The organism is Mycobacterium sp. E2989 (genome assembly GCF_001667595.1).
In the GTDB taxonomy this organism is placed as follows: domain Bacteria; phylum Actinomycetota; class Actinomycetes; order Mycobacteriales; family Mycobacteriaceae; genus Mycobacterium.
This window is the reverse complement of record NZ_LZJX01000023.1, coordinates 1-56404: the sequence shown is the minus strand read 5'-3', so window position 1 is coordinate 56404 and position 56404 is coordinate 1. Positions and strand designations below refer to the sequence as shown.

Genomic DNA, 56404 nt, shown 5'->3' with positions numbered 1-56404 from the left:
CCATCAAAACGGCGAAACTGCGCGCCGCGCAGCGTGTTCAGCGCTTCCTCGACGCCGCGCAGGCCATCATCATCGAAAAGGGCTCCACGGACTTTACCGTCCAGGAAGTCGTCGACCGGTCGCGCCAGTCGCTGCGCAGCTTCTACCTGCAGTTCGACGGCAAGCACGAGCTGTTGCTGGCGCTGTTCGAAGACGCGCTGAGCCGGTCCGCCGACCAGATTCGTGCCGCCACGGAGAGCCAGGCCGATCCCCTGGAGCGGCTGAAGGTCGCCGTCCAGCTCCTCTATGAGGCCTCCCGCCCCGATCCGACTGCCAAGCGGCCGCTGTTCACCGACTTCGCGCCGCGGTTGCTGGTCACGCACCCCGCCGAGGTCAAGGTGGCGCATGCCCCGCTGTTGGCTTTGCTCACCGAACTGATGGAAGCCGCCTACGACGCCGGCAAGCTGCGCAAGGGGGTCAACGCGAAACGCGTGGCCGCGATGACCATGCAGACCGTCATGTTCATCGCCCAGTCCAGCGGCGGCTCCGACGACGCGACCATCCATCCCATCACCAGCGACGAGGTGTGGGATTTCTGCTCGCGCGGCTTCGTCGGCTAGCGCGTCCACGCTCCACTGATCACATAGCGCACGCCATTTTGCTGCCGAGAATCAGATTCTCTAATATTTAGAATCACAGATAGCCAAAACGGATTCGCCGTTGACACCCCTGGCGGGGTGGTGACAGAGTGCGAAGGCGGCGAGACACGCGGTTCCGGCTGTTCTGCGCCAAGACGTGCGATAACTAGTCAGGAGTTGAGGTAGCCATGACCGGACGTGTTGAGGGCAAAGTCGCTTTCGTCACCGGAGCCGCGCGCGGACAGGGCCGCAGCCACGCGGTGCGGTTGGCGCAAGAGGGCGCCGACATCATCGCGATCGACATCTGCAAGCCCATCCGCGACGGTGTCACCGACACCGCGATTCCGGCGTCCACGCCCGAAGACCTCGCCGAGACCGCCGACCTGGTCAAGGGGCACAACCGCCGGATCTTCACCGCCGAGGTCGACGTGCGCGACTACACCGCGCTGAAAGCCGCGGTGGACAGCGGTGTCGAACAACTCGGACGGCTCGACATCATCGTGGCCAACGCCGGAATCGGCAATGGCGGCGACACCCTGGACGAGACCAGCGAAGAAGACTGGACCGAGATGATCGACATCAATCTGGCGGGTGTCTGGAAGACCGTGAAAGCCGGTGTGCCGCACCTGAAGTCGGGCGGCCGCGGCGGTTCCATCATCCTGACCAGTTCGGTCGGTGGACTGAAGGCCTACCCCCACACCGGACACTACGTCGCCGCCAAGCACGGTGTCGTCGGGTTGATGCGGGCCTTCGGAGTCGAGTTGGGCCAGTACATGATTCGGGTCAACTCGGTGCATCCGACCCATGTCAAGACGCCGATGCTGCACAACGAGGGCACCTTCAAGATGTTCCGCCCGGATCTTCAGAACCCGGGACCCGACGACATGGCGCCAATCTGTCAGCTTTTCCACACCATGCCGATCCCGTGGGTGGAGCCGATCGACGTCAGCAATGCGGTGCTGTTCTTCGCCTCGGACGAATCCCGCTACATCACCGGAGTGACCCTGCCCATCGATGCCGGTAGCTGCCTGAAATAGAGTGCCGTCCCATGGACGGATTCGAAGGTCGCGGAACGGTCGTCACCGGCGGTGCGAGTGGTATTGGTCTGGCCACGGCCACCGAGTTCGTCAGCCGGGGGGCCCGCGTGGTGCTCGCCGATGTCGATCAACCCGGCCTGGAGCAGGCGGTAAACCACCTGCGGGCCCAGGGATTCGACGCGCACGGCGTGGTGTGCGACGTCCGGCAGTTCGACGAGGTGGTCCACCTGGCGGACGAAGCCTTCCGCCTGCTGGGCAGCGTGGACGTCGTCTTCAGCAACGCCGGCATCGTGGTCGCGGGTCCGATCGCGCAGATGACCCACGACGACTGGCGCTGGGTGATCGACATCGACCTGTGGGGCTCCATCCATGCCGTCGAGGCGTTCGTGCCGCGGCTGCTCGAACAGGGCACCGGCGGACACATCGCCTTCACCGCGTCCTTCGCCGGCCTGGTGCCCAACGCCGGCCTCGGGGCCTATGGCGTCGCCAAATACGGTGTGGTCGGGCTGGCGGAGACGCTCGCCCGTGAGGTCAAGGACGCCGGAATCGGCGTATCGGTGCTGTGCCCGATGGTCGTGGAGACCAAGCTGGTCTCCAACTCGGAGCGGATCATGGGGGCGGACTACGGGCTGAGTTCCTCGCCGGAAGCGGCCGGCGGGACCCTGCCGACGCAGGACGAGGGCGTCGGCGTGGGCGACGTCGCCCGGTTGACGGCCGATGCGATTCTGGCCAATCGCCTATACGTGCTGCCGCACGAAGCCGCCCGCGCCTCGATCCGCCGCAGGTTCGAACGCATCGACCGCACTTTCGAAGAGCAGGTCGCCGAGGGGTGGGCCCACTAGCCCGACGGGCCGAGCCGGTAGCCGCCCGTCGCCGGATCGTGATACCAACCGCTCGCCGCGTGCGTGCCGCCGTCGACGTGCAGGGTCTGTCCGGTCAGGTAGGCCGACATTCGGGACGCCAGAAACACCGCGACACCGGCGATTTCGTCGACATGACCGGGGCGCCCCAGCGGCACGACGTGGCCGACCCCGGCCAGCGCCGCTTCGCCGCCGAGCTGCGCCAGCCCCTCGGTGAGCGTGATATCGGGCGCGATCGCGTTGACCCGGATGCCGTGGGGCGCCAGCTCCAGCGCCGCGGTCTGGGTGTAGTTGATGACCCCGGCCTTGGCCGCCGCATATGCCGCGTAGCCGGGGGCGGCGCGCACGCCCTCGATCGACGTCACTGAGATGACGCTGCCGCCCTGTCCCGCCGACACCATCGCCCGCGCGACGCGCTGCGTGCACAGCAGCACGTGGCGCAGATTGGCCCGATAGAGCGCATCCCAACCGTTCTCGGTGGTTTCCAACAGCGGGGACGAGAACACTCCTCCAGCGTTGTTGACCAGGATCGTCGGCGTGCCAAGTTCGGTGCTCGTGCGCCGCAACGCGTCGTCGACCTGGGCGCTGTCGCGCACGTCGGTCGGGATCCCCAGGGCACCAATGGATTCCGCGGCTTGCGCGCAGGTGTGCGGGTCACGCTCCCAAATGGCGACCGAGGCGCCGAAGGCCGCCAACCCTGCCGCGACGCCGCGGCCGATGCCCGCGCCGCCGCCGGTCACCACCGCCACGCGGCCGGTGAGCAGGATGTCCGAGGGATCGATCGCCATCGTCTCATCACATCGCCGGTGCGCGGCCGATGACGCCGCCGGCTTCCAGGTCGGCGATGTCCGCGTCGCTGCATCCCAGCTCGGCCAGCAGCTCATGGTTGTGTTGCCCGAGCAGCGGCGCGTGCTGGGTGTGGAATTGTGTCGGCCCGGCGGACGACCTCATCGGCACGGTGCTGAGCCTAGCCGGACCGTTCACCGGGTGGTCGACGTCCTCGAAGAAGCCCCGAAACGCGAGCTGAGCGAGTTCCGCCTGGCGGTGCGGTTGCATGACCTTGGCGACTGGAACGCCGGCGTCCCACAGGGTCGCGATGATGTCGTCTGCGCCGCGCCGCTCACACCACGCGGCCATCCGCCCGTCGATGAGGTCGTGATGCTCCCTGCGCCCGCTTGCGGTGGCCAGCTTGGGATCCGTTGCCCACGAGGGGGATCCGATCGCCGCGCACAAGCCAGCCCACTGCTCGTCGGTGCACACCGCCACGGCGACCCAGCTGTCGAGCCGCCCGAATTCGTCGACGTCGGCGCTGCGGTACAGGTTTTGCGGCGCCGCCGTGGGACCTCGGTTGCCCGCGCGTTCTAGCAGCGCCCCGTACGCGGAGTGCTCGATGATCTGTTCGGCGGCGATGCTGAGCGCGGCGTCGACCATCGCCGCTTCGACGAACACGCCCTGCCCGGTGCGGTGGCGGTGTTCGAGCGCCAGCAGCAGCGCGTTCACGGCGTGCACGCCGGCGTTGGGGTCGCCGATCGAGTAGGGGTCATACGGTGCGCGGTCGGGATATCCGGTGAGCCAGGTCAGCCCGGCCGCGGCTTCGATGACGTAGGCGAATGCCGGATTGTCGCGCCACGGGCCCTGCAGGCCGAAGCCGGGCATCCGCGCCATCACGATGTCGGGCTTGATCCCTTGGACCGCCGCGAAATCTAGGCCGAGCTGGTCGAGCACGCGGGGCGTGAAGTTCTCCACGACCACGTCGCAGGTCGCGATGAGCCGGCGCAATAGCTCCACACCGCGCGGGCTTTGCAGGTCCAGCGTGAGGCCCTTCTTGTTGGTGTTGAGCGCCGCGAAGATCGGCGACTTTTCCCACCACCGGTTTTCGGTGACGGGCACGCCGGCGATCAGCCGCGTCCCGTCGGGACGGCGGGTGGACTCCAGATGGATGACTTCCGCGCCCAGCATCGCCAACAGGTGGGTGCAGCAGGGGCCGGCCCAGAAGGTCGTCATGTCGAGCACGCGAATCCCTCTCAGGGGCAGCCGATTTGCGGGTCCGGCCGGTAGGGACCGGGGGGCCAGGTCGGCGGCGCGGTAGTGCGCCGTGTGTTCGCCCAGGCGTGGGGCCGGTTGCGGCGGGCGCAACCGCGCGGGGCTCAGCCGGTAGGGATGGCCCGGTTGCTGAAAACGGCCGCACGGGTTCGGCACGAACGAGCCGCGTTCGCGGAAGTGGTCGAGCGAGGCGATGTTGGCGCCGTTGGCGACCGGCGCGTTCGGAATCCGGAAGGCCGTTGCGAGTTCCCGGATCTCGTCGACCGTGTTGCTTTCGAACCATGCGTAGATCTCGTCGGCGTTCAGCGTGGCGCGCTCGGTGATGGTCAGTTCCGAATCCTCGTCGATCCACTCGGGGTGGCCGACCATCGCGCACAGGTCGAGCCACTGCTGCGCGGTCCCGCAGCCGACGTCCACCAGCCCGTCCTTGGCGCGCGCCACGCCCGGAACGGTGACGCGCCGCGCGTCTCGCCAGGGCCGCCCGAGCATCTCGAAATATGTGACGGGGTAATAGGTCAGGCACAGGATGTGGGTTTCCAGCATCGACAGGTCGAGCAGTTCGCCGGGGGCGCCGCCGGCCCGGCCGTGGCGCGATGCGAGCATGGCCGCGCTCGCATACGCCCCGGCCAGGTACTCCCCGACCTGGCCGCCCACGAACACCGGGGCGCGGTCCGATTCGCCGCGCCCGAGGCCGACGATGCCGCCCGACCATGCCTGCAGGGTGAATTCGGTGGCCGCGCGGCCGCGCCACGGCCCCTCCAGCCCGAAGGGGGTGATGGACAGGACGGTGAGGTGGGTATGACGGCGGCGCAGCGCTGCGGGCGTGAAGTCCGGGTGCTCGGCGACTTTCGAGCCGCCGGACCACACCACCGCGTCCGCGGCGGCCAGCAGCCTGTCGACCAGCTTTGTGTCATCGACGACCGCCGGATCCGCAACGACGCTGCGCTTCGACCCGGCCAGAAAGCTGAACAACGCCCCGTCGCCGCCGGGCGGTATCACGGCGCCCGATGCGGACCAGCGGCGCAGCGGATCACCCTCTGGCGGCTCGACTTTGACGACATCCGCTCCGCCGTCGGCAAGTAACTTGGTGCAATAGGCGCCCGCTATTCCGGTGGACAGTTCGACCACGGTGTAGCCGGCCAGCGGTAATTCGACGGTGGATTCCCCCACTACCGCTTCCGCTTTCGGCCGGGCTTCTTCTTGGCTTCCCCGTCCTTGCGTCCCTTCTTGCTCAAGCGCCATTCCGGTGGGAACTTGTCGTCGTTGTCTTTCACCGCTGCGCCCAGACCCCGGTCGACGGCGGCGGAGAGCATGAAGTCGTCACCGTCCGGGCGGACGACGCCGCCCATCGACTCGAAGAACCCGCTGAGCATGCTGCCCATGTACTCGCCCTGGAACTGCTTCATGATCTCGAAGAAGACCTTCTGCATGAACACCGTGTCGGTGGGGCGGTTGCGCGCGCAGGCCAGCGCATAGCGGTGCACCTCCGCCTCGAGCTCCTCTCGCGGCACCACGCTGTTGAGGAAGTTGCAGTCGTACATCTCCGCGGCGGTGAAAGCCCTTCCGGTGAAGACCATCTCCTGAAACTTCCGGATCCCCATGGTCTGCGCCCACCACCACATTCGTGGCCCCCAGCCGTAATACCGGAACGAGGGATGCCCGAACAGCGCGTCCTCGCTGGAGATCACGAGATCCGCGTCCGCCGCCTGGTAGAAGTGCCAGCCGTAGCAGTAACCCTTGGCCTCGAGGATGCTGATCTTCTTGAAGTCCTGCAGGCCGCGGATGCCCGAGTTCGGGTTGGCGTACCACTGGCCCAGGGTCGCGCCGCGCCGAAACGAGCCCTCGGGAGGAAAGCTGACCGCGTCGCCGCCGACCCGATATTCTGCGAGTCGGTCACTCGGATCCTCCGAGTTCTGCGCCGCCATTTCCTCGGTGAGGTCCGCACCCGAGCCGAGGTCATCGCCGGCCCCGCGGACCACCAGGACCTTGACCTCGTCGTCGATGGACGCGCGGTGCAACAGGTCGGCGTAGCGCAGCCGGGCGGCGATGGTGGGCACGTTGAGCTGGCCCGGCCGATCGAATGTGATTGTGGCGATGCGGGTTTCGACATCCTTGTGATATCTGACGATCTCCTCGGGCGCGGGTGGGGACTTGCCGGCCATGGCTATTCGCGCCAGAACGGGCTGGCGGTCAACACCTCGGGGCCGTCGGCGGTGATCAATACGGCTTCGCGCCCGAAGACCGCGCCGATCCGCTGTTCCCAGACGTAGCCCGTCACGGCCAGCACCATGCCCGGTTCCAGCCGTTCCCCGGCGGCGGTCGCGGGCAGGTGCTCGGAGATGACGGGAGGGTCGAAGCCCATGCCCAGGCCGCGGGCCACCGGCATCGGCGGCGCCGGCTCCCCCGCGGCCCGATACGCGTCCAGCAATTCGCTTGCCCCCGCGCCAGGTTGGCAGGCGGCCAACAGCCCGTCCCACAAGCCTTCCCAGCGCCGATACACCGCCCCGGCGCCGCGCGCGGCACCGGCCGGCCAAGTGCGTCCGACCTCGCCGATGTAGCCACCCGCCAGCACGCCGGCCGAGAAAGCCACCAGGTCACCGTCTTTGACCCGGCCGTCCGCGGCCGGGCGCCGCCACGGATGATCGGGTGACGTCACCCACGCGACGTCCTGGTTCGACGGGGTGCTGACGCCGCCGCCCGCGATGGCCTCCAGCAAGGCGCCGGCCAGCGCCTGTTCGGTTGTCCCGGGGCGCAGTTCGGACACGGCGGCGGCCAAGCCCGACTCGGCGACCGAGACGGCCTCCCGCAGCGCCGCCACCTCTTCGGCCGTCTTGACGCGCCGGGCGGCCCGCATCGCCAGTTCGCCGTCCACGAGTTCCGCATTGGGGAACGCCGTCGGCAGCAGTTGAGCGAAAACCGGTGAAATCGCATCGGTTCCGACCCGCCGGGCGGTGTCCGCCCCGTCGATGCGCCGCAGCGCCGACATGGTGTTCATCGGGTTCCACGAGATGCCGTACAGGTTCTCGTGCGGGATATCCTCGGGAACGCCCTCGTCCCAGGTGCTGAGCAGATGCATCGCCCCGGTCGCGCGCACCAGCACACACGTCGGGCCGAACGGCCGGGTGCCGGCGACCCACAACTGCGGCGCCCCCGTGACGTAGCGGACGTTGGCTTGGCGACCCAGGACCAGGACGTCGAGGTCGTGCGCCGCCATCTGATCCAGCACTCGCTGGCGCCGACCGCAGCGCAGCGCGCGGGCGTCGGGCAGGACCTCAGTTGCCATAGGGGTCATACGGGTAGTCGGTCAATCGGATCCAGCCCTCCTCGGTGATTACCAAGACCTCCTCGCTGCGGTAACCGCCGGTGCCGTCCTCCCACACCACCGGTTCCAGGACCAGCACCATGCCCGCTCGCAGGACGAACTTCTCGTCGAAGTCCGCGCCCAGATCGGTTCCGATCATGGGCATTTCGGCGGCGTTCACGCCGATGCCGTGACCCAGGTAGAAGTGCGGCAGCCACGGCTTGGCACCGCCGTTGGCGTTGATGGCCGCCCGCCCCAGGTCCGCCGCGGTGGCGCCGGCCTTCACGACACCGAGCACGGCGGACATGATCTCGAACCACTTGTCGAATTGCGCCCGCTGGCGTGGCGTCGGGTCCTTGCCGACGATCCAGGTGCGCCCGAAGTCCGAGCAGTAGCCGTGGTAGGTGATGCTGACGTCGGTCCACAGCACGTCGCCCTCGGCCAGTTCGCGTTCGGTGCTCAGCAGTGGCAGCGCAAGGTCGCCGTGCGTGGTCCACACGCCCTCGGCCTTGCTGGGCGGCATCACCTGCCAGATCGGTTCGAGCATGCTGGCCGTGGCGCCCAGCTCGAAGGCCCGCCGCAGAAAGCTCGCGGACAGGTCGACCTGTCGGATTCCCGGGGCCAATCGCTTGTGGACCTCGACCATCGCCTCGTCGGTGATCCGGATGGCGGTGCGCATGCAGGACAACTCGTCCGGCGTCTTGACCGCCTTGGCGGCGCTGACAATTGCCGACGCGTCGACGGGCGGACCGCCGGGGAACAACGTCTTCGCGGCGCGCGACATGGCGCCGGTGCACTCGTCGACCGCGACGACCGCTTGGGCGGAAACCAAGTCGGCCAGCCGGCGCGCGAATTCTTCGACCCCCTCGTCGAATTCGAGATACACCGGGCCGTGGACGTGATCGGCCGGCAAGTCGGACTCCAGCGAGGCGCCCTCGCGGAACGGCAGGAACAAGTGCGGCCACTCATCGGTGGCGAGCACCACCGCGACCGGCCGCTCGACATAGGACAAACCGGCATCGCCCAGCGGCCAACTGGTGCCGGTGGCATAGACCACGGCGCTGTTGCCGAGCAGAATCAGCGCGTCGACGCCGCGTTCGGCCATCGCCGAGCGCAGCCGGGCCCCGGTCTCACGCCGCATACGACCCATATCGGGCGTCTCGGGTATCACCAGGCTGCCGGTGCCCGCGCCCGCTTGCGCGAACGTTGTCATCTCCGCGTCCTACAGACCCAGGAACTTCGTGACGTTGCCGCTCACGATTTTCGCGGCGTCGGCGGGGCCGACGGCGTCCACGACCGCGGCCAGCGACTTTTCGGAATAGCCGTAGGTGCTTTCGTTGTGCGGGTAATCGCTGGACCACATGACCTTGTCCACGCCGATCTTGTCGATCAACTGCAGCCCGAGCGGATCGACCATGAACGACGCGCTCATGTGGTTGTCCCAGTAGTACCGCACATCGTGCTGCAGCGGGCGGTTGAACATGTGCCGGTAGGACGCCACCAGGTGTTCGGCGTCCTGCAGCGCCCACGGCACCCAGGCGATGCCGCCCTCGAACCAACCGATCCGCAGGCCCGGATGGTCGTCCAGGATGCCGCCGAAGATGTACTTGGAGAACGTCTCCCGGAACCCGTCGATGTTGATCATCATGCCGACGACGACACTGTTGAACTCGGTCGGGCTCTTCGGCGGCGTTTCCCCGATGTGGTGCGTGACCGGAAGGCCGGCGGCCTCGATCTCGTCCCACACCGCCCGCATCGCGGTGCTGGAGTAGTCGATCGGATTGCCGTCGTCGTCCTTGCCGGGGTTCAGTGGCATCAGAAAGGTCTTCAGCCCCAAGGACTTCAGCTCTTCCAGGGTCTTTCGCGTGCCCTGCGGGTCCCACCAATTGATCAGCCCGGCGCCGTAGAAGTGGCCGCCCGAGCGCTCCTGCAGTTCGGCGATGTACTCGTTGTAGATGCGGAAGGCGAGTTCGCGCAGCTTCTTGTCGGGGTAGTGGAAGAGCGCCAAAATCGCGTTGGGGAAGGCCAATTCCTTGTCGACCCCGTCGTCGCGCAGTTCCTGGATGCGCGCCTCGATGTTGGTACTCGCGGCCCCGGGCAGGTCGTCGTACTGCATCAGCACCGCGCTGAAGTCGCCGGGCAGGAACGACTGGCCCTTGCGACCGACCTGATAGGCGCCGTCCTCGTACCAGATCCGCGGCGCCTTGTCTTTGAGGTCGTCCGGAAAGCGTTGGTAGAAAATGTCATCCGCCAACGAGATGTGGTTGTCCGCGGAGAACACCACGGTCCCGGCCGGCAGGCCGACATCCGCGCCCGAGGCGTGACCGCGGCGATTCTTGGGGGCCCCGAAGCCTTCGGGTGGGTAAAGCGAAACGGCGCTTGCTTGAGTCGTCATCATTGACCCTCCATTCGGATCTGCAGTGTTGAGAGTAGCGACCTGGGGCTACCAGGTCACCGGAAGTTCGTAGACGCCGTAGGCGAGCCGGTCGTCCTTGAAGGGCACGTCCTCGACTCCGATCGCCAGTTCCAGCGTGGGGACGCGGCGGAACAGGGTGCGGTAAACGATCTGCAGCTCGGCGCGGGCGAGCTGTTGGCCCACGCATTGATGGCGGCCGTACCCGAAGGCGACGTTGCGGTCGGCCCCCGAGCGGTGCAGGTACAGCCGGTCCGGTTCGGGGAAGGCGTCCGGATCCCAGTTGGCCGGGGCCAAGTCGATGATGATGCCTTCGCCGGCGCGGATCGTCTCCCCGGCGATGTGGATGTCTTCGAGGGCGACGCGGCGCTGCCCGTTCTGAATGATGCTGAGATAGCGCAACAATTCCTCGACCGCGCTGGCGATGACCTTGTCGTCGTCGGCGTCGCGCAGGACGGCCAACTGGTCCGGGTTGACCAGGAGGGCCAGCACCCCGAGACCGATCATGTTCGAGGTGGTCTCGTGCCCGGCGATCAGCAGCCCGGTGCCCAGCTGGGCCGCCTCTCTGACGCTCAGTTCGCCGGCCTTGACGCGCTCGGCCAGATCGGAAACCGCGTCCTGCGCCGGATCCTCCATTTTGGCCTCGACCAGTTGCGCGAGGTACTTGTTCAGACTCATCGCGCCTTTGACGGTGTCTTCGCCCGTCGCGTAGCGCGCGAGCCCGACGTTGGCGTGGTGCTGGAACATGTCGGCGTCCTCATAGGGGACACCTAGCAGCTCGCTGATCACCAGCGAGGGAACCGGCAAGGCCAACGCGGTGACGATATCGGCGGGCTGCGGGCCGGCCAGCATCGCGTCGATGCGGTCATCGGTGATCTGCTGGATGGTCGGGCGCAAGCCCTCAACTCGCTTGAACGTGAAGGGTTTCGACAACATGCGCCGAAATCGGGTGTGCTCTTCGCCGTCGGCGGTGAAGACGGACCTCGGCCGCTTGTGCACCGTGGACAGCATGCCCGCGTTCCAGTGCGGAAACCCCGGCCGCCGATCGTCGACGCTGACCCGCGAATCCGAGAACAGTTCCCGCACTTGCTCATAGCCGGTGATGAGCCACGGGGTGCTCCCGTCCCAGATGCGCACCCGGGACAAGGGTCGCTCTTGGGCAAGCGCCATGACATCCGGCGGCGGGGCGAAGGGGCAGCCCGCCCGCCGCGGCATCGGATAATCCGGGATCTCGGTCGCCTCGACGCCGGAAGTGTTAGTCAGCGTTTCTGACATCTCATTCCTCGATCTGGATAGCCAGCGCGGGGCACGCCGCGGCCGCTCGCCGGGCGCCGGGCGCCTCATCGGCGGATGGATTGGGGTTGAGCAGAACAACGACGCCGTCCTCGTCGCGCTGGTCGAACACGTCGGGCGCGTTCAGCACGCAATTGCCCGACGAAGCGCAGACATCTTGGTCGACAGTCACTTTCATCTGCAGACCTCTCATTCGTACGGGGTGACGGGCGCCAGCCACAGGCCCACGATCGCGTCGATGAGACCCGAGGCGGCGCCCCGCCAGGAACGCTGGGGCGGCGAGGCGCCCGCGGCAAGCGATCGTTCCCGGTCGGCACAGGTGTGCATCAACAGGTTGCGGGCCATGATGTTTCGCTCGAAGTGCACTTCGGCCGGCAGGTCGGGCAGGCACCGGTTGATGCCCTCGACCACCTGCACCAGGGATGGCGAGCTGAGGGCGCCCTTGACGATGATGTGGTAGTACGCGGGATCGGTCATCGCCTGCGCCGCGAAACGCGCGTACCAGGTGGGATTGCCGAGTTCCTCCAGATGATCGGTGAGCGGCCGCACCAGGCAGGCCACCCAGTCCCTCAGCTCGGTCGAACCACCCGCTTCGAGCAGTTCGGCCACCATCCGCTCGCGCAGCTGCTCGACCGGCCCCCGGTGCTTGTGTTCGATCGCGCGGACCAGGTCCGCCTTCGTGCCGAAGTGGTAGCCCACCGCGGCGTTGTTGCCCTGGCCGGCAGCCTCGCTCACCTGCCGGTTGGACACCGCGAACATGCCGTGCTCGGCGTACAACCGCTCGGCCGCAACGAGGATCGCCTCCTGCGTCGAACTGGCCCGCTCGGTGCGAACTGCACGGCCGATGGTGGTCACCCGGCTAGTCAACCGCGGCCCAGCGATTAAGTCAAGCGATTGATTTAATTTGTTGGCGCCCGCTCGCGCCGGCTTCGGTGCCACTTAGCCGGTAATGGGTGACAAAGGTCCCTCGCCCAACGCTTCCCCGCTCGGTCACGATGGCCTCTTGCGTGCGGGAACGCGGCGGTGTCGGGACGGTGAATCATTGGTGGGTGCGGGATGTTGTCAGCTAGCCGGGTATCGGCGATCGAGGATTCCGCGTGGTTCCAGTCGAAGTGGTCGCCGTACCTGGTGGCCGACGCCGACTTGCGCATCCGCGCGGTGAACTCCGCCTGCGAACGCGTGTCGGGGCATCCGCGCGAAGAGTTGCTGGGCCACCAGCTGTTCGACGTCTTCCCGGACAACCCGGCCGATCCCGATGCGGACGGCGTGGCCAACGTCTCCGCGTCGGTGGATCTGGTTTTCCGCCGTGGGGTCCGGCACTGGATGGGGGTCCAGCGCTACGACCTTCCCGACCGGCAGAACCCGGGCGCGTTCGTCTACCGGGTCTGGACACCGATGAACGACCCGATCAAAGACGGCAAGAAGACCGTCGCCGTGCTGCAGCACGCCCAGGACGTCACCCGCGTCGTACCGCCGACGCCGGAAGAGCGCGCGTATCCGAAACTCTTCGAGTTGAGGAGGGCGGCGGAAGTGCTCGGGCGTCAGTTTCCCGACCTGCCCAGCGAAGCGGTGCTCGGTGTGCTGGCACATTCCCACAGCGTGGTCATGGAAAGCGTTGGCGCGCAAGATTTCGAACGCGCCGAGGCGCTGGCCAGGCTTCGCCTGGAAACCCACGCCGGGCATCCGGCGGAAGAGTCCTGACGCCGCGGCTACTTGCGGGAACGGATCGCCTTGCCGGCGGACGTCCCACCGTCTACCGGCAGCACGGTTCCGGTGACATAGCGGGACCGATCGGTGGCGAAGTACAACGCCGCCTCGGCGACGTCGTCGGGTGTGCCCTCGCGCTTCAGAGGCCGGTCCTCGCGCATCGTCTCGCGCACCCGGGCTTCGAAGCGCTCCAGCTCGGCCGGATCCATGTCGGCCGCCGACGACGCCAGGATCGGCGTCGGGATGTTTCCCGGCGCGATGGCGTTGACCCGAATCTCGTAGCGCGCCAGTTCGATTGCGGCGGACTTGGTGAACTGGATGACCGCGGCCTTCGACGCGCGGTAGATCATCACCCCGCCGCCCGCCTGGATCCCACCGATCGACGTCAGGTTGATGATCGATCCGCCACCGCTTTCGGCCATGTGCCGAGCGGCATCTCGCGTGCCGGCCATCACCCCGAGAACGTTGACCCCCATCACCCGGTGGAAGTCGGCCAGGTCGTCGTCCAGCAGCCGGCGCAGCGGGCTCGAGATTCCGGCGTTGTTCACCATGATGTGCAGGCCACCGAACGTCTCGACCGTCGCGGCGACCAGCGCCGCGACCTGGGCGGGATCGGAGACGTCGGTTCGCCGAAACAGGGCGGCGGCGCCCGATGCGGCGGCCAGCTGCTCTCCCCTCTCGGCCTCGACATCGGCGATGACGACCCGCGCCCCCTCGGCCACAAACCGTTCCACGATTCCGCGACCGATGCCGGAGGCGCCGCCGGTCACGACGGCGACCTTGCCTTCCAATTCGTTGACCACCCGACGAGTTAATCCGCGCCGACCGCGTTAAGTCAAGCAGTTGATTTAAGCGGGCCCGGGCCGATCGGTAGGCCCCAAGGGGTTTCGCTCGCCCCACACACCCGCCATGCTGGGAGCGCCAGTTCATCGGGAAACTCGGGAGGAAGCTCATGAAGGTTCTGGTCGTCGGGGGTAGCGGACTCATCGGATCACAGGTTGTCGCCCAGCTCACCGAGCTGGGACACGAGGCCATCCCCGCCTCGCCGAGCTCGGGGGTCAACACCATCACCGGGGAAGGCCTCGCCGGTGCCCTCGCCGGCGTCGACACCGTTGTGGACGTCTCCAACTCGCCGTCCTGGGCCGACGACGATGTCCTGAACTTCTTCACCACCTCCACCCGCAACCTCCTCGACGCGGAGCGGACCGCCAACGCGCGGCACCACGTCGCGCTCTCGATCGTGGGGGCCGACCGGGCGGCAGAAAGCGGCTACATGCGGGCGAAAGTGGCCCAGGAAAAAGAGATAGTGGAATCGGGATTCCCGTATTCGATCGTGCGGGCGACTCAGTTCTTCGAATTCGTTGGCGGCATTGCTGATTCGATGGCCGACGGCGACACGGTCCGCGTCCCGCATGGCGCTTTCCAGCCCATCGCTGCCGCGGACGTCGCCACGGCCGTCACCCGCGCCGCGGCCGGGAACCCGGTCAACGGCGTAATCAATATCGCCGGGCCGGAAAAGCAGGGTATGGACGACTTCATCAGGGCCCGGTTCGCGGCCACCGGCGACGATCGCCAGGTGATCACCGACGACGGTGTCCGCTATTACGGCGCGTTGCTCGACGATCGCAGCATCGTTCCGGTCGACGGCGAAGACGCGACGATCTACCCGACCACGTTCAGCGATTGGATGGCCGGGGTGTCGTAGCGGCGCCAAGTAGCCGACCGCCGTTGCGACATCAACCGCGGCGGTAGTTGCGCTGAGCCCTCCGGCCGAGCACGGTATAAGACGCCGAAGATCGATGACGACGAGGAGCGGTGATGCCTGTGACCCCCACGAGCGACGTCACCGCCCCAAGCGCTCAGCTGACCAGGCGCGGATTCATGGCGGCCGGCATCGCCGGCGGGTTGGCGCTGGCGGCGTGCAGTCAGTCCAAGCCCGCGCCGTCGGCCAATGCCCAGTTGGCCGCCGCCATCGACGCGGCGGAGGCCGCCCGGCCGCACAGCGGCCGAACCGTCACCGCCAGCCTGACCGCCCAGCAGGTCCAGGTGGATCTGGGTGGGCCCATTGTCCGTACGTTCGCCTACGGCAACACCATCCCGGGCTCACCGATCCGGGCGCGGATCGGCGACGAGCTGGTGGTCACGGTGTCGAACCGGCTGGACCATCCGACATCGGTGCACTGGCACGGCGTCGCGCTGCGCAACGACATGGACGGCGCCGCGCCGGCCACGCCGAACATCCCCGCCGGCCAGGACTTCACCTACCACTTCTCCGTCCCGAATTCGGGCACCTACTGGGCCCATCCGCACACCGGCCTGGACGCGGACATGGGCCTGTATCTCCCGGTTATCGTCGACGACCCGACCGAGGGCAACTATGACGCCGAATGGATTGTGGTCCTTGACGATTGGACCGACGGAATCGGAAAGTCTCCGCAGCAGCTCTACACCGAACTGACCAGCCCGAACAAGCCCAGCATGCCAAGCGCTCCCCCGACCACGACCACAACGCCGCCCGCCACGTCGACGACCTCTACCACCAGCGAGACCCCGACGACAACGTCGAGCGGTGAGACTTCGACGACACCGACCGGCTCGCCGAGTCCCGCCCCGATGCCGGAGGGGAACGTCGGTAAGAGCGATCTGCTCGGTGGCGACGCGGGCGATATCGCCTACCCCTACTATCTGGTCAACGGGCGAATTCCCGCCGCTCCCATGACCTTCAACGCAAAGCCGGGCCAGCGCATCCGGATCCGATTCATCAACACCGGCTCCGACACCACGTTTCGCGTCGCGTTGGCCGGTCACTCGATGACGGTCACCCACACCGACGGATACCCCGTGGTGCCGGTCCAGGTCGACGCCCTGCTCATCGGCATGGCCGAACGCTACGACGTCGTGGTGACCGCCGCGGACGGCGTCTTCCCGCTGGTCGCCTTGGCGGAGGGCAAGAACGCACTGGCGCGCGCGCTGCTGTCCACCGGGTCCGGCAGCGCGCCGGACCCGGGATTCCAGCCGCCCGAGCTGAACCGGCGAGTGGGCACGATTGAGATGTTCACCGCGACAACACCGGTCAACCTGGGCCGGCCGCAACCCGGCCTCAACCTTCCGGTCGTGCTGGGCGGCAACATGGTCCAATACAACTGGACTATCAACGGAAAGCCTTACAGCAACACCGAACCCCTGCACGTCCGGGAGGGCGAACGGCCCACCATCACGTTCGACAACCCCACCATGATGTATCACCCGATCCACCTGCACGGGCACACCTTCCAACTGATCAAGGCCGACGGCAGCCCCGGTGCGCGCAAGGACACCCTGATGGTGCTGCCTAAGCAGAAGCTGCTCGCCGTTCTGGTGGCCGACAACCCGGGCCTGTGGGTGTTGCACTGCCACAACACCTATCACCAGGAGGCCGGCATGCAGACCCGGCTGGACTACGTGTTCTAGCGGATCAGGCGTCGGCCAGAAAATTCAGCAACAACTCGTTGACCACCGACGACTGCTCGATCTGCGGGCAGTGGCCCGCCCGGTCGACCACCACCGAGCGGGCGCCGTCGATCTGCCCGGCGATCTGCGCGGCCCAGCCAGAGGTAAGAAGCTTGTCGTCGCCCCCCTCGACGACCAGCGTCGGCACCGCGATGCGCTCGTACGCCCGGGCACTCGAGGGCGTACCGGACGGCGTGGCACCCGGGCGACGAAATCGCGCCGCGGCCACCGCCTCCCATGCCCCGGGCGCGGTGCTGGACTCGTACCGGCGCCGCACGTACTCGTCATCCGCTGGGTATCCCGGGTCGTGAAACAGGGCCTCGACGATGCGGCGCATGCCCGACGGCGTGGCGTCATATTGTTGCAGCGCCTCGAAGTGCTCATTCTGTTGAATTTCGCCGCCCCCGCAGATGATTGCCAGGCTGCGGGCCGGCAGCAGCGGCGTGTCCGAGGTGGCATCGGTGAGCAGGTTGATGGCGCCCATCGAGTTGCCCACGAAGTGCGCGGAGTCGATGCCGAGCAGCTGGCAGAACCGCGCCACATGGCGGATTCGCATCGCGCGCCCGTCCACGAAGTCGATCACCTTGGCCGACTGCCCGAAGCCCAACTGGTCCGGCGCCAGCACTCGGTGCCGGGCGGCGAGCGCCGCGATGTTGCGTTCCCAGCCGAGTTCGGCGCAGGCACCGAACTCGCCGCCGTGCAGTAGCACCACCGGCTCGCCGTCGCCCGCTTCCAGATAACTGGTGAGCAGGCCGTCGACCAACATGGTCTTGCGACGAGTCTGGATCACTTGATCGCTATCGGGTTCACCGGTGAGCCCACGGCGCCGACGACCCGCAGGGGCGGCGCGACGAGCTGGAACTCGTACACGCCGTCGGCGGCGCAGTCCTCGGCCAGCGCGGTGAGATCCCAGTATTCGCCGAAGATCATCCCCATATCGCGCAGGCAGAGCAGGTGCAGGGGAAAGGTGACTCCGTCGACGCCCGACACCAGGTCCTCTACCTGAAGGTTGTCGGCGGCCACCGCGGCGATCTCGTGATCGTGCAGCCACTGCGCGCACCGCCAGTCCAGCCCGGAGTAGCCCTCGGTCTTGTTCCCCGTCATGGCAAACCTTGTCCACCAACCGGTCCGGATCAGCACGATGTCGCCTCGCCCGATCGTCACGCCCTGCGCGCGAACCACGTCGTCGAGTTCTTCCGGGGAGATCGGGTTGCCGGCTTCGAGGAAGACCTCGGCGCCCCGGTGGCGAACCAAATCCAGCAACACCCCGCGGGACGTGATGCCCTTCACGTCGACCTTGTCGATGCCACAGTGGTAGGCGCCCATGCTGGTCACCGAATCCGCGGCGAAGCCGTTGTAGAGGCGATCGTCGTAGTAGACGTGGGACAGCGCATCCCACTGGCTCGCCGCCTGCAACGGCATGATGATGATGTCGTCGTTGAAACGAAACGGGTTGTCGGCCGTCATGTAGCCACTCAGCTGCTGCGCCAACGGGTTACGCGGCCAACTCGGTCCATACTTGGCCAGCGTGTTCACGTCGCCCCCGTCCACCGTCATGACGTGGACGGGATTGTGCCGGAACTCGAAGGCGCCCTGCGGACCCGACGCGCCGAAGTCGACGCCGAGCGGAAACACCTTGCCGTGCCTGACCAGACCGGCGGCCTGGGCGATCTTGTCCGCGGTGATGAAGTTCAGCGTGCCCAGCTCGTCGTCGTCGCCCCACCGTCCCCAATTGGAGACGTCACGCGCGACCCGTCGGAAATCGGTCAAGTCGGTCACGGGGCTCCTTCCTGCCCTAAGAGGTCACGCGCGATCGCGGCGCCCACGTTGCCGCCGTCGACCCAGAGGATCTGCCCCGTGATATAGCTGGCGGCAGCACTATTCAAGAAGAGCAACACCGCCGCCTGCTCGGCGGGGTCGGAAACCCTGCCCAGAGGCTTTGGGATGTCGTCGAGGAAGCCCTGCCCGTAGGCCGTGCGCAGCTGATCGAGGATCGGCGTCTCGGTGACCCCGGGCCCCGAGCAGTTGATGCGAATGCCCTTGGCGCCCAGCGGCGTAGCGCTTCGCGCGGTATAGAAGATGATCGCTTCTTTGGATAGCTGGTAGCCGTTGCCCAAGATATCGGGATTGGCGTGGCACCAATCGATGCCCTCCTGCATCGTCGCGGTGTTGAGCAGGGGTGCCACCGCCGAGGCATGTTCGCGATAGGAAGCCGCGGCGAGCGATGAGACACTGACGATCGACGATCCCGCGACCATCATCGGTACCAGCGACTCGGTCAGATGGCGCAGGCCCAGAAAATTCACCGTGGCCACCAGCGGCGGGTTACCGATCCCCGACGAGACACCGGCGACATTGAACAGCGCGTCGGCCCGCCCCCCGATCGACGCCACGGCGTCGTCGATCGAATGCTGGTCAGCCAGATCGATCTCACGGAAGTCGTTCAACCCGAAGTCGGGGCGGCACTTGTCCAGCCCGATGACGTCGGCACCCAGTTCCGTGAGCTGGCGGACCACGTGCCCACCGATGCCCGAGGCGCATCCGGTCACCACCGCCCGGCGGCCGTCGTAGCGCCAGAGCGCGTCGATGGTTCCCAAGGCCGTCTCCTAGTTCAGCGACCTTCCGGAGTCACTTCTGCTGCTGCTGTTCTTTCAACCGCTGGGCCGCCTGTACGCGGCCCTCGTTGATTTCCGCCATGGCTTCGGGGATCTCGCTTGCGGTGAACTTACCGCCCCGACCGGTCGGCAGGCCACCAAACGAGTACTGTTCGTCGAACTGCGGCGCCGTGGATGCCGGCCGCCGCGCCTCCACCTTTTCGATGACCGGCTCGAGCCGCTTGGCCTTCTCGGCCACCGCCTTCGCGTCGCGCTCGATGAACTCGGGCAGCACCTCCTTGCCCATCAGCTCGATGGACTCCATGGTGCCCTCGTGGCTGCGGGGGTTGAGCAGCAGGATGATCTCGTCGACGCCGCTTTCCTCGTAGCCGCGCAGGAATTCTCGGACGGTCGTGGGCGATCCGATCGCCCCCCGCCCCGGGCCGTACGCCAGCGTCGGATCCTTTTCGACCTCTTCGAGATACCGCTTCCACACGCCGGTCCGTCCGGGGGTGTGCACCCCCGTCATGTAGTAGTGCATGATCCCGAACGAGAAGAATCCGCCGCCCTGCCCCAGCCGTTGCAGCGCCTGCTCGTCGGTCTTGGCGACCATCATCGACAGGTCGCCGCCGATGGCCAGGATGTTCGGATTGATGCGCGGCGTGACGGGCACGCCGTTTTCTTCGAATTCCTTGTAGTAGCCGTTCACCCGCTCGGTCAGCGGGCCTGGACCGGTGTAGGCGAAACTCAAGGCGCCGATCGCCTTTTGGGCGGCCATCTGCACGCTGGCCGGCCGCGTGCACGCGACCCAGACCGGCGGATGCGGCTTCTGCAGCGGCTTGGGAACGACGTTGCGCGCCGGCATCTGGACGTGCTCGCCGTTGAAGCCGGTGAACGGCTCCTCGATCATGCAGCGAATCGAGACCTCGAGGGCCTCCTCCCACTGTGCCCGTTTGTCGGCGGGATCGATGTTGAACCCGCCCAGCTCACCGACCGAGGACGATTCCCCGGTGCCGAACTCGACGCGGCCGTTGGAGAGCAAATCGAGGGTGGCGATGCGCTCGGCGACGCGGGCCGGGTGATTGACCACCGGCGGCAGGTGCATGATGCCGAATCCCAGCCGGATGTTCTTGGTCCGCTGGCTGGCCGCGGCCAGGAAGATCTCGGGCGCCGTCGAGTGGCAGTACTCCTCCAGGAAGTGGTGCTCGGTCAGCCAGACGGTGGAGAAGCCGGCTTTGTCCGCGGCCTCCACCTCGTCGAGGCACTCTTGCATCATGACGTGTTCGTCGTCGGGCGCCCACGGCCGCGGCAGGGCGAACTCGTAGAACAGGGATACTTTCATTGCTACCTCCTATGAGAATTAAGGGTCCGGTTGGCTGCATGTGCGGCAATGTGATTCGCCGCAACAAACCCGAAGGTCATCGCTGGGCCGATGGTGGCGCCCGCCCCGGCGTAGCTGCGTCCCATCACCGGCGCGGAGGTATTTCCCACCGCGTACAGTCCGGGCAGCACGCTGTCGTCGTCGGTCAGCACCCGCGCGTATTCGTCGGTGCGCAGGCCGCCCGAGGTGCCGAGGTCGCCGAGGACGATCCGGAACGCGTAGTAGGGCGGGTCGCCCAGCGGGCGCAGGTTCGGGTTGGGCAGGGTCGGATCGCCGTAGTAGTTGTCGTAGACGCTGTCCCCCCGGCGGAAATCGTCGTCGTGACCCCTGCGGGCGAGTTCGTTGAAGCGGCGGGCGGTTTCGGCCAGATTCGCGGCCGGCACGCCGATCGCGGCGGCCATCTCCGCCCACGTCCTCGCCGCCTTGACGACGCCGGATTCGAGCCAAGCCCGGGGGACCTTACGGCCGGTGGGCACCGGCGCACCCGGGATCTTGGGGATGGGAAGGTGCCCGCCGATGACGTAGCGATTCCACGACCTTTGGTCGGTGATCAGCCAGCATGGGATGTGGGTGACCCCGCTCTTGTGGCCATCGATCATGGCGTGCCCGAAGTCCATGTAGGGCGCCGCCTCGTTGATGAAGCGCTTGCCGTCGCCGTTGACGATGAACTGTGCCGGCATCATGCGTTCGTTGAGCATGAATTGCATGCGGCCATCCGGCCATTGGATGGCGGGAAACCACCACGCCTCGTCGAGCAGGTCGGTTGCGGCGCCCAGCTTTTGGGCCGCGCGGATGCCGTCTCCCATGGCGGCGGGGTTACCGAAACTCCAGTCCTGGTCCACCACGGGCAGCAGCTCCTTGCGCCAGGCCAGGTCATGGTCGAAGCCGCCGGAAGCCAAGATGACGCCGCAGCGCGCGCCGATCCGCTGCTGGATTCCATTTCGTTCCACCGCCGCACCCGTCACCGCGCCGTCGGCGTCGCTGAGCAACTCGGTCATCGGCGAGTCCAGCCACAGCGGGATGCCACGTTCGGTCATGGTCAGTCTGAGGCGGGCGGCCAGGGACTGCCCGATGGCGGCCATCCGCTCGCCGAACACCCGCGCCCTGACCATCCGCGCGATCAGCTTGAGTAATACGCCCTTGCCGGCCCAGGATTGCCGGATCCGGTAGAAGGTCCGAAGTTCCTTGGGTCCCAGCCAGATTCCCTTGGGCGCCAACGCGAGGGGTCGCAGGAGCCGCTGCTCATCGGGGCCCAGCTCGCGCAGGTCGATGGGGGGCACGTTGATCGTGCTGCCGAGTTCGGACCCGCCGGGAAGTTCCGGATAGTAGTCCGCGTAACCGGGCTTCCAGACGAATTCACACCAGCCGGAGAGCCGTTCGAGTAAGGCGAGCATCTTGGGCGCGGATTCGACGTACTGCCGTATCCGCGCCTCGCTGACGAGTCCGTCGGTGATCCGCCGCAAGTACTCGACCACACCTTCGGGTGACGGCGCGTAGCCCTCCCTGCGCTGCGCGGGCGCCCCCGGCACCCAGATGCCGCCCCCGGACAGCGCGGTGGAACCACCGAAGAACGAGGACTTCTCCACGACCAGCGCGTCCAGGCCGGCGGCGTTGGCCGTCAGGGCGGCCGTCATCCCCCCGCCGCCCGAGCCGACGACGAGCACGTCGACGACGTGGTCGAAACCGTGCTCCGCGCTGGTCATTTCGGCACGGCCGTTCTGATGGCGAAGCCGGCGATCAGATCGGCGGCCGGTTTGTAGTAGCGCTCGACGGTGTCGTAGGGCCCGGCGCTGGCCAGCGCCGCGAACGCCGCGACCCACGTTCGGATTTCCTGGGCCGAGCTGCCGCCCTCGTGGGCGACGAACGAGTTCGACCACTGGTCGAGTTCGTCCAGCCACCCGCCGTCGATGATCTCGAGAAAGCGCTGATCCCACACCGGGTTCAACACCTGCAGTTCGCTGTCGCCGGCCGCGAAGCGCTTGGCCGCATCGATCACGGCGGCCTGCCGGGCCTGCCGCTGCTCGGCCGTCATCGGCCGGCCGTGCACGATGCGCTCGAGCACCGGCGGCGGCGCGGTGGCCAGGGTGGGCACCGGCGGGCTGTGTGAAAGGCCGCCGGAACCCAGCAGCAACACCCGCTTGTCCAGCGTGGCCAGATACGAGCCGACCGCGGTCCCGAGCGCACGGCAACGACGTAATGGCCCCAGCGGCACACCGATCGCGTTGATGAAGATCGGTATCACCGGGCGGGAAGTGGCCTCGCCGAACAGCTTCTCGAGCGGCTGGACGGTGCCGTGGTCCACCTCCATGCAGGCCGAAACCGCAATGTCGACCCCGGCGTCGAGCACGGCTTCCGCGCAGTCGGTGGCGAGCTGCTCGGGAACGTCCAGCGGGCCGGCATGGGTGCCGTAATCCCCAACCCCGTTGGCGCTCGTGCCGATACAGAAGGGCGGCATCATCTTGTGGAAGAACCCGTTGTAGTGGTCCGGGGAGAAGATGACGACGAGTTCGGGGTCGTAGTCGGCGACGAACTGTCGCGCGTGGGCGATCGCGGCTTCGATGTCGTCAAGCAGGTCCTGCGGCGGCCCCGGAAGATTCAGGAGCGGGCTGTGCGACATACAGCACAGAGCCAGTGCCACTTTGCGTGTCACCCCCTCTCGGGATGAGGGTGAGCGCGGCAAGGAGCGCGGCGCTCAGGTCGGGGGCGAGCTGGGCGATGCAGGCACCGGCGATGCACCGATCGGGACGCAGGAACAACACCGACTCCTGATGGGTGTCGAACCACGATTTGACGGCGCCGCTACGGTCGCCGACGATCACGACGTCGGGATCGTCGTGTCTGGTCCAATGCAGCTGGATCAGGGGTCGCAGCGCGATGAACCTCGCGCCCAACGCTTTCCAGTTCGCGAAGGCGACGTCGCCGAGTATCTTGCGCGGGTTGTTGTTCCAGCACAGCACGGCGAACCAGTCGCCGATTACGTCGTCCAGCAACACGTCCCGCTGCTCGCGGGTGTCGACCCGTGGCTGGATGAACAGGGTACCCACCGGTGAATCCGCCCGGCCGGGCGCGCTGTGCACGACGGCGCCCTGCTCGTAACGGGGCATCGGTTTGAACCGCATCTCCAGCACATAGCGCTTGAGCGACGGCACGATCGACGCGGACCGCACCAGCAGGTCGCGCGCGCCGGCCACCCGGCGGTTGGTCGGCGAGATCACTCGCCCCACCATGGTGGAGAGGTCGATCATCGCCCGCGCGTGCTTGCGCCGCTCGATGTCGTAGGTGTCCAGCAGCTTCTCGTCGGCCCGGCCGCTCACGACCGCGGCGAGCTTCCAACCGAGATTGGCCGCGTCGCGGATTCCGCTGTTGTAGCCCTGGCCCTGCCAGACCGGCATCAGGTGCGCGGCGTCCCCGGCCAGCAGCAGCCGGCCCTTGCGGAACGCGCCGGCGATCCGCGAGTGGTGGGTGTACACGCGCCGCCGGATCACGTCGACACGCTCCGGGTGCGGCACCATCCGGGCCAGCATCTGGCTCAGGAACGCCGGGTCTTCGGCCTGCTCGTCGGTTTCGTCGGCGTGAATCATGAACTCGAACCGCCGGATTCCGTGCGCGATCGAGATCGAGGCGTACGGACGTTCGGGGTCGGCGCCGACCTCGCTGTTGGGGTGGCCGAGCGGGTCGTTGGCGATGTCGACCACCAGCCAGCGCGTCGAGGATGTCGTCCCGTCGAACGACACGCCCATCATGCGGCGGGTCATGCTGCGACCGCCGTCGCAGCCGACCACGTAACGCGTTCGTAGGCTGGACGATTCGTGGTCGCGTCCGCCGCCGAGTTCGACGGTCACGCCGTCGGCGTCTTCCCGGCATGCCGTCATCGGACGGCCCCACCACACGTCGACGTGCTCGAACCGGTCCAGGCCCGCCAGCAGTTCGGCGTCGACAAGCGGTTGGACGAACCCGTTACGCTTCGGCCAACCGAAACGCGCATCGGGCGGGGCCATTTCGGCGAGCACGCGGCGCTTGGCGTCGACGAAACGCAGGATCTGGTTGGGCACCGTGTGCGGGACGACCCGGTCGGCCAGCCCCACCGACTGGAACGTCCGCAGCGCCTCGTCGTCGAGCCCCACGCCGCGTGGATAGTCGATCAGCGTGTCGCGTTCTTCGACCACGACCGTGCGGATGCCGCGCAGGCCAAGGATATTGGCCAACGTCAGGCCGACCGGTCCCGCCCCGACCACGACAACGTCGGTCTCGATCCCCGCCGGCTCACGCTCCGCGTCGACCATCACCGCCCCAGCAGGAAGTCGAGGTGTAAACGATTGAAGGTCTTGGGATCCTCGTACTGCGGCCAGTGCCCGCAGCCGGGCATCACCTCGAAACGCGCGCCCGGGATCATCGACGCGATGCGGCGACCTTCGGCGACGTCGGCGGTGGGGTCGTCGCTGGTCCACAGCACCAGCGTCGGCGCGATGATCGCGCCGTATTCGTCCGGGCCGATGATGTTGCGCGCCCGAATCTCGGGGTCCTGCAACGCCATGATGTCGCGCATGGCATCGACGAATCCCGGTTGGCGATAGACGCGCTGGCGGCTGGCGACCAAGTCGTCGTAGTCCTTGGACTTGTCCGCCATCAACCACTTGATCCGCGCTTGCACCGTCTCCCACGTCGGGTCCTCGGCGGCCGCCATCGACAAGGTGATGATCCGCTTCATCACCACGAGATCGGCTTGGGAGCCGCCGGCGGTGTTGAGGACGAGCCGGTCCACCACGTCGGGATGGTCGATCGCGGCTCGGGCCGCCACCCAGCCGCCCAGCGATTCGCCGCTGATGCCGGCGCGATCGACGCCGATGGTGCGCAGGACGGCCATCAGGTGCTCGACGTAGTGGCGGACCTCCAGCGGGTGGCCCGGCTTGTCGGTGTAACCGTGGCCCAGCATGTCGATGGACCAGGTCCAGAAGTGCTCGGCGTGCGCCGCGAGGTTGCGGACGTACGCCTCGGCGTGGCCGCCGGACCCGTGCAGCAGCATCAGCACCGGCTTGCCCGGGTCGCCGGCCCGCAGGTAGCGGGTCCGCACCCCGCCGGCGTGGAGGTAGCCCTGCTCAAACGCGACGCCCTGAAGATCGCTCCAGATGCTCTCGAACTCCGCCACGATGCCTCTCTGGCCCAAAGTCGGGAAAATCTCGTTCTCGTTTTCGACGTATCTTGTGTGCTAATATCGCACACTGATGTGCGTTATATATAGAGCTTCGCTCTCGGGCCTGGGTCTGTCAAGGCTGTGACCGGTTCGGGAACGGGTTCGCAGACGCTGGCCCGGGGGCTGACCGCGCTGCAAATGGTCGCGGAGTCCCCCGCCGGGCTGACCGTGCAGCAGCTCGCCGACCAAGTCGGGGTTCATCGCACGATCGCCTACCGGCTGCTGACGACGCTGGCGGAGTTCCGGCTGGTGGCCAAGGGAGAGGACGGCCGCTATCGGCCCGCCGCCGGACTCGCCGTCCTGGGCGCATCATTCGACCGCAACGTGCGCCAGCTCAGCCTGCCGACGCTGCGCGCGCTGGCCGACGAGCTCGGCACCACGGTTTCGTTGCTCATCGCCGAGGGCGACCAGCAGGTGGCCATCGCGGTCATCATGCCCAGCCACGTGGCCTACCAACTGTCGTTTCACGAGGGCAGCCGATACCCCCTGAACCGCGGCGCCGCCGGAATCGCCTTGCTCGCGAGCATGCCCCCGCGTCCGGGAGAACGGGACCTGGTCACCCGGGCACGCGAATGCGGGTGGGTGACCACGTACGGCGAAATCGAGCCGAACACCTACGGCCTCGCCGTCGCGGTGCGCCGCCCGGCCCCGTCCCCGCCAACCTGCATCAACCTCATTTCGCACCGGGAAGACGTGGTGCTGCGCGGAAAAGATGCGGTCGTCAAAGCCGCGAGGCAGTTGTCCGAACTGCTGAGCTGAAGGGATACCGATCCATGTCGTGGGACATGCAAGCCGACGTAGTCGTACTCGGCAGTGGTGGCGCCGGGCTTACCGCCGCCCTCACCGCGGTGGCGTCCGGGGCGTCGGTGGAGGTCTTCGAGAAGGCGCCAAGCGTTGGCGGCACCACCGCGGTGTCGGGCGGCGTGGTGTGGATTCCCGCCCATAATCGTTCGCCCGAAGGGGAATTGACGACCGCCGATGCGCTGCGATACCTGCGCGCGCAGTCCCTCGGCTCGATGGACGACGAGCTGGTCGAGACGTTCGTGCACACCGGTCCGGCCATGCTCGACTTCGTCGAGGCACACAGCGGCCTGCGCTTCGAGATCGCCACCGGCTTCCCCGACTATCAGCCCGAATTGCCGGGCGGGCAACCGACCGGAGGCCGATCGCTCACTGCCGCTCCCTTCGACCTCGCGCAGTTGGGCGAATGGGCCACGCGGATCACGTCGTTTCCCGCCGACTGGTCCAACGTCGGTTTCGACGCCGAGACCAGGGCGCGTCTGCACGCGGCGATCGACGAACGAACCGGCCACCTCTGCGTCGCCGGCACCGCGCTGATCGCGGGGCTCCTCAAAGGCCTGCTGGATGCCGGCGTCACCCCGCACACCGGCGCGCGCGCCGAACAGCTGATCGGCGAGGGCGGGGAAATCACCGGGGTGCGGATCGGCCTTGCGGGACGCACCGTCAACGTTCGCGCCCGGCACGGCGTCATCCTGGGCACCGGCGGCTTCGAATGGGATCCCGCTCTGGCGCAGGCCTTTCTGCGTGGCCCGATGCACGGCGCGGTCTCTCCGCCCAACAACACCGGGGACGGCCTGCGCATGGCAATGGCACACGGCGCCGATCTGGCGAACATGGGCGAGGCCTGGTGGGTGCCGATCGTGCAGATCCCCGGTGACACCATCGACGGCAGGCCACGCAGCCGCAGCGTGCGGTTGGAACGAACGCGGCCACGCAGCATAATCGTCAACTCGGCGGGGCGCCGCTTCGTCAACGAGGCATGCGATTACAACTCGATGGCCGGCGCCTTCCACTACCTCGATCCCCGCGGTGGCTACGTCAACGACCGCGGCTGGATGGTGTTCGATGCAATTCACTTGCAGCGCTACGGATTCCTGGGTGTCGAACCGGGACAGCCCGTTCCGGACTGGTTCTGCGAGTCGGCCGACCTCACCGAGTTGGCCGCCAAGGCGGGCATCGACGCCGACGGCTTGATCCGCACCGTCGAGGACTGGAACCGCCACGTGGCGGCCGGGGCCGACCCCGACTTCGGGCGCGGCTCCAGTGCTTACGACGGTTATTGGGGCGACGGCAGCGCGACCACCCTCGCCGGCAAGACCCTCGGCCCGATCGACACCGCCCCCTACTATGCGGTGCCGGTGTGCATCGGCGCGATGGGCACCAAGGGCGGCCCCCGCACCGATCGCGACGGGCGCGTGCTGCACGTCGACGGCGACCCGATACCCGGGCTGTTCGCCGCGGGCAATGCGATGGGTGGCGTCACCGGACGGGCCTATGGCGGTGCGGGCGGGACATTAGGTCCGGCAATGGTTTTCGGCTACCGCGCCGGCCACGCGGCCGCTACCGGGAAGTCCGTCGACCTGAAGTAACGGGACGCGCGACGTCGGCCTATCTCGCGATCGGCAGCTCGATGCAGACGTGGGTGCCCACCGGGCCGTCGAGGAAGACGAACCTTCCCCCGGCGGCCTCGATGCGGGCCCGGTGGGAAGCGACTCCGATGTGGCCTTCGCCCAGGCGGCGCGCCATCGTCTCGTCGTCGAACCCCACGCCGTTGTCGATCACATGCAAGACGCAGGTCTCGTCGGTGATGCCGAGCATGATCGAGGCGCTGTCGGCCCGCGAATGTTGCACCACGTTGGACAGCAGCTCACGCACCGCGCCGAAGACCACCGGGTCGATCTCGCTGCGAATCGGGTAATCGATGTCGGTCTGAATCTCGATACCGGATCGTTGGGCGGTCACGGTGGCCAGTTGCTGGACCGCGGCCGCCAAGCCGACCTGCTCGAGGACGGCCGGATGCAGCTCAAAAGTTGCCTGCCGCAGTCGCTCCGAGGCCAACTGCAGACCGGCCATCGCGCGCGCGACGCGGTCATCACCGGGTAGCGCCGCGTCCAACTCGACGAGTTCCTGGCGCACCGCCAGGATGTCCTGCAGCGGACCGTCGTGAATGGATTCCGATATCCGCCGTTGCTCGACGTCGGACGCGGTCATCGTCTGAGCGAGCAGCTCCTCGCGCAGCGTGCTGAGCCCGGCCACCGAACGGGTGTGCCGCTCCTCGACCCGAACGGCCACAAACGCTGTGACACACAGGAATCCGTACAGCAGGAACCGAAACGTGGCCTCGGTGACGCCGATCGAGCCGACCATCTCCGGGTCCTCGAGGACCGCGATCGCGAAACCCACCATCGAAAAGATCAGCACCACCGTCGCCCGCCGCGACGAGACATCGAGGCCGATCAGGATCGGGAGCGCCGTCATGATGAGCAAGGGATGGAGTCCGTTGGTGGACAAAATCTGAAAGACCGTCAGCACGACAACGTCGATGACGGTGAACGCGAACGGCTCCAGGCGGCCGACCTGGGCCAGCCGGCCGCGGCCGAGCGATCGCCGGCTGCGCGGAAAGGCCAGCGCCAGCGCGCACGTCGCGACAACCGCGTACGCCACGATCAGCTGAGTTTGCTGAGCCCACTCCGATCGGCGGGTGCCGCTGAGCATGGCAGCCACCATGAGACCCACCACGCCCACCCGCAGGACCGACGCGAGTCGGTAGGAGCGCAGCTGGTGAAGCTTGCGCACCCGGCCCAGTTCCGCGTCGCTGGCGACCGCCACGCGAACACAGTACTCACCCACGCGCTCACCTCACGGCAAAGCGCACGGACACTAACGGACATTTCTCCAATTCGATCGACGCTTTGCGGGCTAAACTCATCGCCATGGCCGGCCCAGCGACGCCCGACATGGTGCGGGTGGTTGTGGGCGACGATCACCCGCTCTTTCGTGAGGGCGTGGTGCGTGCGCTAGCAGCGAGCGGTTCGGTGGATGTGGTCGCCGAGGCGGAGGACGGCTCGGCGGCATTGGAATTGATCAAGCAGCACCGGCCCGATGTCGCGCTGCTCGATTTCCGGATGCCCCGCATGGACGGCGGGCAGGTGGCGGCGGCGGTGCGCAAGCAGGAATTGCCGACCCGGGTGCTGCTGATTTCGGCACACGACGAGCCCGCCATCGTGTACCAGGCATTGCAGCAGGGCGCCGCCGGGTTCGTGCTGAAGGACTCGACCCGCAGCGAGATCGTCAAGGCCGTCCTCGACTGTGCGCAGGGCCGCGACGTGGTGGCGCCCGCCCTGGTCGGGGGCCTCACCGCGGAGATCCGCCACCGGGCCGAGCCGACCGGACCCGTCCTCAGCGCGCGAGAACGCGAGGTGCTGAACCGGATCGCGCGTGGTCAAAGCATCCCCGCGATCGCCGGCGAACTGTACGTCGCCCCGTCGACGGTCAAGACGCACGTGCAACGCCTCTACGAAAAGCTCGGCGTCAGCGATCGCGCGGCCGCCGTCGCCGAGGCGATGCGGCAAGGACTGCTCAGCTAGCGGCCGACCAGTGGTCCGGCTCGCTGACGGCCGCCGCCCCCTCTGCCCGCAGCGCGTTCGCGAAGGCCGCGGCCTCGGCCACCAGGTGGCGAGCGCGGCGTTCCACCTCGTAGAGGTGGCCGGCGCTCACACCGGCGCGGGTCAGCTCGCGCCGGGCGAAAACCAGGGGGTCGACGCCGGAGGGGTGGTTGGTGCGGTAGGTGACCGCCTCGACCATGCTGGGTCCACCGCCGGCGCTCGCGCGATCCGCCGCTTGGGAGACCGAGTCATACACGGCCCCAACGTTTTTGCCGTCCACCGACAGCACCGGCAGTCCGTGGCGCTCGCGTGGGCCCCGGCGCACGCCGGATGCCTCGCGGATGTTCTCGACAACGAACACCACCGGGAGCCGCCACGACAACGCTATGGCGGCGGCCGATTTGAACTCGGCGGAGTTCACCGCGTCATCCCCGATGACGCACAGCGTGACCTTGCCCTCGCCGGCCACCTGCTGGGCATAGGCGTCGCCGAGCGCGAACAGGATCGACTGCCGCAACGGGTCGGCGCCGGCGAAGATCTGCTTCCATTCGGTCGCGAACGGGCTTTCCTTCCGACCGACGGCCACGGCCGGGCGGGGGGTGATCATCTCGGCGATGGCGGGCCCCAGGGGAAGGAGATGGCCGACCCGCTGGGCGTGCTCGAAATGGCGGATCGAGGTGCTCATGATGTCGCCCGGCCGCAGGGCGGCGATGGTTCCAACGGCCACGGCCTCCTGGCCGAACGCGGCCACCATGGGTCCGTTGAGCAACCCGTCGATGCGCGACTCTTCGAGCGCCATGTCGAGCAGTCGCAGGACCCACATGCGGCGGTACAGCTCCAGCTGCTCGCCGACGTGTGCGGCCGACATTTCGGGGTTGCGAGCCATGTGCCGGGTCTCCTCACTCATCGCGGATCGTGCCGTTGGGCACAAGATCAAGGTAGGGAGATTTGCCCGGGCGCAACTCCGCCGATCGGTCCGCGAACGGGGTGAATCCGGGCTCCCCCGATCGGGGGACAGGACGAGCGCTCAGTCCTGGTCCCGGGCGGTCGGTGAGAGCAGCTGGTCGGCCGCCGAGTACGGGTCCTGGTCACCGTCGACGACGGTCTGGGCGAGCCGGTCGAGCTCCGGCCTGCCCCGCAGCCGGGTTTGGGCCAGCGACAGGATCTGCGCCCGGGCGCGGGCCAGCCGGCGGGCGCGGCTGTCGGCACGGTGGTGGTCTTCGATCGCGGCCACCAGCTCCGCGATCCCCTCGCCGCGGGCGGCGACGAGGGTCACGATCGGCACATCGGTCTCGGCGCGCAGATCCCGCACGGTCTGTTCGGCGCCGTCGCGGTCCGCCTTGTTGACGACGACGATGTCGGCGACCTCCAGCACGCCCGCCTTGGCGACCTGGATCGCGTCGCCGGCACCGGGATTGAGGATGACGACGGTCGGGTCGGCGACGGCGGCGATCTCGATCTCGGACTGCCCCACCCCCACCGTCTCCAGCAGGACCACGTGGTAACCGATCGCCCCGAGCAGCCGGATGGCCGCGGGGACCGCGGCGGCCAGGCCCCCGAGGTGACCGCGGGTGGCCACCGACCGGATCAACACGTCGGAGTCGTTGATGTGCGCGGCCATTCGGATGCGGTCGCCCAACAGGGCACCCCCGCTGAACGGCGACGACGGGTCCACGGCCAATACCGCCACCCGATCCCCCCGCTCCCGGTAGGCCCCGACGAGCGCGGCGATCGTCGTGGACTTGCCCGCGCCCGGCGGCCCGGTGATGCCGATGACGTTCACCGGTGACGGCTCGATACCGGCGAGCACCTCGTCGCGGCGATCGCCCTCGACCAGGGAAAGGAGCCGACCCGCCGCGCGCGGAGATCCCTTGCGCGCGCCCTCGATCAACTCGGCGATGTCCATTTAGGGGGCTGGCACCTCGGTGACGGTGGCGGACACGATGACGGCGTCAGGCACGGGTCTTCTCCAGTTCGGCGAGCGCGTTGCGGGGGTTCGACGACCCCGCGATTTATGAGAACACTATTCTCTCATTCTGAGAGTCAGCGTTGCAAGGAGAGGTCGGCTCGCGAGCAGTCGCAAAATCGCATATACCAGCATCGCGTGGTGCGATTCTGCGTCTGCTCGCCAACCAGGAGGCTCGTCGGCAATGGACGGAATGATCGCGGTTCCGGGCGGCAACGTGTGGTTCGAGCGCGTCGGCGGCGGACCGGGCCTTCCGCTGCTCGTTGTGCACGGCGGGCCCGGGTTGCCGCACACCTACCTCCGTTCGCTGGAGCGGTTGGCCGACGAGCGCGAAGTCATCTTCTGGGACCAGCTCGGATGCGGCAACTCCGAGCGCCCCGCGAACCGCGACTTGTGGACCATGCAACGGTCGGTTGCCGAACTGGACGCCGTCGTAAAGAGCCTTGGCCTCAACGGCTTTCACCTCTTCGGCAACTCGTGGGGCGGGATGATGGCGCAGCAGTACGCGCTCGACGTACCGTCGCGCGCCGTCAGCCTCACCATTTCGAACAGCATCGCGTCCATCCCGCAGTTCTCGCAGATGGTGGCCCGGCTGAAAACCGAGCTCGATCCCGAAACCCAGTCCGCCATCGATCGGCATGAGGCCGCCGGTACCACGCATGCGGCGGAATACCAGGACGCCATCCGCACCTGGAACGAGACCTACCTGTGCCGCGTACGCCCCTGGCCCGCAGAGCTTTTGCAAGCTTTCGCCAACATGGGCACCGACATCTTCGAGACCATGTTCGGGCCGAGCGACTTTCGCATCGTCGGGACGGTCCGCGACTGGGACGTCTTCGACCGGTTAGCCGAAATCACCCTGCCGACCCTGATCCTTGCCGGCAGGTTCGACGAATGCGTGCCCGAACACATGTGGGAGATGCACCAACGCATCGCCGGCTCGCGCTATGAGCTGTTCGAGTCGACCGCTCACATGCCCTTCATCGAGGAGCCGGACAAGTTCGACCGAGTGATGCGCGACTTTCTGCGGCTGCACGACTGAGCGGTGCCCTCAGTTCTTGCCGGCCGCCAGCTTGGTGACGATCGACCGGAAGTCTTCGGTCGTGAACGACTGGTGCTCGGCCGACAGGGCGTAGTCCAGGCTGGCCAGCACCGCCCGCTCGAGGTGAATGTTGAGCACCCGCTTGGTGCTTTCGACCGCCTGCTGGGGCAGCTCCAAAATCTTTTTGGCACACGCGATCGCCTCCGCGAGCGGGTCGGCGGCGACGTGGTTGGCCAGCCCGAGTTCGACGGCGCGCTGCGCGCTGATCCGGGTGCCCGTCAACGCGAACTCCTTGGCCAGCAGCAAGCTGATGTGCAGCGGCCAGGTCAGCGGGCCGCCGTCGGCGGCAACCAATCCCACCTGCACGTGCGGATCGGCGAGGTAGGCCTCTTCGGCGATGTAGACGATGTCGCTCAGCGCCACCAGGCTGCAGCCAAGCCCGACCGCCGGGCCGTTGACCGCGGCCACCACCGGAATACGGCACCGCGCCATACCAAGCACGATCTCGCGGCCGTCCCGAATGGTCTTGGCCCGCAGGTCCGCATCGGCCGACAGCTCCTTGAGATACGAGAAATCCCCGCCGGCCGAAAACGCCCTGCCCGCCCCGGTGATGACCGCCGCGCGGGCACTGGGGTCATCGGTCAATCGCTGCCACAGGCGCGCGAGCCCGACGTGCAGGTCGTCGTTGACCGAATTGAGCGAGTCCGGCCGGTTCAAGGTGATGATCCGCAGCGGACCGTCGGCTTGGACGTCGATTTCGGCAGGCATGTCGTACACGTCAGACTCCTTCTATAGTCGTGACCCGCTTCACCCGGGCTACGCCCGCGCTCGCGATCACTCCACCGTCTATATTCGTGGCCCGCTTCACCCGAGCTACGCCCGCGTTCGCGCTCACGACAATCCCAAGATCCGTGAAGCGATGATGTTCTTTTGTATCTGTGATGTCCCGCCCATCACGCTCTGCGCCCGGCTGTACAGGTAGGCGCTGAGCAAGTCCGGATCGCGGGTCCCGGTGACCGCCAGGACGGCGTGCCCGACCGATTGCTCGACCCAAGTCATCAGCAGCTTGTCGAGCGAGCCTTCGGGCCCGTGCGAAACTCCGTCCAGCTGTTCGGACAGCCTCCGCCGGACATGATGGGTCAGCATCTCCGACTGGACCGCGGCCCACGCAAGCTCTTCGGACACCGGTCCATCGTTGCGGGCGTACAGGCTTCGCACCAGCTTGCCGTAGCGGGCGGCGTAACCGAGCGTCGAGGGTTCGCGTTCGTGGCCGACGACGGTCATGGCGACCGCCCAGCCATCACCCGGGGCGCCGACCATCCGATCGGCCGGTATCTTCGCGTCGTCGAAGAACACCTGACCGAATTCGTTGGTCACGCCATTGATCATGCGCAGCGGGCGCTGTTGCACCCCAGGCTGTTTCATCTGAAGCACGAAGGCCGACAGGCCGCGGTGCCGCTTGGCGTCGGGATCGGTGCGGGCCAGCAGCAGGCACCAGTCCGCGACATCGGAATAACTGGTCCAGATCTTGTGCCCGTTCACCACGTAGGTGTCGCCCTCCAGGCGCGCGGTCGTGGTCAGCGAAGCCAGGTCCGACCCGGCGCCGGGCTCGCTGAAGCCCTGGCACCAGCGCTCCGTTCCGTCGATGATGCCCGGCAGGAACCGTTGGCGCACTTCGTCATTGGCGTGCCGGCCGATCCCGTAGATCAGATAGCCCACACTGGGGCGCGGCGGGGCGCCGGCCCGGGCGAGTTCCTCGTCCACGATGACGTCGTAGACCGGAGGCAACTCCTGCCCGCCGTACGCCCGGGGAAACGACAGCCCGAAGAAGCCCTCGCGGTACAGGGCCCGGTGCCATTCGGCCTGACGGGCCCAGTACTCGTCGCCGGACCCGGAAAATTCCTTCGCGTGCACGGCAAGCCAGGACCGCAGTCGCTCCCTGAAGGCGGCTTCGGTTGGTGAGTCACGAAAGTCCAAGATCAATCTCCTTCAACGCGACGGGCCACAGCTCCGTCGAGATCAGGGCGCGGCGCAGGTAGACATGCACCAGGCAGTCCCAGGTGTTGCCGATCCCGCCGTGCACCTGAATGGCCGTCTCGCAGACGGTGCGGGCGGCGCGCGCGCAGTAGACCTTGGCCACCTGCGCGGCACGGACGGCGTCGGCGGATGGCAGCTCGTCGACCGCCCACGCGGCGTGCCGGGACACGCTGATCGAACCTTCAATCAGCGCAAGGCTTTCGGCCAGCAGATGGGCGACGGCCTGATATGACCCGATCTGCTTGCCGTATTGCTCGCGGATCTTGGCGTAGTCGACCGCGACGGCGTGCGCGCCCCGGGCGACACCCACCAGGTCCGCCGTCGTGGCGACCAGCGCGAGCGCTCGCCATCGCGCCGCGACGTCGGCGGACACTTCGCCCAGCCCCGCCGCCGTTCCCGCGATCGTGGCGTCGCTTCGGGTCAGGTCCACACCATCGATCAAGTCCTGAACCTCGGCGGCGAGCACGTTGCCATCGGAAAGGCAAACGGCTCGCTGGGCGCCCCGCGCGTCGATGGCGCGACCGTCGACCGCGATTGTCGCGCCCGCGCCGTCGGCGCCGACGTGGCGGGCCAGGTCGTCGGCGAGCACCGGACCAAGAAATGGCGTGTCGACCAGTCGGCGCCCGAATTCCTCGGCGACGATGGCCACTTCGACGCCCGACGCCCCGTCGGAGCGCAGCGACCGCCAGCCCGTCCCGGCAATCTGCTTGTCCAGACGCGCAATTCGGCCCCGGTCGTCGAGATCCTGGACCGCCGAGGGCCCCAGGTCGTCGGCGAACTTGGCGGCGGCGTCGCGCAATTGCTGTTGTTCAGCTGTCAGACGTACATCCATAGCGCTCCTTCAGCACTCGGCGCAGTACCTTGCCCGAGGGCAGGCGAGGAATGTCGGGCACGAAGACCACCCGGCTGAGGTGTTTATAGGAAGCCAGGCGCTGATCCACCCGGGCGGTGAGTTCGCCGGCATCGACGGGCGCGCACGTCGCGACCGCCGCAACCACCGCTTCCCCGTTGAGCCCGTCGGGCACACCGAACACCGCGCAGTCTTTGACGGCCGGGTGGCCGTGCAACACCGTCTCGATTTCGGCGGGCGCGACCTGAAAGCCGCGCACCTTGATCATCTCTTTGCGGCGGTCGGTGATCCGCAGCCAGCCGCCGGTGTCGATCCAGCCGACGTCGCCGGTGCGGTACCAGCCGTTGTCGATCACCTCGGCGGTCGCTTCCGCCGGCAGGTAACCGGCCATCAGCGACGCGGACCGCGCCTGAATCTCCCCGACCTCCCCCGGGCAGACGGGCTCGCCCGTCTCCAGCGAGACCACCCGCACGTCCACGCCCGGCACGGGCCGCCCAACGGAATCCAGGCGTGCGCCCTCGATCGGATTGCACGCGATGACAGGCAGTTCGGTGGTCCCGTAGGCCGGGACCCAGCCCACGCCGGTGCGCCGCGTCACGGTCCGCGCGACGTCGGCGCTCACGGGGGTGGCGCCCCACATGATGTAGCGCAGCGAGGACAGGTCGTAGGACTCGAGCCTGGGATGCGAGGCGATGGCCAGGGCAATGGGCGCGACCGCCATTTCGACTGTGATGCCGTCGTTTTCGATGTGATGCAGCATCCGTTCGATGTCGAACCGGGAATGTAGCCGCACGCGGGCCCCGCTGCGCAGGGCCGTGAGGATGTTGAGCAGGCCGAGGATGTGCGACGGCGGCGTGGCGATCTGGATGCGGTCGCGCCGCGTCAGCTGCAACGCCTCCCGCCAGTGCCGCACGGCCTCGTCGAGCGCCGCGTGGGTGTGCCGGACGGCCTTCGGCAACCCGGTGGTGCCGGAACTGAACACCAGCACCGCGTCGGAGGCTTGCGGCGGTACGGCGCTCGTCGGCTCGCCGGCGGCGACCGGCTCGTCGAGGTCCAGCATCGGCATGACACCGGCCAGCACCGGATGGTCTCCGACGGCGTGCGCCGGTTCGGTGATTGCGAGCGCGTGGTCCACCTCGTCGCGCTTCCAGGCCGGGCTCAGCAGCACCGCCGTGGCGGCCAGCCGCCAGATTGCCAGCACGGCCGCGACGAATTCCGGACGGTTGGACGCCATCACCGCGACCCGCTGACCTGCCGCGACACCGTTCTTGGCCAGGGTTGCGGCCCAGCCGTCGGCCAGCGCGTCGAGCTGGGCCAGGCTGAAACGCCGCTCCTCGAACACGACCGCAGCCGGCTCGGTCACGTCCCGTCCTTCCCTGACAGGCCGGGCTGACCTGACATCCCCACAAGCTTGAGAAGATCCTATCGCTCTGTGAGAATAGTATTCTCTATAGTGAAGAATGCAAGTACGGGAGGGGGCGGTCGAGGTGACAGTCACCCAAAGCATCGAGGAGACCCCACGGGTGACAAATCCGTCAAACGGCTCCGGCGCGGGCACGGTGACCATCCACATGGACCGCAAAAAGGTCTCGGTGCCGCTGGTCCCCGGCGAGACGCTCTTGCAGAGCGCGCGGCGGGCCGGCCTGGAACCGCCGTTCAGTTGCGAGGCCGGTAACTGCGGCACGTGCATGGCCAAGCTCGAGGAGGGCCACGCGACCATGCGGGTTAACGACGCTCTGGACGATGACGAGGTCGCCGAGGGCTACATTTTGACGTGCCAGGGCGTGCCGGATACGGAGTCGGTCACGGTGCGCTACGAGTAGCGGCCCGAGGAGAGGTGGCGGCGATGGCCAAGGGAATCATGTACGTCGAAAGTCGGCCTAGTTCGCCCGAACGCGAACAGGAATACAACACCTGGTACGACGACGTCCACATACCCCAACTGCTGGCGCTCGATGGAATCGTCGCGGCGCGGCGGCTGCGCCCCGTTGATGGGCAGGGCCCCTATGTGGCCATCTACGAACTCGAAGGCGACGATCTGCAGGCCATCTTTGACAACATGATCGCCAACGCCGGACAGCTGAACATGTCCGACGCGTTGCTGCTGGATCCCGCGCCCATCCCGAAACTGTTCGAGACGACCAGCGAGCGGAGCCGGTGACCCCGATGGCGACGTGTCGATGACGCCGAGTGTGCGGCCAGCCGCACGGTCGAGCCCGAGTGTGCGGCCAGCCGCACATTCGGCCGACTACGCGTCCTCGCTCAATTCCGGCGGCGGCCGGTATTGGGGCTCGTAGCCCGAGACGTGGATGGGGCTCCCGACGAGGCGGAAATCCCCTGCGGTCACAACGACTTCCGGCGTCGCGTCGAGCGCCTCGGGCAGCGTCCTGACCGCCGCCGCGGGCACCCCGAGTGGGCGCAGCCGGCGCTCCCAGCCGGCTGCGCTGTCGGTGGCCAGCATCGCCGTGACGACGGCCAGCACCTCGTCGCGGCGGGCCACTCGCTCGGCCATCGTCTCGAAACCCCCGATGCCCGCTTCGGCGGCGAACGACTTCCAAAAGCCGTCGTGCGTGATGAACAGCGCCAGATACCCGTCGGCGGTCGGAAAGAGTTGGGCCGGAACGTAGTAGGAATGCGCCCCGTGCGGCCGCCGCTGTGGCCGGACCCCGCTGTTGAGATACGCGGAGGCGTGATAGTTCAGCTGCGAGAGCATGACGTCGCGCAGCGAGACGTCGACTTGGCCGCCGGTTCCGGAGATGATCTTGGCCAACAGCCCCAGCGCCGCGGTCATCCCGGTGGAGTTGTCGGCCGACGAGTAACCCGGCAGGGTCGGGGGGCCGTCCGGGTCACCCGTCAGGGCGGCCGTGCCGACTCCCGCCTGCACTACATAGTCGAAGGCGGGATCGTCGCCGCCGTACAGGCCGAAGCCCGTAATCGCCACGCACACGATTCGCTCGTTGTGCCGTCGCAGCGTCTCATAGGTCAACCCGAGACGGCGGATCGCCGACGGCTTCAAATTGACCAGCAGCGCATGCGATTCGGCCACCAGCTCACCCAGGCGTTGCTGACCCGCATCCGAGTTCAGGTCCAGGCAGATGCTCGACTTGTTGCGGTTGAGGCTGGCGAAGTAGGTGTCCCCGACACCGCGGGAGATCTCGCCACCGCGCGGTTCGATCTTGATGACCTCGGCGCCCAGGTCCGCGAGCAGCATGGTCGCGTACGGGCCGGCCAGCATCGTGCCGACCTCGAGGATGCGTATCCCCGTCAAAGGTCCGGTAGACGTCACCGCAAATCCGTTGCGAGCGCAGCGATCATCTCGCGGGTGCGGCGCTTGGAGGCAATCAGCTCCTCGCGGTTGTCCCCGATGGGCAGCAGCCGCACCGACAGGTCGGTCACGCCGGCCTCGGCGAAACGGCGCATCCGGGTCAGGATGGCCTGCTCGTCACCGGCCGCGCACAGGTCCCCGACATCGCGGGCATCGCCGCGGTCCAGCAGCCGCTGGTAATTCGGCGACACCTCGGCCTCACCCAGGATGCGGTTAGCCCGCTCCTTCGCCTCGTCGACTTGTGCCGGCGCACAAAGGCATACCGGGATGCCGGCGACGATCCGCGGCGCGGGCCGCCCGGCGTCCGCGGCGGCTTTGGTGATCTTCGGCGCGATGTGGTCACCGATCGCCCGCTCGTCGGCCATCCACAGCACGGTGCCGTCGGCGAGCTCGCCGGCGATCTGCAGCATCACCGGCCCCAGCGCGGCGAGCAGCACCGGCATCGGAGTATCGGCGCCGATCACCAGCGGATTGTGCACGGTGAACGAATCATTTTCGACGTCAACCGGTCCCGGCCCGGCGATAGCGGCGTTGAGCACCTGCAGGTAGTCGCGAGTGTAGGCGGCCGGCTTCTCGTACGGCAGGCCGAGCATGTCGCGGATGATCCAGTGGTGCGACGGCCCCACGCCCAGGGCCAACCGTCCACCCGCCACGGCATGCGTCGAGAGCGCCTGGCGGGCAAGGGCGATCGGATGCTGGGCCTGCAGCGGCACCACCGCCGTGCCCAGCTCGATGCGCGAGCTGTGCGCGGCCATCAGCGAAACCATGGTCAGGCAGTCGAAGTCGTTGGGCACCTGCGGCATCCACGCGGTGTCCAGTCCCGCGGCCTCGGCCCATGCGATGTCCGAGGCCAGCCTGTCCACCTTGCGGGCCATGTCGCCGCGCTCGGCGCCGATCATCACTCCGACGCGCACTGTTCCTCCACGGGTTCGGGGGTGCCGGTCAGCGTGCGGATTTCCCGCACCAGCACGTCGAGCGGTGTGCCGGTGGGGAATACCGCGGCGGCGCCGGCGGAGAGCAGCTTGGGCACGTCGGCGTGCGGGATCGTTCCCCCGACGACGACGGCGATGTCGGCGGCGTCGGCGGCCCGCAGTGCCTCGATGGTGCGGGCGGTGAGCGCCAGGTGCGCACCGGACAGGATGCTCAAGCCCACGACCGCGACGTCCTCCTGGACGGCGATCGAGGCGATGTCCTCGATGCGCTGCCGGATGCCGGTGTAGATCACCTCGAAACCGGCGTCGCGCAGGGTGCGGGCGACGATCTTGGCGCCGCGGTCGTGGCCGTCCAGGCCGGGCTTGGCGACGAGAATCCGGGCCGCCACTAGAACACCACCGGTTGCTGGAACTCGCCCCACACCGCCTTGAGCGCGGCGACCATTTCACCGACCGTGCAATAGGCATTGGCGCAGTCGATCAGCTTGTGCATCAGATTGTCGTCTCCTTCGGCGGCGCGCGACAGCGCCGTCAAACTGGATTGCACTGCGGCCGAATCCCTTTCGGCCTTCACTTTGGAGAGGCGCTTGAGCTGAAGGTCGCGGCCCTCCGCGTCCAGTTCGTAGGTCACGACATCGGGTTCCGGCTCGTCGGTCACGAACCGGTTGACTCCGACGACGGGCCGGGTCCCACCCTCGATGTCCTGATGCGCGCGGTAGGCCTCGTCGGCGATCAGGCCCTGCAGGTAGCCGTCCTCGATGGCGTGGACCATGCCGCCGTGTCGTTCCAGGTCGTCCATGATCTCCACGATCCGGGCTTCGGTCGCGTCGGTCAGTGACTCGACGAAGTAGGAGCCCCCCAGGGGGTCGGCGACGCTGGCGACGCCCGTCTCATAGGCGAGGATCTGCTGAGTGCGCAGCGCCAGTGTTGTGGTTTCTTCGGTGGGCAGGGCGAACGGCTCGTCCCACGCGGCGGTGAACATCGACTGCACACCGCCCAAGACCGCGGCCATCGCCTCGTACGCGACCCGGACGACGTTGTTGTGCGCCTGCGGCGCGTACAGCGACGCGCCGCCGCACACGCAACCGAAGCGGAACATCGATGCCTTGTCCGTGGTCGCCCCGTACCGCTCCCGCACGATCGTTGCCCAACGACGCCGCCCCGCACGGTATTTGGCGATCTCTTCGAAGAAGTCGCCGTGGGTGTAGAAGAAGAAGGAGATCTGTGGGGCGAACTGGTCGATCGTCATCCGACCCCGCTCCACCACGGTGTCGCAATACGTCACCCCGTCGGCGAGGGTGAACGCCATCTCCTGCACCGCGTTGGCGCCCGCGTCGCGAAAATGCGCGCCTGCCACCGAAATCGCGTTGAAGCGTGGCACCTCGGCCGCGCAGAACTCGATCGTGTCGGCGATCAGCCGCAGCGACGGATCCGGCGGCCAGATCCAGGTTCCCCGGGAGGCGTACTCCTTGAGGATGTCGTTCTGGATGGTGCCCGTCAGCTTCGCCCGCGGCACCCCCTTCTTCTCCGCCGCCGCGACGTAGAACGCCAGCAGGATGGCCGCCGTCCCGTTGATCGTCATGCTCGTGCTGAGCTTGTCCAGCGGGATGCCGTCGAACAGGATCTCGAAGTCGGCCAGGGTGTCCACCGCGACGCCGACCCGGCCGACCTCCTCGCCGAACTCGGGATCGTCGGAGTCGTAGCCGCACTGGGTCGGCAGGTCCAGCGCCACCGACAGCCCCGTCCCGCCTTGCTCGAGCAGGTAGCGGTAGCGGCGATTGGATTCCTCGGCGGTGCCGAAGCCCGAATACTGGCGCAGCGTCCAGAGCTTGCCGCGGTAGCCGGACGCGAAGTTACCCCGGGTGAACGGGAATTCCCCCGGCGCCGGAGGAGGCGCCGTAATGTCCCCCGGGCCGTACACCGGCGCAAGCGGAATGCCGGATGGTGTCTGGGCAGCGTTATCCATCGATGAATAACGTACTTGCAAAAAAAGAGAATGCCAATACCGCATACCTGACCTGGCCAAACACGCCGGCCGGGCCGCGATCGGCTAAACCCGGCAGAGGATTTCGCCGTGCGGGAGGGCGATCCAGCCGTCGGCGGCGGCGGCCCAGGCGCGCCACGCCGCGGAGATCTCGTCGAGCTGCGCCGGCGTGGCCAGACCCAGGCTCAGCAGGTCGCTCGAGATCCGCGAGTGCAGTATCCGGTCCGCCCACATCTCGCCCCACCACTCACGCGTGCTGGGGGCCGCGTAGCACCACACACTTCCCGACGGCGTGACGTCGTCGAAGCCCGCCCGCTGGGCCCAGGACAGCAGCCGCCGGCCCGCATCGGGCTCGCCGCCGTTCGCACGGGCGGCCCGTTCGTAGAGATCGCGCCACAGATCGAGCGCCGGCAGCTGCGGAAACCAGATGAATCCCGCGTAGTCGGCGTCCCGCGCGGCCACCACGCCCCCGGGCGCGCACACCCTTCTCATCTCACGCAGGGCCATCACCGGATCGGCAACGTGTTGCAGCACCTGATGCGCGTGCACGACGTCGAACGTGCCGTCGGCAAAGTCGAGCCGGTGCACATCGGCGGTCGCGAACGACACGTTCGACAGGCCTCGTCGCTCGATCTCGCCGCGGGCCACCCCCAGGACGTCGGCCGCCTGGTCGACAGCCGTGACGGGGCCGGGCGCGACGAGGGCGGCGAGGTCGGCGGTGATCGTCCCGGGCCCGCACCCGATGTCCAGCACGGACAAGCCGGGCTTCAGGTGGGGCAGCAGGTAGGCGGCCGAGTCCTGCACGGTGCGCCGCTGGTGGCTGCGGAGCACCGACTCGTGGTGGCCATGCGTGTAGGTGGCTCCGCGCTCGTCGGTCATTCCTGAAGCGTACCGACTAATCCATAATATGAAACTGCCGTCTCGATATGTGAGATCAGTCCACGGGCACGTCGAGGATCGGCACGTCGACCCCGGCGCCCGGGCCGTCGAAGTGCCACCACTCCCCCGAGTACGGCGCCAACCCGCCGTATTTCATGGCGTTCCGCAGCGCGGCCCGGTTCGCCTGGGCTTCGGCGCTGACCCCCTGGGTGGCGAAAGCGTTTGCGCGGGAGGAAAAGTCGTCGAAGTCGGTGCCCATGTCGGCCAGGCATAGTCCGTCCGCGTGTTGCCCGGACGCGCAGGGCTGCTGCGTCGTGGTGAACGTGACGTCCACCGAGCGCCCCGACTCGTGACTGCGCGCGTACGGGCCGGGCCGCGCGACCCACGCCGGGTTGGGAACGGCGTTGAACATCTTGACCTGCACGTCGTGCGGCCGGTAGCAGTCCCAGAACACCAGGACGTGCCCCTGGGGGCGCAGCGCCGACGCGGCCGCCGCCAGCCCCGGCGCCAAGGATTGATGCACCAGGCATCGCGCGTCGGAGGGGTACAGCTGCGTGTGGGTGAAATTGTTGGTCGTCGCGTAGCGCAGGTCGATAATGGCGTCGGGAACGACGCTGCGGACGTCGACGAATCCGGCCGCGCGCGCCGCATCGCTCACGGGCGGAACGTCGGGACCCGCCTGGGCAGTGACCCCGGGGATCGCGGCCGTGGCGACCGCAAGCGCAAGGACCGCGCGCAAAACACGCATCCGGCCATTGTCCCGGTTGGCCCTCCCGAATTGCGTTAGCCGTTACCCAATGTCGCCGTCGACGTAGCGCTGCAGGTTGGGCCCCACGGCGGCGACCACTTGGTCGTCGGGCATCGATGCGATCGGCTCGATCTTCCAGACGTAGCGCAGCAACGCGAAGCCGATCAGCTGGGTGGCGATCAGGCCGCTGCGCCGCAGCCGTTCGTCCTCGTCGGCGCCCAGGGTGGGACCGCCGATCAGACCGCGCTCCACGATCAGCCGCAGCTTCTCCCGCGTCTTGTCTTCGTGCGCGGCGGTCAGCACCACCGCGCGCAAGATCGGACCCACCTCCTCATCGGTCCAGGTGTCCAGCACGGTGCGGATCAATTGCCGACCGAGATCGGCTTTGGCCGTCGCCCACGTCGCGGCCACCGCGTCGAGCCACTTCTGCGGCGGCGTGGTGGCCGCGTGGAGCAGCCCCTCCTTGGAGCCGAAGTAGTGGTAGATCAGGGCCGGGTCGACGTCCGCGGTGCGGGCGACCGCGCGAATGGCCGTGCCGGCCCAGCCGTGTTCGGCGAATTCGTCACGAGCCGCGGCCAGGATGCGCGCCGCCAAGACGCCGCGCTCGTCACGCGGACCAGGGGTGATCGATCGCCGCGCCACCGTCCCACCATAGCCGAAATTTCATCTTGCGTTGAGACTAGTTTCAACGTAGCGTGAAAATATGGCTCCGCTCAACGGCCCGCAGACCACCGGACGGGAATACCGCAACCTCAGCGAGCCGCAGTACGCGACGCGCACCGACATCAACGAAGCGATCACGATGCGGGATGGCACAACGCTTTTGGCTGACGTCCACCGGCCGGACGCCGACGGCCGGTTCCCGGCTCTGCTGGCCGCCTCGCCGTACCCGCGGCAGATGCAAGACCTCGGCGCCCCGGCGGGATTCATCGAGGCCGGCAGGACAGACTTCTGGGTGCCCCGCGGCTACGGGCACGTCATCGCCAACCTGCGCGGCACCTGCGGCTCCGAGGGCACCTTCAACTTCTTCGACGCCCAGGAGCGGCGCGACGTGCACGACCTGGTGGAGTGGGTCGCGGCTCAGCCGTGGTGCGACGGCAACGTCGGCATGATCGGCATCAGCTACTTCGCCATGACCCAACTCGAGGCCGCTGTCGAGCGGCCGCCGCACCTCAAGGCGATCTTCCCCCTTGCCGTGACGGCCGACCTGTACGAGGGCGCCAACCACCACGGGCTGCTGAGTTCGTCGTTCGTCACCCCGTTCCTCGCCATGATGGGCCTGACCTCCGACCGCAGCGACAAGCTGTGGCGCAGCAAGCCAATCGGGTTGGCGCGCCGCGTCCTGAACAGCCCGGGCGTGCACAAGAAATTCGAGACCAAGAACGGCGAAGCGGCGGTCACCATGCTGCGTCAGCTGCTTCGGCTGCCCCACAACCCGCACCCGTGGGACGAACTGTGGCAGGAGGCGGCGGTCAAGCACCCCACGCGTGACGAATGGTGGGAAGAGCGAAACCTGTTGCCACTGCTCAAGGAGATCGACATCCCCGTCTACCTGGGGTGCGACTGGCAGAACGTGCCGTTACACCTGCCGTCGACCTTCGCCGCCTGGAAGGGGCTGTCGGACAACGCATGCGTGCGGATGGGCATGCTCGGCGAGTTCGGCCTGACCTGGCCGTGGGAGAGCATGCACACCGAGGCGCTGGCCTGGTACGACCATTTCCTGAAGGGCCGCGACACCGGAATCGCCGACGGGCCGCCGATCCGATACTTCCTGCCCGGCGCCGACGAGTGGCGAACCGCGGACTCCTGGCCGCCGTCGCAAGCTGACCACCGCGAACTGGCCCTGCGCGCCGACGGTGGTCTCGATGCTGACGAGGGCGAGCCGGGCGGACGCGAATTCATGGTTGTCGGCTCGGGTCTGGGCCGCGTCAAGCCCAGCGAGATCGATCCGCCACCGATGCTGGCCTGGACCGGCGCCCCGCTGGTTTCGGACCTGGACGTGGTGGGCGATATCGAGCTGCGGCTGGTTGCGTCGGCAACCGCTCTCGACACCGCATGGATCGCGACGCTGCAGGACGTCGGGTCAAACGGGGAGTCGACCGACGTGACCGCGGGCTGGCTGCGCGCCAGCCTGCGCGAGGTCGACGAAGCGGCCAGTCGTCCCGGCGCGCCCGCGCTGCCCTGTCGCAACCCGCAGGCGGTGCCGCTGGGCGAGGACGTCGAGTACCGAATCCCGTTGGTTCCCAACGCCCGCCGGTTCAAGGCGGGTCATCGCATCCGCGTGACGCTCACCGGCGACGACCAGGACCCTTCGATACCGGCGATCATGAACTTCCGCCATGCCAGCGTCGGCACCTCCAGCCTGAACACGGTGCACTCCGCGTCGCGGCTGTTGCTTCCGGTGCTCGCGTAACCGCCATTGCGCGTGGGCGTTGCGTGTGAATCGTTGGCGGCGACACGCCGACGAACGCCGCCCCCAGGCTCACACGGGAAGCCCTACGTTTACCCACGATCCCCGGATCGGTGTCCAAGCCCTGGCCGCCCTTGCGGTGGACTAACCGATTTCGCGCCGTCATGCGATGACGATTGTTAATCTGAAGCAGTGACTTCGGCCCGCGCGCTGCGCTAGTCCGCGGTCCAGAGTTGAAATCGAGCCGGGGCTGTTCGACGGTGCTCGGATCGACCACAGGGATAACGAGGCCAATCATGAAGCTTTCCAAGGTAATCCGCTGTCGAATCATTGCCTGTGCGGTCGGCGCCGGTGGTGTTGCGGCGACACTGCTCGGCGCAACGGCGGCCACCGCCGTGGCCGACCCACCGCCCCGGCCACCCGACTGCACGGCCGCAGATGTGTCGGGCGTGGCGGCGGGCGTCGCGGCGGCGCTCTCGACCTATCTGTTCAGCCACCCGGACCTGAACGGGTTCTACACCGGCCTGCAAGATCAGCCGAAGGATCAGATCCGCCCTCAGGTGGAGAACTACTTCAGCGCCAACCCGCAAGAGCAGGCCGACCTGGAGCGCATCCGGCAACCCATGGTCGACGTCAGGCAGCGGTGCCAGTGGACCCCACTGATCGATCAGGGCGCGGGTCCGCAATGACCCCGCGGATGCGGTCTTGTGCCGCCGGGGCTATCGCGGTGTTGGCTGTCACGGCGATTCCCGAGGTATGGAGCCTCGTGCAGCCGTCCGCCGCGGCCCACGCGGACGTCTGCGCAAGCGTGGGCAGGCGTATCTCGGTGAGCGGTTGCACCAACGTGGCCGACACCGTCGGCTCCTACGCCCCGCCGCCCGCGGCCTACGCGCCGCTGCCGGAGGACTATCCGCCCCCGCCGCCGCCAGCGCCGACCGTCTGCGTCAATGCCGGGCGGCGAATAAGCGTCAGCGGCTGCACGTAGAAACAGGACGGCGGCCCACCCAACCACAACGGCCTGGGCGAGGACGTCGAGTACCGAATCCCGTTGGTTCCCAACGCCCGCCGGTTCAAGGCGGGTCACCGCATCCGCGTGACGCTCACCAGCGACGACCAGGACCCTTCGATGCCGGCGATCATGAAGTTGCGCCATGCCAGCGTCGGCACCTCCAGCCTGAACACGGTGCGCTCCGCGTCGCGGCTGTTGCTTCCGGTGCTCGGGGGGCATTGATGAACGGGTAGTGATCATCTATCGTCCCGGGTAGCCGATCGGCTAGTCTTAGGCCGGCGGCTTGAAGGAGCGCAAGCAATGGCCGGGTTCGGCGTGGGTGTCATGCACAACGCCATCAATTCGCGGTTCGGTCCGAAGCCATTGATCCGCGCCGACTATTTTACCGGCGTGGCCTGCGGCGCCGACTCCTTCTGGGTGGCCGACCATCTCAATTCGGTACTGCCGCCATCGATGTGGACGCCCAAGCACGTGGGCGCGGCCCGGCTCATCCCCAAGATGGACGCCCACCTGGAGCCGTGGACCATGCTGGGATACCTCGCGGGCCGCAACCGGCTCGGCCGGATGCGCCTCGGGGTGGCCGTCACCGACACCGGCAGGCGTAATCCCGCCGTCACCGCCCAGGCGGTCGCCTCGCTGCACCTGCTCACCCGCGGCAAGGCGGTGCTGGGCATCGGTACCGGCGAGCGGGAGAGCAACGCGCCCTATGGCGTGGACTGGTCGAAGCCGGTGGCGCGCTTCGAGGAGGCGGTCGCCACCATCCGTGCGCTGTGGGACTCACGTGGCGAACTGGTCAGCCGGGACTCGCCGTTCTTCCCTTTGCACAAAGCGACTTTCGCCCTGCCCCCGTACAAGGGCAAGTGGCCCCCCATCTGGATCGCTGCCCACGGTCCGCGGATGATGCGCGCCACCGGGCGCTATGCCGACGGCTGGTTCCCGGGAACCACCCGGGCGACCGAATACGGCGAGCAACTCGACATCGTGCGCAGCGCGGCTTCCGATGCCGGCCGCGACCCGATGTCCATCACCCCCGCGCTCATCCGATTCATCGTGACCGGGCGGTCCCGCGACGAGATCGACCAGGTCGTGGAGTCCGACATCGCCAAGGTGTTCACGCTCAACTCGCCCGCCAAAGACTGGGCGCGCCACGGCGCCCAGCACCCGATGGGCGCCGATTTCACCGGGGTGCAGGACCTGATGCCGCAGACAATCGACGAGCGGACGGCCCTGTCGTACGCGGCCCAGGCCCCGGCATCGCTGGTCCGCGAGTTGTTCGCTGTCGGAATGCCGGACGAGGTCATCGAGCAGATTGCCGAGTTCCGCGAGAACGGACTGCGCCATGTGGTGGTGGGCAATGCCGGTGCGATTCAACCGAGTTTGCGCAAGAGCGCGGCGGCGACCGCGCCGTACATCAAGGTCGTGCGCGGCCTGCGGAAGTTATGAGCGAGGAGCCGCCATGCCGATGATCGACCTGACGTTCGTCCGCGGCGCCGTTGACGATCGCGCCCTGAGCCACTTGACCGAGGAGTTGGTCGCCGCTTTGCTGCGCGCCGAGCGCGCCCCGGACACCCCGTTCTTGCGCGATAACACCTGGGTTTACACGCATGCGATCGACGCGGCGGAGCTCTCGGTGGGCGGGCGCGGTCCCGGTGCGCCGCGTTTTCGGGTCGACGTAACTGTTTTCGCGGGAGCGCTCGACAAGGATCGCAAGGAACAACTCGCCGCGGACGTGCACGCGGCGGTGTGCGCGGCGGCGGAAATAGAACCGCGGGGCGAGCGGGCTTTTCACGTGTGGACGTTGATACACGAGATCCCAGAGGGAAATTGGGCCGGCGGCGGCCAGATCATCTACTACCAGCAAGTGAAAGGGCTGGTTTCCGAGGACTGATGACCGCGGTCACCGCAGCACCGATGCGTCCGAGCCCGCCTCGTCGAGAACACGTTGCTTTTGCTCGGTGATGACCTGATTGAGGTAGGACGCCTTCGGCCATCCGTAATACGCGGCGAAATGCAGTGCCAGCTCGTCCATCTCGTCAAACGAGACGTCACCGCTTTTCAGAGCGGCGTAGACGTGGGACATGATCGGGTATTGGGCGTCCTGGAAGCCGACGCACGCCAACGTGATCAGGCGGCGCTCCTTCATGCCCAGCCCGGGCCGCAACCACATCTCGCCGAACACGAAGTTGAGGATGCCCGCTCCCGAATACGGGTTGTCTCGCGTCGGTGCGAAGGGCAGGCAGTTGATCTCCCGGAACGCCGCCTCGCCGCCGGCCAGGCGCGCTTCGGGATCGCTGGGGGTGGGCAAGGGCAGCAACGGCGGGGACGGCGGCCCGCCATCACCGAGCTGGCGCGCAATGCGCTCCCACTGCGCGTCGACGACCATGTTGAACTGCGAGGCTTTCGGCCAGCCGGCGTAGACCGCGAAATGCAAGACAGCTTCCCGCATTTCGCTGATCGTGACGTCCCCGCTGTTCAGCGCGGCGTAGACGTGTTGTTCGAGCGCGGGTGCGGCGTCGGCGCCGGCGACGCACGCCAGCGTGACGAACCGGCGGTCGCGCCGGCTCAGGCCGGGCCGGGTCCACACCTCGGCGAACACGAAGTCGATGAGCCCGTCGGCGATCGCGGGGCTGGCGTCCGTTGGCGCTTCGACCGTCATCACCTCGGTGAACGTCCGCAGGCCGCGCTCGCGTCTCTGATTGTGGCTGCTCATCATCTGATAGTCACCCCCGCGTCGACGGTGAACTGCAAGCCCGTCACGTGCCGGGCCTCGTCGGAAACCAGGAACAGCACCGCGTTGCTCACGTCGATCGCCTCCGTCATCAGAACCGGCAGCGCGTTCATGAAGATGGGCCCCAAGTCGGGTCGCTTCTCCATGATCAGCTGGTGCATCGATGGCGGCGCCATGCCGGTGGCCACACCCGTGGGATGCACGGTGTTCACCCGGACATTTTGTGCGGCAAGTTCATTGGCGAGCGCAAGACTCATGCCGACGATGCCGTGCTTTGCGGCCGTGTAGGGCGTGTGCAGCGGAGTTCCCTTGATACCGGCCGACGAGCTGATGTTGACCAGGCTGCCGCCGCCGGCCGCCAGCAGATGCGGCAGCGCCGCGGCGCATGTGTTCCAGGCGCCGATGAGGTTGACGTCCACCACGAGCCGCCACTGCTCCGGGGTGGTGGTGTCCCAGGTGCCGACCGTCAGCACACCCGCGTTCGCGACCGCGGCGTCCAGGCCGCCAAGTTCGTCGGCCCCCTCGTCGACGGCGGCCTTGAGGGCGGCCGCGTCCCGCACGTCGACGGCCTTGCAGACGGCCGACCGCCCAAGCTCTCCAACGAGTTTGGCGGTCTGGCGCAGATCGTCCTCGGTCGCCAGCGCATACTCCAAGCCGTCGGGGGTGTCGCAGATGTCGACCAGCAGGCAGTCCGCGCCCTCTTCGGCCAACCGCACCGCGTGGCTGCGTCCCATCCCGCGAGCGGCACCGGTGATCAGGACCCGTTTGCCGGCCACGCGGCCCGGCGGTCGAGGTTGCATCGCGGGGCTCACAGCTTGTTGCAGAAGCCGGCGTCCACGGGGAACGTCACCCCGGTGACATACTTGGCCTCATCGGAGACCAGATAAGCGATCGCCGCGCTGATGTCCTCGGGCTCCAGCATCTCCACCGGCATCGGATTCTGCAGGTGCGCACCGCCTTCGGGAAAGCTTTCCAGGAACTCCGTCATCGCCGGATTGACGGCCATCATCGTGCGGACCGCCGTGGGGTGAACCGTGTTGACCCGAATGTTGAAGGGGGCCAACGAGTTCGCCAGGACCCGCATCAACCCGACCACCCCGTGCTTGGAGGCCGCGTACCCTAGGCCGCCGCCCTGCAGGCCGCCGAAGCCCCGCAGCCCGGCCGTCGAGCTGGTGAACACGATCACACCGCCGCGCTGCCCGGACAGCAGGTGCGGCACGGCCGCCCACGCGGTGTGATAGGCGCCGTCGAGGTTGACCCCGATGGCGGCCCGCCATTGGGCCAGCTCCTCCTCGATGCTCAGCTGCCGGAACGCCACGGGCGCGATTCCCGCGTTGGCGCAGACGATGTCGAGCCGGCCAAAGTGTGCCACCCCAGCGTCGAGCGCCGCCTTCACCTGATCGAACTCGCGGACGTCGGCCACCGTCGCGAGCATCTTGCCGCCCTCGGCCTCGACCAGGCCGACCGTTTCGTCGAGCTCGTCGCGCCGCGCCATGGCGTAGCCATTGGCGGGGATGTCGGCACAGATGTCGATGCCGATGATGTCGGCGCCCTCGCGCGCCAGCCGGACCGCGTGGCTGCGGCCCTGCCCACGTGCCGCCCCGGTAATGAACGCCACCTTGCCGTCTAGACCACCCACCACGCCCTCGCTCGCGTCGTCGCCTGCGGTTTTCTCAAGTAACCGCGTTACTCCGGTTCGGAGAGTAACATCGTTATCGTGGTCGGTAAAGCCTCATCGCAACGGCGCGACGGATCAGTGGCGGCAGCCCGGGCCGTCGATCCGTTGATCGACATCGTCGTCGACCTCATCGACACCGAGGGCTATGACGCCGTGCAGCTGCGGGAGGTCGCGCGCCGGGCCCGCATGTCGCTCACCACGATCTACAAGCGCTACCCCACCCGCGACGACCTCATCGTCGCGGCGCTGCGGTGGTGGATGGACACCCACCGCTACGCCGCCGTCGCCTCGCACTCCGGGGACAAGGAATCGCTCTACGACGGGCTCATGTGGATCTTTCGGGCGATCTTCGAACCGTGGGAGAAGCACCCGCGCATGCTGCAGGCGTACGTGCGGGCCAAGGACGGGCCCGGGGGCGACGAACTGACCCAGCACGGCTTCGACGTCGTCGCACCCGCGGCGCGGTCGGTGATGCGCGAGTGCGATGAACGCTTCGCCGAGGACCTGGGTGTCATCCTGGCCGGCGTCGTTTACGGGGTGTTAAGCCAGTTCGCGGCGGGCTCCATCGAGATCACCGACATCGTGCCGACGATCGAGCGGGCCGTGTTCTGGCTGGCGAAGGCGCACGAGGGCGTGTGCCGGCACGCGTAGGGGACCTGGCGGCGCGGCAAGGGTTTTCACCGAGTAGCGGACGACGCCAACCGTTTCGCCAAGTACGGCGCCGTGCGGCTGTGTTTCGCACGCGCAACCTCATTCGGGGCGCCCGCCGCGACGACCCGACCACCGTCGTTGCCGGCGCCCGGCCCGAGGTCGATCACCCAGTCCGCGCCCGCGACCATCCGCATGTCGTGTTCGGCCACCACCACGGTGTTGCCCGCGTCGACCAGGCGGTGCAGCTGACGATCGAGCAGATCCACATCGGCGGGGTGGAGCCCCGTGGTCGGCTCATCGAGGACGTAGAGGGTATGCCCTCGGCGGGGTCTCTGGAGCTCGGAGGCGAGCTTGATCCGCTGCGCCTCGCCGCCTGACAGCTCGGTCGCGGGCTGTCCGAGGCGCAGATAGCCCAGTCCGACCTCTTGCAACGTGGTCAGGCTCCGCGCCGCCTTCGCAACGTCGCCAAGAAAGTCCGAGGCCTCATCGACGGTCATCGCGAGCACGTCGGCGATCGTACGATGACGGTACCGCACCTCGAGTGTTTCGTCGGAGTAGCGCGCTCCCTGGCACGCCGGGCAGGTGGCGTATGTGCCTGGCAGAAACAATAATTCGACCGCGACGAACCCCTCGCCTTGACAGGTGGGGCAGCGACCTTCGGAGACGTTGAACGAAAACCTGCCCGCCGTCCAACCGCGGCGGCGGGCCTTCGGGGTCGCGGCGAATTCGTGCCGCACGGCGTCGAACAAACCGGTGTAGGTCGCCAGCGTCGAGCGCGGAGTGCGTCCGATCGGGCGCTGGTCGACGGACACCAGCCGATTGATTTCCTCGACACCCTCCGCCGTCACGCCGGCGCTGGCGTCGTGATCCAGATCGACGACTTCGGTGTCCGTCTCGTCGTCATCGGATGCGGCCGGCTCGGCGGCGCGCCCGGTGCCCAGATGCCTGTTCACGACGTCGCCGAGGACCTTCACGACGAGTGTCGACTTGCCCGAACCGGACACCCCGGTGACCGCGGTGTACACACCAAGGGGCAGGTCCACATCGAGGTCTCGCAGGTTGTGAAAGCAGATCCCGCGCATCCGCAACTGCCCGGAGAGCGTGCGCGGTTGGCGAGGCGTCGGACCGGCCCCGTCGAAAAGGTAACTGCGAGTGACCGATTCCTCGATGTCTGCCAGGCCCGGCACCGGGCCGCTGTAGAGCACGTTCCCACCAAGCTCGCCCGCCCCGGGTCCGACGTCGACGATCCAATCGGCACGGCGTACCACGTCCATGTCGTGCTCGACCACGAATAGCGAATTGCCCGCGCGCCGCAGGCGATCCAGCACGTCGAGTAGCGGTTCGGCGTCCGCGGGGTGCAGTCCGGCCGACGGCTCGTCGAGCACGTAAAGCACGCCGAACAAGCCGGCGCGCAATTGGGTGGCCAGTCGCAGGCGCTGCAATTCGCCGGGTGACACCGTCGGTGTTCGGCGACTAAGCGTGAGATAACCGAGGCCGAGGTCGATGAGTACCTGCAGGCGTGCGACGAGGTCCGCGGCGATCATTGTCGCCACCTCCGTCAACTCACCGGATTCCGTCGACTCGTACGCGGCGGCGGCATCGGTCCGAGAAGCCGTGGGGCGCAACGCGTCCGCAAGGTCGGCCAACGGCATGCCCGCGTATTCGGCGATGGTGCGACCGGCGAATGTCACCTTCAGCGCTTCCGGTCGCAACCCGGAACCCTCGCATACCGGGCACTCGACGCTGTCGACGAATTGCAGCACGCGGCGACGCATCATCGCGCTGTGCGAGTTGGCCAACGTGTGGCGGACGTGGCGTTCGGCGCTGGAGAACGTGCCGTTGTAGTAATAATCGGCCTGCACCGGGTGCTGGCCGGGGTCGATTTCGACCGTTGGCTGATCATCGGTGAACAGGATCCAATTGCGTTGACGCTTCGGGAGTTTCCGCCATGGCTTGTCGATGTCGTACCCCAGCGTTACCAAGATGTCGCGTAGGTTTTGGCCCTGCCACGCGCCCGGCCAAGCGGCCACGGCGCCTTCCCGGATGGTCAGCGACGGGTCAGGTACCAGTGTCTCTTCGGTCACCCGATGGATTCGCCCCAACCCGTGGCATTCGGGGCACGCCCCCACCGCGGTGTTCGGGGAGAACGCGTCGGAGTCCAGTCGTTCCGTGGCCCCACGCGGGTAGGTTCCGGCGCGGGAGAACAGCATCCGCAGCAGGTTCGACAGGGTGGTGACGGTGCCGACCGTCGACCGCGACGTCGCCGAACCCCGGCGCTGCTGCAACGCCACGGCGGGCGGTAGACCGGTGATGTCATCCACCTTCGGCGCGCCGGCCGGCAGCAACAGGCGACGGGCGTACGGGGCGACCGACTCGAAATAGCGGCGCTGGGCCTCGGCATAGATGGTCCCAAAGGCCAACGACGACTTCCCGGATCCGGAGATTCCGGTGAACGCGACCAGCGCGTCGCGGGGCGCCGCGACGTCGACCCCCCGCAGATTGTGGACCCGCGTCCCGTAAACGCGCACACAAGAGTCGAGTTCGTCCGTGGGCCGGTCAGACGTTGCTGGCATCGTGCTCAGACGAATACCCCTGCTGCGGCCGCGCAAGCATGATGTTCTCTAGACCACGACCTGCGCTACTGCTGGTGGCCAGGGGCGGGATCGAACCGCCGACCTTCCGCTTTTCAGGCGGACGCTCGTACCGACTGAGCTACCTGGCCGGAAGGCATGAAGTGCCTCGCCGAGTTGGCGACCCTGACGGGACTCGAACCCGCGACCTCCGCCGTGACAGGGCGGCGCGCTAACCAACTGCGCCACAGGGCCTTGCTACTGCTCCGCGTCACCGCGTCGCGTACCCCCAACGGGATTCGAACCCGTGCTACCGCCGTGAAAGGGCGGCGTCCTAGGCCACTAGACGATGGGGGCCAGAACCGAATCACTCCGGGGTACTCACAACGAGGTTTCGTTAGGAGCCACGTCAGCTTAGGTCACCGCAGGCCCAATCCTCAAACGAGCCGCGTTTGGGGCCCAAGTATCCTGAATCTCCGCGGCCCCTATAGCTCAGTTGGTAGAGCTACGGACTTTTAATCCGCAGGTCCCAGGTTCGAGCCCTGGTGGGGGCACCAACGTGGTCAGGCTCGGCAGATCGGCGCTCAGCGCCCGAGCACCGCGCTGCTGTAGGTCACATCGGCGAAGGCCTGGGCGACGTCGTCGTCGGCGTAGACAAAGCCGTTGGCCGCGTGCAGTTCCGCGACGGTCCGCGACGACGTCTCCCAGCCGCGCTGGCTCAGGTGGTCGACGATGTGGCTTCGCTCGCCGTGGTAGACGAGGTCGTTGAAGTCGACCGAGAAACCGAGTTCGCTCATCCGTTCGTAGTGCGTGCGCCAGCGCGGGTCGGCGAAAATCGCGGTGTCGGGCACGAAGTCGAAGGCCAGGCGGTGATCCTGGCGTCGGGCCTCGACGCGCGCGCCTACCGCCTGCCGTGGCCGGCCGGCACCGTGGTCTACGAGGTCGACATGCCGGAGGTGATCGAGTTCAAGACCTCGACCCTCGAGGAACTCGGCGCCGAACCCACGGCCGAGCGGCGCACCGTTGCCATCGACCTGCGCGACGACTGGGCCGCGGCGCTGCGCGGCGCGGGATTAGATGCGCAGGCCCCGTCGGCGTGGAGCGCCGAGGGCCTGTTGGTGTATCTGCCGGAGGAGGCCCAGGACGCGCTGTTCGACAACATCACCGCCCTGAGCGCCCCCGGCAGCCGCCTGGCCTTCGACTTCGTGCCCGACACCGCGATTTTCGCCGACCCGCGCTGGCGCACGCACTACGAACGGATGA

Annotated in this window: 54 protein-coding genes, 4 tRNA genes and 3 pseudogenes (1 of these 61 cut by a window edge); 21 read left to right on the top strand and 40 right to left on the bottom strand. The window is 67.7% G+C overall.

Annotation, left to right across the window (positions count from 1 at the left end; translation table 11 throughout):
* The 3 genes from A5680_RS05865 to A5680_RS05855 all read left to right on the top strand — a co-directional run.
* Positions 1-599, top strand: partial view of a TetR/AcrR family transcriptional regulator gene (locus A5680_RS05865; protein WP_055401984.1) — the 3' portion only. It extends 52 nt beyond the left edge of the window; only the last 599 of its 651 coding nucleotides appear in the window; its start codon lies beyond the left edge, outside the window; its stop codon occupies positions 597-599.
* Between the two features lie 206 nt (positions 600-805).
* Entirely contained in the window at positions 806-1654 is an 849-nt protein-coding gene (locus A5680_RS05860) for a mycofactocin-coupled SDR family oxidoreductase (protein WP_067817188.1), read from the top strand.
* Positions 1655-1665: 11 nt separating this feature from the next.
* Positions 1666-2496: an SDR family NAD(P)-dependent oxidoreductase gene (locus tag A5680_RS05855; protein ID WP_067817185.1), complete on the top strand. Its 831-nt coding sequence runs from the start codon at positions 1666-1668 to the stop codon at positions 2494-2496.
* On the opposite strand, the gene A5680_RS05850 is transcribed toward A5680_RS05855, so the two are convergent.
* The 9 genes from A5680_RS05850 to A5680_RS05810 all read right to left on the bottom strand — a co-directional run bounded on the left by A5680_RS05850 (position 2493) and on the right by A5680_RS05810 (position 12419).
* Positions 2493-3302, bottom strand: coding sequence for an SDR family NAD(P)-dependent oxidoreductase (locus A5680_RS05850; RefSeq protein ID WP_067817183.1), 810 nt, complete (start codon positions 3300-3302; stop codon positions 2493-2495). The genes A5680_RS05855 and A5680_RS05850 overlap by 4 nt on opposite strands.
* 7 nt (positions 3303-3309) lie before the next feature.
* Positions 3310-5727, bottom strand: a complete 2418-nt coding sequence (locus tag A5680_RS05845; RefSeq protein ID WP_231977571.1) for a CaiB/BaiF CoA-transferase family protein — start codon at positions 5725-5727, stop codon at positions 3310-3312.
* Positions 5727-6719 carry an enoyl-CoA hydratase/isomerase family protein gene (locus A5680_RS05840; RefSeq protein ID WP_067817180.1) on the bottom strand — a complete coding sequence of 331 codons (993 nt, stop codon included), beginning with the start codon at positions 6717-6719 and terminating at the stop codon, positions 5727-5729. Before A5680_RS05840 ends, A5680_RS05845 begins: the two co-directional genes overlap by 1 nt.
* 2 nt (positions 6720-6721) lie before the next feature.
* Entirely contained in the window at positions 6722-7840 is a 1119-nt protein-coding gene (locus tag A5680_RS05835; RefSeq protein ID WP_067817177.1) for a Xaa-Pro peptidase family protein, read from the bottom strand.
* Complete coding sequence (locus A5680_RS05830; RefSeq protein ID WP_067817174.1) at positions 7830-9071, bottom strand: Xaa-Pro peptidase family protein; 1242 nt, start codon at positions 9069-9071, stop codon at positions 7830-7832. The genes A5680_RS05835 and A5680_RS05830 overlap by 11 nt, the downstream gene beginning before the upstream one ends.
* 9 nt (positions 9072-9080) lie before the next feature.
* The gene (locus A5680_RS05825) at positions 9081-10142 is read right to left on the bottom strand and encodes an amidohydrolase family protein (RefSeq protein ID WP_197281183.1); all 1062 of its coding nucleotides are present in this window, start codon (positions 10140-10142) and stop codon (positions 9081-9083) included.
* 159 nt (positions 10143-10301) lie between these two features.
* Entirely contained in the window at positions 10302-11546 is a 1245-nt protein-coding gene (locus A5680_RS05820; RefSeq protein ID WP_067817171.1) for a cytochrome P450, read from the bottom strand.
* Position 11547: 1 nt separating this feature from the next.
* Entirely contained in the window at positions 11548-11742 is a 195-nt protein-coding gene (locus A5680_RS05815; RefSeq protein ID WP_055401967.1) for a ferredoxin, read from the bottom strand.
* Positions 11743-11753: 11 nt separating this feature from the next.
* Complete coding sequence (locus A5680_RS05810) at positions 11754-12419, bottom strand: TetR/AcrR family transcriptional regulator (protein ID WP_055401965.1); 666 nt, start codon at positions 12417-12419, stop codon at positions 11754-11756.
* A gap of 201 nt (positions 12420-12620) precedes the next feature.
* Here A5680_RS05810 and A5680_RS05805 point away from each other — a divergent pair, with 201 nt between their 5' ends.
* On the top strand, positions 12621-13265 hold the full coding sequence (locus tag A5680_RS05805) for a PAS domain-containing protein (RefSeq protein WP_067817168.1): 645 nt from the start codon (positions 12621-12623) through the stop codon (positions 13263-13265).
* Between the two features lie 8 nt (positions 13266-13273).
* Here A5680_RS05805 and A5680_RS05800 read toward each other — a convergent pair whose 3' ends face one another.
* On the bottom strand, positions 13274-14074 hold the full coding sequence (locus tag A5680_RS05800; protein WP_055401961.1) for an SDR family NAD(P)-dependent oxidoreductase: 801 nt from the start codon (positions 14072-14074) through the stop codon (positions 13274-13276).
* A gap of 149 nt (positions 14075-14223) precedes the next feature.
* Between A5680_RS05800 and A5680_RS05795 the strand changes: the two genes are divergently transcribed.
* Together A5680_RS05795 and A5680_RS05790 are read left to right on the top strand one after the other, a co-directional pair.
* The gene (locus A5680_RS05795) at positions 14224-14976 is read left to right on the top strand and encodes an SDR family oxidoreductase (RefSeq protein ID WP_067817165.1); all 753 of its coding nucleotides are present in this window, start codon (positions 14224-14226) and stop codon (positions 14974-14976) included.
* A gap of 113 nt (positions 14977-15089) precedes the next feature.
* Positions 15090-16721: a multicopper oxidase family protein gene (locus tag A5680_RS05790; protein ID WP_067817160.1), complete on the top strand. Its 1632-nt coding sequence runs from the start codon at positions 15090-15092 to the stop codon at positions 16719-16721.
* A gap of 4 nt (positions 16722-16725) precedes the next feature.
* Here the strand turns inward: A5680_RS05790 and A5680_RS05785 are convergent, their stop codons facing one another.
* From A5680_RS05785 to A5680_RS05750, 8 genes are read right to left on the bottom strand one after another with little or no spacing between them, the layout of a single operon-like run.
* Complete coding sequence (locus tag A5680_RS05785) at positions 16726-17547, bottom strand: alpha/beta fold hydrolase (RefSeq protein WP_067817331.1); 822 nt, start codon at positions 17545-17547, stop codon at positions 16726-16728.
* Positions 17547-18539, bottom strand: a complete 993-nt coding sequence (locus tag A5680_RS05780) for a cyclase family protein (protein WP_067817157.1) — start codon at positions 18537-18539, stop codon at positions 17547-17549. Before A5680_RS05780 ends, A5680_RS05785 begins: the two co-directional genes overlap by 1 nt.
* Positions 18536-19357, bottom strand: coding sequence for a coniferyl-alcohol dehydrogenase (locus tag A5680_RS05775; RefSeq protein ID WP_067817154.1), 822 nt, complete (start codon positions 19355-19357; stop codon positions 18536-18538). Before A5680_RS05775 ends, A5680_RS05780 begins: the two co-directional genes overlap by 4 nt.
* 31 nt (positions 19358-19388) lie before the next feature.
* A complete protein-coding gene (locus A5680_RS05770; RefSeq protein WP_055401952.1) occupies positions 19389-20696 on the bottom strand; it encodes an LLM class flavin-dependent oxidoreductase in 1308 nt (435 codons plus the stop codon).
* Between the two features lie 2 nt (positions 20697-20698).
* Positions 20699-22438, bottom strand: a complete 1740-nt coding sequence (locus A5680_RS05765) for an FAD-binding protein (RefSeq protein WP_067817151.1) — start codon at positions 22436-22438, stop codon at positions 20699-20701.
* The gene (locus tag A5680_RS05760; protein WP_067817148.1) at positions 22435-23352 is read right to left on the bottom strand and encodes a 3-carboxyethylcatechol 2,3-dioxygenase; all 918 of its coding nucleotides are present in this window, start codon (positions 23350-23352) and stop codon (positions 22435-22437) included. Before A5680_RS05760 ends, A5680_RS05765 begins: the two co-directional genes overlap by 4 nt.
* On the bottom strand, positions 23300-25018 hold the full coding sequence (locus A5680_RS05755) for a bifunctional 3-(3-hydroxy-phenyl)propionate/3-hydroxycinnamic acid hydroxylase (protein ID WP_067817145.1): 1719 nt from the start codon (positions 25016-25018) through the stop codon (positions 23300-23302). Before A5680_RS05755 ends, A5680_RS05760 begins: the two co-directional genes overlap by 53 nt.
* Positions 25018-25881 carry an alpha/beta fold hydrolase gene (locus A5680_RS05750; RefSeq protein WP_067817142.1) on the bottom strand — a complete coding sequence of 288 codons (864 nt, stop codon included), beginning with the start codon at positions 25879-25881 and terminating at the stop codon, positions 25018-25020. The genes A5680_RS05755 and A5680_RS05750 overlap by 1 nt, the downstream gene beginning before the upstream one ends.
* Positions 25882-26007: 126 nt before the next feature.
* Between A5680_RS05750 and A5680_RS05745 the strand changes: the two genes are divergently transcribed.
* A complete protein-coding gene (locus A5680_RS05745; protein WP_067817138.1) occupies positions 26008-26685 on the top strand; it encodes an IclR family transcriptional regulator in 678 nt (225 codons plus the stop codon).
* Between the two features lie 14 nt (positions 26686-26699).
* A complete protein-coding gene (locus tag A5680_RS05740; protein ID WP_067817136.1) occupies positions 26700-28316 on the top strand; it encodes an FAD-dependent oxidoreductase in 1617 nt (538 codons plus the stop codon).
* Between the two features lie 19 nt (positions 28317-28335).
* On the opposite strand, the gene A5680_RS05735 is transcribed toward A5680_RS05740, so the two are convergent.
* Positions 28336-29556: a sensor histidine kinase gene (locus A5680_RS05735; RefSeq protein WP_055401938.1), complete on the bottom strand. Its 1221-nt coding sequence runs from the start codon at positions 29554-29556 to the stop codon at positions 28336-28338.
* Positions 29557-29660: 104 nt separating this feature from the next.
* On the opposite strand from A5680_RS05735, the gene A5680_RS05730 reads away from it, so the two are divergent.
* On the top strand, positions 29661-30314 hold the full coding sequence (locus tag A5680_RS05730) for a response regulator transcription factor (RefSeq protein ID WP_055401937.1): 654 nt from the start codon (positions 29661-29663) through the stop codon (positions 30312-30314).
* Here the strand turns inward: A5680_RS05730 and A5680_RS05725 are convergent.
* The gene (locus tag A5680_RS05725; RefSeq protein WP_067817328.1) at positions 30307-31200 is read right to left on the bottom strand and encodes a thiamine pyrophosphate-dependent enzyme; all 894 of its coding nucleotides are present in this window, start codon (positions 31198-31200) and stop codon (positions 30307-30309) included. The genes A5680_RS05730 and A5680_RS05725 overlap by 8 nt on opposite strands.
* A gap of 159 nt (positions 31201-31359) precedes the next feature.
* Positions 31360-32238 (bottom strand): methylmalonyl Co-A mutase-associated GTPase MeaB, encoded by an 879-nt coding sequence (meaB, locus tag A5680_RS05720; protein ID WP_067817133.1) that lies wholly within the window; start codon positions 32236-32238, stop codon positions 31360-31362.
* Between the two features lie 244 nt (positions 32239-32482).
* Between meaB and A5680_RS05715 the strand changes: the two genes are divergently transcribed.
* Positions 32483-33340, top strand: coding sequence for a proline iminopeptidase-family hydrolase (locus tag A5680_RS05715; protein ID WP_369827615.1), 858 nt, complete (start codon positions 32483-32485; stop codon positions 33338-33340).
* A 9-nt stretch (positions 33341-33349) separates the two neighbouring features.
* Here A5680_RS05715 and A5680_RS05710 read toward each other — a convergent pair whose 3' ends face one another.
* From A5680_RS05710 to A5680_RS05695, 4 genes are all read right to left on the bottom strand, one after another.
* Positions 33350-34117, bottom strand: a complete 768-nt coding sequence (locus A5680_RS05710) for an enoyl-CoA hydratase/isomerase family protein (RefSeq protein ID WP_055401933.1) — start codon at positions 34115-34117, stop codon at positions 33350-33352.
* Positions 34118-34231: 114 nt separating this feature from the next.
* Positions 34232-35317 carry an acyl-CoA dehydrogenase family protein gene (locus tag A5680_RS05705; protein WP_067817130.1) on the bottom strand — a complete coding sequence of 362 codons (1086 nt, stop codon included), beginning with the start codon at positions 35315-35317 and terminating at the stop codon, positions 34232-34234.
* Positions 35304-36209, bottom strand: a complete 906-nt coding sequence (locus A5680_RS05700) for an acyl-CoA dehydrogenase family protein (protein WP_067817127.1) — start codon at positions 36207-36209, stop codon at positions 35304-35306. The genes A5680_RS05705 and A5680_RS05700 overlap by 14 nt, the downstream gene beginning before the upstream one ends.
* Complete coding sequence (locus tag A5680_RS05695; RefSeq protein ID WP_067817125.1) at positions 36187-37590, bottom strand: class I adenylate-forming enzyme family protein; 1404 nt, start codon at positions 37588-37590, stop codon at positions 36187-36189. The genes A5680_RS05700 and A5680_RS05695 overlap by 23 nt, the downstream gene beginning before the upstream one ends.
* A gap of 124 nt (positions 37591-37714) precedes the next feature.
* On the opposite strand from A5680_RS05695, the gene A5680_RS05690 reads away from it, so the two are divergent.
* Positions 37715-38050, top strand: coding sequence for a 2Fe-2S iron-sulfur cluster-binding protein (locus tag A5680_RS05690; RefSeq protein ID WP_067817323.1), 336 nt, complete (start codon positions 37715-37717; stop codon positions 38048-38050).
* Between the two features lie 23 nt (positions 38051-38073).
* The gene (locus tag A5680_RS05685) at positions 38074-38388 is read left to right on the top strand and encodes a DUF4286 family protein (protein WP_067817320.1); all 315 of its coding nucleotides are present in this window, start codon (positions 38074-38076) and stop codon (positions 38386-38388) included.
* Between the two features lie 87 nt (positions 38389-38475).
* Here A5680_RS05685 and A5680_RS05680 read toward each other — a convergent pair whose 3' ends face one another.
* From A5680_RS05680 to A5680_RS05650, 7 genes are all read right to left on the bottom strand, one after another.
* Entirely contained in the window at positions 38476-39513 is a 1038-nt protein-coding gene (locus A5680_RS05680; RefSeq protein WP_082970271.1) for a CaiB/BaiF CoA-transferase family protein, read from the bottom strand.
* The gene (locus A5680_RS05675) at positions 39510-40466 is read right to left on the bottom strand and encodes an LLM class F420-dependent oxidoreductase (protein ID WP_067817120.1); all 957 of its coding nucleotides are present in this window, start codon (positions 40464-40466) and stop codon (positions 39510-39512) included. Before A5680_RS05675 ends, A5680_RS05680 begins: the two co-directional genes overlap by 4 nt.
* On the bottom strand, positions 40451-40873 hold the full coding sequence (locus A5680_RS05670) for a cobalamin-dependent protein (RefSeq protein WP_067817117.1): 423 nt from the start codon (positions 40871-40873) through the stop codon (positions 40451-40453). The genes A5680_RS05675 and A5680_RS05670 overlap by 16 nt, the downstream gene beginning before the upstream one ends.
* Positions 40873-42450, bottom strand: a complete 1578-nt coding sequence (locus A5680_RS05665) for a methylmalonyl-CoA mutase family protein (protein WP_067817114.1) — start codon at positions 42448-42450, stop codon at positions 40873-40875. The genes A5680_RS05670 and A5680_RS05665 overlap by 1 nt, the downstream gene beginning before the upstream one ends.
* A gap of 84 nt (positions 42451-42534) precedes the next feature.
* Positions 42535-43347 carry a class I SAM-dependent methyltransferase gene (locus A5680_RS05660; protein ID WP_067817111.1) on the bottom strand — a complete coding sequence of 271 codons (813 nt, stop codon included), beginning with the start codon at positions 43345-43347 and terminating at the stop codon, positions 42535-42537.
* 55 nt (positions 43348-43402) lie between these two features.
* Positions 43403-44095, bottom strand: a complete 693-nt coding sequence (locus A5680_RS05655; protein WP_067817108.1) for a M15 family metallopeptidase — start codon at positions 44093-44095, stop codon at positions 43403-43405.
* 42 nt (positions 44096-44137) lie between these two features.
* Positions 44138-44737, bottom strand: coding sequence for a TetR family transcriptional regulator (locus A5680_RS05650; RefSeq protein WP_067817105.1), 600 nt, complete (start codon positions 44735-44737; stop codon positions 44138-44140).
* A gap of 61 nt (positions 44738-44798) precedes the next feature.
* Here A5680_RS05650 and A5680_RS05645 point away from each other — a divergent pair, with 61 nt between their 5' ends.
* From A5680_RS05645 to A5680_RS05620, 6 genes and pseudogenes are all read left to right on the top strand, one after another.
* Positions 44799-46508 carry a CocE/NonD family hydrolase gene (locus A5680_RS05645; RefSeq protein WP_067817102.1) on the top strand — a complete coding sequence of 570 codons (1710 nt, stop codon included), beginning with the start codon at positions 44799-44801 and terminating at the stop codon, positions 46506-46508.
* Positions 46509-46801: 293 nt separating this feature from the next.
* Complete coding sequence (locus tag A5680_RS05640) at positions 46802-47194, top strand: heme-binding protein (protein WP_067817099.1); 393 nt, start codon at positions 46802-46804, stop codon at positions 47192-47194.
* Positions 47191-47490: a hypothetical protein gene (locus A5680_RS05635; RefSeq protein ID WP_055405693.1), complete on the top strand. Its 300-nt coding sequence runs from the start codon at positions 47191-47193 to the stop codon at positions 47488-47490. The genes A5680_RS05640 and A5680_RS05635 overlap by 4 nt, the downstream gene beginning before the upstream one ends.
* Positions 47491-47523: 33 nt before the next feature.
* Positions 47524-47736: pseudogene (locus A5680_RS26190) on the top strand (peptidase S15); the annotation flags it as partial.
* Between the two features lie 78 nt (positions 47737-47814).
* Positions 47815-48957, top strand: a complete 1143-nt coding sequence (locus A5680_RS05625; RefSeq protein WP_067817093.1) for an LLM class flavin-dependent oxidoreductase — start codon at positions 47815-47817, stop codon at positions 48955-48957.
* Positions 48958-48970: 13 nt separating this feature from the next.
* Positions 48971-49402 (top strand): tautomerase family protein, encoded by a 432-nt coding sequence (locus A5680_RS05620; protein ID WP_067817090.1) that lies wholly within the window; start codon positions 48971-48973, stop codon positions 49400-49402.
* Between the two features lie 9 nt (positions 49403-49411).
* Here A5680_RS05620 and A5680_RS05615 read toward each other — a convergent pair whose 3' ends face one another.
* From A5680_RS05615 to A5680_RS05605, 3 genes are read right to left on the bottom strand one after another with little or no spacing between them, the layout of a single operon-like run.
* Complete coding sequence (locus A5680_RS05615; protein WP_156675016.1) at positions 49412-50227, bottom strand: carboxymuconolactone decarboxylase family protein; 816 nt, start codon at positions 50225-50227, stop codon at positions 49412-49414.
* A complete protein-coding gene (locus tag A5680_RS05610) occupies positions 50224-51042 on the bottom strand; it encodes a mycofactocin-coupled SDR family oxidoreductase (protein WP_067817317.1) in 819 nt (272 codons plus the stop codon). The genes A5680_RS05615 and A5680_RS05610 overlap by 4 nt, the downstream gene beginning before the upstream one ends.
* An 8-nt stretch (positions 51043-51050) precedes the next feature.
* On the bottom strand, positions 51051-51881 hold the full coding sequence (locus A5680_RS05605; protein ID WP_055405044.1) for a mycofactocin-coupled SDR family oxidoreductase: 831 nt from the start codon (positions 51879-51881) through the stop codon (positions 51051-51053).
* A 78-nt stretch (positions 51882-51959) separates the two neighbouring features.
* Between A5680_RS05605 and A5680_RS05600 the strand changes: the two genes are divergently transcribed.
* Entirely contained in the window at positions 51960-52571 is a 612-nt protein-coding gene (locus A5680_RS05600; protein WP_082970269.1) for a TetR family transcriptional regulator, read from the top strand.
* Between the two features lie 26 nt (positions 52572-52597).
* Here A5680_RS05600 and A5680_RS05595 read toward each other — a convergent pair whose 3' ends face one another.
* The 4 genes from A5680_RS05595 to A5680_RS05580 form a co-directional block, all read right to left on the bottom strand.
* Complete coding sequence (locus A5680_RS05595) at positions 52598-55144, bottom strand: excinuclease ABC subunit UvrA (RefSeq protein ID WP_067817080.1); 2547 nt, start codon at positions 55142-55144, stop codon at positions 52598-52600.
* 72 nt (positions 55145-55216) lie between these two features.
* Positions 55217-55293: transfer RNA gene (locus A5680_RS05590), tRNA-Phe, on the bottom strand.
* A gap of 26 nt (positions 55294-55319) precedes the next feature.
* Positions 55320-55396: transfer RNA gene (locus A5680_RS05585), tRNA-Asp, on the bottom strand.
* A gap of 29 nt (positions 55397-55425) precedes the next feature.
* A tRNA-Glu gene (locus A5680_RS05580) sits at positions 55426-55498 on the bottom strand.
* Positions 55499-55622: 124 nt separating this feature from the next.
* On the opposite strand from A5680_RS05580, the gene A5680_RS05575 reads away from it, so the two are divergent.
* A tRNA-Lys gene (locus A5680_RS05575) sits at positions 55623-55698 on the top strand.
* Between the two features lie 27 nt (positions 55699-55725).
* Here A5680_RS05575 and A5680_RS25610 read toward each other — a convergent pair.
* Positions 55726-56010, bottom strand: a pseudogene (locus A5680_RS25610) (SAM-dependent methyltransferase); the annotation flags it as partial.
* Here A5680_RS25610 and A5680_RS05565 point away from each other — a divergent pair.
* A pseudogene (locus A5680_RS05565) lies at positions 55990-56404 on the top strand (SAM-dependent methyltransferase); the annotation flags it as partial. The pseudogenes A5680_RS25610 and A5680_RS05565 sit on opposite strands and share 21 nt — an antisense overlap.

What these genes read in the sequence shown, in the direction of transcription:
- A5680_RS05860 (WP_067817188.1), top strand. Translation starts at nt 806, where the DNA reads ATGACCGGACGTGTTGAGGGCAAAGTCGCTTTCGTCACCGGAGCCGCG.
- A5680_RS05855 (WP_067817185.1), top strand. Translation starts at nt 1,666, where the DNA reads ATGGACGGATTCGAAGGTCGCGGAACGGTCGTCACCGGCGGTGCGAGT.
- A5680_RS05850 (WP_067817183.1), bottom strand. Translation starts at nt 3,302, where the DNA reads ATGGCGATCGATCCCTCGGACATCCTGCTCACCGGCCGCGTGGCGGTG.
- A5680_RS05840 (WP_067817180.1), bottom strand. Translation starts at nt 6,719, where the DNA reads ATGGCCGGCAAGTCCCCACCCGCGCCCGAGGAGATCGTCAGATATCAC.
- A5680_RS05835 (WP_067817177.1), bottom strand. Translation starts at nt 7,840, where the DNA reads ATGGCAACTGAGGTCCTGCCCGACGCCCGCGCGCTGCGCTGCGGTCGG.
- A5680_RS05830 (WP_067817174.1), bottom strand. Translation starts at nt 9,071, where the DNA reads ATGACAACGTTCGCGCAAGCGGGCGCGGGCACCGGCAGCCTGGTGATA.
- A5680_RS05820 (WP_067817171.1), bottom strand. Translation starts at nt 11,546, where the DNA reads ATGTCAGAAACGCTGACTAACACTTCCGGCGTCGAGGCGACCGAGATC.
- A5680_RS05815 (WP_055401967.1), bottom strand. Translation starts at nt 11,742, where the DNA reads ATGAAAGTGACTGTCGACCAAGATGTCTGCGCTTCGTCGGGCAATTGC.
- A5680_RS05805 (WP_067817168.1), top strand. Translation starts at nt 12,621, where the DNA reads ATGTTGTCAGCTAGCCGGGTATCGGCGATCGAGGATTCCGCGTGGTTC.
- A5680_RS05795 (WP_067817165.1), top strand. Translation starts at nt 14,224, where the DNA reads ATGAAGGTTCTGGTCGTCGGGGGTAGCGGACTCATCGGATCACAGGTT.
- A5680_RS05790 (WP_067817160.1), top strand. Translation starts at nt 15,090, where the DNA reads ATGCCTGTGACCCCCACGAGCGACGTCACCGCCCCAAGCGCTCAGCTG.
- A5680_RS05770 (WP_055401952.1), bottom strand. Translation starts at nt 20,696, where the DNA reads ATGAAAGTATCCCTGTTCTACGAGTTCGCCCTGCCGCGGCCGTGGGCG.
- A5680_RS05765 (WP_067817151.1), bottom strand. Translation starts at nt 22,438, where the DNA reads ATGACCAGCGCGGAGCACGGTTTCGACCACGTCGTCGACGTGCTCGTC.
- A5680_RS05760 (WP_067817148.1), bottom strand. Translation starts at nt 23,352, where the DNA reads ATGTCGCACAGCCCGCTCCTGAATCTTCCGGGGCCGCCGCAGGACCTG.
- A5680_RS05755 (WP_067817145.1), bottom strand. Translation starts at nt 25,018, where the DNA reads ATGGTCGACGCGGAGCGTGAGCCGGCGGGGATCGAGACCGACGTTGTC.
- A5680_RS05740 (WP_067817136.1), top strand. Translation starts at nt 26,700, where the DNA reads ATGTCGTGGGACATGCAAGCCGACGTAGTCGTACTCGGCAGTGGTGGC.
- A5680_RS05730 (WP_055401937.1), top strand. Translation starts at nt 29,661, where the DNA reads ATGGCCGGCCCAGCGACGCCCGACATGGTGCGGGTGGTTGTGGGCGAC.
- A5680_RS05725 (WP_067817328.1), bottom strand. Translation starts at nt 31,200, where the DNA reads ATGTCGGCCGCACACGTCGGCGAGCAGCTGGAGCTGTACCGCCGCATG.
- meaB (WP_067817133.1), bottom strand. Translation starts at nt 32,238, where the DNA reads ATGGACATCGCCGAGTTGATCGAGGGCGCGCGCAAGGGATCTCCGCGC.
- A5680_RS05715 (WP_369827615.1), top strand. Translation starts at nt 32,483, where the DNA reads ATGGACGGAATGATCGCGGTTCCGGGCGGCAACGTGTGGTTCGAGCGC.
- A5680_RS05700 (WP_067817127.1), bottom strand. Translation starts at nt 36,209, where the DNA reads ATGGATGTACGTCTGACAGCTGAACAACAGCAATTGCGCGACGCCGCC.
- A5680_RS05685 (WP_067817320.1), top strand. Translation starts at nt 38,074, where the DNA reads ATGGCCAAGGGAATCATGTACGTCGAAAGTCGGCCTAGTTCGCCCGAA.
- A5680_RS05665 (WP_067817114.1), bottom strand. Translation starts at nt 42,450, where the DNA reads ATGGATAACGCTGCCCAGACACCATCCGGCATTCCGCTTGCGCCGGTG.
- A5680_RS05660 (WP_067817111.1), bottom strand. Translation starts at nt 43,347, where the DNA reads ATGACCGACGAGCGCGGAGCCACCTACACGCATGGCCACCACGAGTCG.
- A5680_RS05655 (WP_067817108.1), bottom strand. Translation starts at nt 44,095, where the DNA reads ATGCGTGTTTTGCGCGCGGTCCTTGCGCTTGCGGTCGCCACGGCCGCG.
- A5680_RS05645 (WP_067817102.1), top strand. Translation starts at nt 44,799, where the DNA reads ATGGCTCCGCTCAACGGCCCGCAGACCACCGGACGGGAATACCGCAAC.
- A5680_RS05640 (WP_067817099.1), top strand. Translation starts at nt 46,802, where the DNA reads ATGAAGCTTTCCAAGGTAATCCGCTGTCGAATCATTGCCTGTGCGGTC.
- A5680_RS05635 (WP_055405693.1), top strand. Translation starts at nt 47,191, where the DNA reads ATGACCCCGCGGATGCGGTCTTGTGCCGCCGGGGCTATCGCGGTGTTG.
- A5680_RS05625 (WP_067817093.1), top strand. Translation starts at nt 47,815, where the DNA reads ATGGCCGGGTTCGGCGTGGGTGTCATGCACAACGCCATCAATTCGCGG.
- A5680_RS05620 (WP_067817090.1), top strand. Translation starts at nt 48,971, where the DNA reads ATGCCGATGATCGACCTGACGTTCGTCCGCGGCGCCGTTGACGATCGC.
- A5680_RS05615 (WP_156675016.1), bottom strand. Translation starts at nt 50,227, where the DNA reads ATGATGAGCAGCCACAATCAGAGACGCGAGCGCGGCCTGCGGACGTTC.
- A5680_RS05610 (WP_067817317.1), bottom strand. Translation starts at nt 51,042, where the DNA reads ATGCAACCTCGACCGCCGGGCCGCGTGGCCGGCAAACGGGTCCTGATC.
- A5680_RS05595 (WP_067817080.1), bottom strand. Translation starts at nt 55,144, where the DNA reads ATGCCAGCAACGTCTGACCGGCCCACGGACGAACTCGACTCTTGTGTG.